This window comes from Methylophaga sp. OBS3, assembly GCF_026319325.1.
GTDB lineage: Bacteria > Pseudomonadota > Gammaproteobacteria > Nitrosococcales > Methylophagaceae > Methylophaga.
Window position 1 is genome coordinate 115,344 of sequence record NZ_JAPDMU010000004.1, and the last position, 57,671, is coordinate 173,014.

General features: G+C 44.3%; 59 protein-coding genes (2 of these 59 cut by a window edge). 23 read left to right on the top strand and 36 right to left on the bottom strand.

Going from position 1 to position 57,671, the window contains the following annotated elements; all coding sequences use genetic code 11:
* Both OMP94_RS09555 and yihA read right to left on the bottom strand, forming a co-directional pair.
* Window positions 1–1,102, bottom strand: partial view of a glycogen/starch/alpha-glucan phosphorylase gene (locus OMP94_RS09555; RefSeq protein ID WP_266278063.1) — the beginning only. The gene continues 1,406 nt to the left of window position 1, outside the view; the window shows 1,102 of its 2,508 coding nt (coding positions 1–1,102); it begins with the start codon at window positions 1,100–1,102; its stop codon lies beyond the left edge, outside the window.
* A 288-nt stretch (window positions 1,103–1,390) separates the two neighbouring features.
* The gene (yihA, locus tag OMP94_RS09560; protein ID WP_266278064.1) at window positions 1,391–2,017 is read right to left on the bottom strand and encodes a ribosome biogenesis GTP-binding protein YihA/YsxC; all 627 of its coding nucleotides are present in this window, start codon (window positions 2,015–2,017) and stop codon (window positions 1,391–1,393) included.
* Window positions 2,018–2,103: 86 nt separating this feature from the next.
* Here yihA and OMP94_RS09565 point away from each other — a divergent pair, with 86 nt between their 5' ends.
* From OMP94_RS09565 to OMP94_RS09585, 5 genes are all read left to right on the top strand, one after another.
* On the top strand, window positions 2,104–2,712 hold the full coding sequence (locus OMP94_RS09565) for a c-type cytochrome (protein ID WP_266278065.1): 609 nt from the start codon (window positions 2,104–2,106) through the stop codon (window positions 2,710–2,712).
* 95 nt (window positions 2,713–2,807) lie between these two features.
* On the top strand, window positions 2,808–4,799 hold the full coding sequence (locus tag OMP94_RS09570) for a cytochrome c biogenesis protein ResB (RefSeq protein WP_266278066.1): 1,992 nt from the start codon (window positions 2,808–2,810) through the stop codon (window positions 4,797–4,799).
* A 30-nt stretch (window positions 4,800–4,829) separates the two neighbouring features.
* Window positions 4,830–5,975, top strand: coding sequence for a c-type cytochrome biogenesis protein CcsB (gene ccsB / locus OMP94_RS09575; protein ID WP_266278067.1), 1,146 nt, complete (start codon window positions 4,830–4,832; stop codon window positions 5,973–5,975).
* Window positions 5,976–5,987: 12 nt separating this feature from the next.
* Window positions 5,988–6,626: a thiol:disulfide interchange protein DsbA/DsbL gene (locus OMP94_RS09580; RefSeq protein WP_266278068.1), complete on the top strand. Its 639-nt coding sequence runs from the start codon at window positions 5,988–5,990 to the stop codon at window positions 6,624–6,626.
* Between the two features lie 263 nt (window positions 6,627–6,889).
* The gene (locus tag OMP94_RS09585) at window positions 6,890–7,987 is read left to right on the top strand and encodes a peptidoglycan-binding domain-containing protein (protein ID WP_266278069.1); all 1,098 of its coding nucleotides are present in this window, start codon (window positions 6,890–6,892) and stop codon (window positions 7,985–7,987) included.
* A gap of 53 nt (window positions 7,988–8,040) precedes the next feature.
* On the opposite strand, the gene mltF is transcribed toward OMP94_RS09585, so the two are convergent.
* The 3 genes from mltF to waaA form a co-directional block, all read right to left on the bottom strand.
* The gene (gene mltF / locus OMP94_RS09590; RefSeq protein ID WP_266278070.1) at window positions 8,041–9,456 is read right to left on the bottom strand and encodes a membrane-bound lytic murein transglycosylase MltF; all 1,416 of its coding nucleotides are present in this window, start codon (window positions 9,454–9,456) and stop codon (window positions 8,041–8,043) included.
* 131 nt (window positions 9,457–9,587) lie between these two features.
* Window positions 9,588–10,037, bottom strand: coding sequence for a tRNA adenosine(34) deaminase TadA (gene tadA / locus OMP94_RS09595; RefSeq protein WP_266278071.1), 450 nt, complete (start codon window positions 10,035–10,037; stop codon window positions 9,588–9,590).
* A complete protein-coding gene (gene waaA, locus OMP94_RS09600; RefSeq protein ID WP_266278072.1) occupies window positions 10,030–11,298 on the bottom strand; it encodes a lipid IV(A) 3-deoxy-D-manno-octulosonic acid transferase in 1,269 nt (422 codons plus the stop codon). The genes tadA and waaA overlap by 8 nt, the downstream gene beginning before the upstream one ends.
* 82 nt (window positions 11,299–11,380) lie before the next feature.
* On the opposite strand from waaA, the gene lpxL reads away from it, so the two are divergent.
* A complete protein-coding gene (gene lpxL, locus OMP94_RS09605; protein WP_266278073.1) occupies window positions 11,381–12,289 on the top strand; it encodes an LpxL/LpxP family Kdo(2)-lipid IV(A) lauroyl/palmitoleoyl acyltransferase in 909 nt (302 codons plus the stop codon).
* Between the two features lie 4 nt (window positions 12,290–12,293).
* On the opposite strand, the gene OMP94_RS09610 is transcribed toward lpxL, so the two are convergent.
* The 4 genes from OMP94_RS09610 to OMP94_RS09625 all read right to left on the bottom strand — a co-directional run bounded on the left by OMP94_RS09610 (window position 12,294) and on the right by OMP94_RS09625 (window position 14,617).
* Complete coding sequence (locus OMP94_RS09610) at window positions 12,294–12,785, bottom strand: acyloxyacyl hydrolase (protein WP_266278074.1); 492 nt, start codon at window positions 12,783–12,785, stop codon at window positions 12,294–12,296.
* Window positions 12,786–12,902: 117 nt separating this feature from the next.
* Entirely contained in the window at window positions 12,903–13,292 is a 390-nt protein-coding gene (gene rpsI, locus OMP94_RS09615) for a 30S ribosomal protein S9 (protein ID WP_266278075.1), read from the bottom strand.
* Between the two features lie 11 nt (window positions 13,293–13,303).
* Complete coding sequence (gene rplM, locus OMP94_RS09620; RefSeq protein ID WP_266278076.1) at window positions 13,304–13,732, bottom strand: 50S ribosomal protein L13; 429 nt, start codon at window positions 13,730–13,732, stop codon at window positions 13,304–13,306.
* A gap of 87 nt (window positions 13,733–13,819) precedes the next feature.
* On the bottom strand, window positions 13,820–14,617 hold the full coding sequence (locus OMP94_RS09625) for an undecaprenyl-diphosphate phosphatase (protein ID WP_266278077.1): 798 nt from the start codon (window positions 14,615–14,617) through the stop codon (window positions 13,820–13,822).
* Between the two features lie 131 nt (window positions 14,618–14,748).
* On the opposite strand from OMP94_RS09625, the gene OMP94_RS09630 reads away from it, so the two are divergent.
* On the top strand, window positions 14,749–18,606 hold the full coding sequence (locus OMP94_RS09630) for a DUF3683 domain-containing protein (protein ID WP_266278078.1): 3,858 nt from the start codon (window positions 14,749–14,751) through the stop codon (window positions 18,604–18,606).
* A gap of 40 nt (window positions 18,607–18,646) precedes the next feature.
* Here OMP94_RS09630 and OMP94_RS09635 read toward each other — a convergent pair whose 3' ends face one another.
* The 3 genes from OMP94_RS09635 to OMP94_RS09645 are packed head-to-tail and all read right to left on the bottom strand — an operon-like array spanning window position 18,647 to window position 20,051.
* Window positions 18,647–18,991, bottom strand: a complete 345-nt coding sequence (locus OMP94_RS09635) for a HopJ type III effector protein (protein WP_266278079.1) — start codon at window positions 18,989–18,991, stop codon at window positions 18,647–18,649.
* A 15-nt stretch (window positions 18,992–19,006) separates the two neighbouring features.
* The gene (locus tag OMP94_RS09640; RefSeq protein WP_266278080.1) at window positions 19,007–19,672 is read right to left on the bottom strand and encodes a nitroreductase; all 666 of its coding nucleotides are present in this window, start codon (window positions 19,670–19,672) and stop codon (window positions 19,007–19,009) included.
* Entirely contained in the window at window positions 19,662–20,051 is a 390-nt protein-coding gene (locus OMP94_RS09645; RefSeq protein ID WP_266278081.1) for a YbaN family protein, read from the bottom strand. Before OMP94_RS09645 ends, OMP94_RS09640 begins: the two co-directional genes overlap by 11 nt.
* Before the next feature lie 238 nt (window positions 20,052–20,289).
* Between OMP94_RS09645 and OMP94_RS09650 the strand changes: the two genes are divergently transcribed.
* The 11 genes from OMP94_RS09650 (at window position 20,290) to OMP94_RS09700 (ending at window position 31,858) form a co-directional block, all read left to right on the top strand.
* Entirely contained in the window at window positions 20,290–23,436 is a 3,147-nt protein-coding gene (locus tag OMP94_RS09650) for an HD domain-containing phosphohydrolase (RefSeq protein WP_266278082.1), read from the top strand.
* Between the two features lie 52 nt (window positions 23,437–23,488).
* Entirely contained in the window at window positions 23,489–24,403 is a 915-nt protein-coding gene (ylqF, locus tag OMP94_RS09655) for a ribosome biogenesis GTPase YlqF (RefSeq protein WP_266278083.1), read from the top strand.
* Window positions 24,404–24,437: 34 nt separating this feature from the next.
* A complete protein-coding gene (locus OMP94_RS09660) occupies window positions 24,438–24,953 on the top strand; it encodes a Slp family lipoprotein (protein ID WP_266278084.1) in 516 nt (171 codons plus the stop codon).
* Between the two features lie 113 nt (window positions 24,954–25,066).
* Entirely contained in the window at window positions 25,067–25,252 is a 186-nt protein-coding gene (locus OMP94_RS09665; protein WP_266278085.1) for a hypothetical protein, read from the top strand.
* Window positions 25,252–25,509: a hypothetical protein gene (locus OMP94_RS09670; protein WP_266278086.1), complete on the top strand. Its 258-nt coding sequence runs from the start codon at window positions 25,252–25,254 to the stop codon at window positions 25,507–25,509. Before OMP94_RS09665 ends, OMP94_RS09670 begins: the two co-directional genes overlap by 1 nt.
* Window positions 25,510–25,521: 12 nt before the next feature.
* Window positions 25,522–25,743: a hypothetical protein gene (locus OMP94_RS09675; RefSeq protein WP_266278087.1), complete on the top strand. Its 222-nt coding sequence runs from the start codon at window positions 25,522–25,524 to the stop codon at window positions 25,741–25,743.
* A 91-nt stretch (window positions 25,744–25,834) separates the two neighbouring features.
* Complete coding sequence (locus OMP94_RS09680; protein ID WP_266278088.1) at window positions 25,835–27,976, top strand: TonB-dependent receptor family protein; 2,142 nt, start codon at window positions 25,835–25,837, stop codon at window positions 27,974–27,976.
* Window positions 27,977–28,085: 109 nt separating this feature from the next.
* A complete protein-coding gene (locus tag OMP94_RS09685; RefSeq protein WP_266278089.1) occupies window positions 28,086–28,808 on the top strand; it encodes a peptidase in 723 nt (240 codons plus the stop codon).
* A gap of 40 nt (window positions 28,809–28,848) precedes the next feature.
* Entirely contained in the window at window positions 28,849–29,805 is a 957-nt protein-coding gene (locus tag OMP94_RS09690) for a hypothetical protein (protein ID WP_266278090.1), read from the top strand.
* Window positions 29,802–31,265, top strand: a complete 1,464-nt coding sequence (gnd, locus tag OMP94_RS09695; protein WP_266278091.1) for a decarboxylating NADP(+)-dependent phosphogluconate dehydrogenase — start codon at window positions 29,802–29,804, stop codon at window positions 31,263–31,265. Before OMP94_RS09690 ends, gnd begins: the two co-directional genes overlap by 4 nt.
* Before the next feature lie 62 nt (window positions 31,266–31,327).
* Window positions 31,328–31,858 (top strand): SixA phosphatase family protein, encoded by a 531-nt coding sequence (locus OMP94_RS09700; protein WP_266278092.1) that lies wholly within the window; start codon window positions 31,328–31,330, stop codon window positions 31,856–31,858.
* Here the strand turns inward: OMP94_RS09700 and OMP94_RS09705 are convergent, their stop codons facing one another.
* The 5 genes from OMP94_RS09705 to guaB all read right to left on the bottom strand — a co-directional run bounded on the left by OMP94_RS09705 (window position 31,859) and on the right by guaB (window position 36,179).
* Window positions 31,859–32,266, bottom strand: a complete 408-nt coding sequence (locus tag OMP94_RS09705; protein WP_266278093.1) for a phosphate-starvation-inducible PsiE family protein — start codon at window positions 32,264–32,266, stop codon at window positions 31,859–31,861.
* Between the two features lie 108 nt (window positions 32,267–32,374).
* Window positions 32,375–32,803: a DUF6524 family protein gene (locus tag OMP94_RS09710; protein ID WP_266278094.1), complete on the bottom strand. Its 429-nt coding sequence runs from the start codon at window positions 32,801–32,803 to the stop codon at window positions 32,375–32,377.
* A gap of 16 nt (window positions 32,804–32,819) precedes the next feature.
* Window positions 32,820–33,095 (bottom strand): acylphosphatase, encoded by a 276-nt coding sequence (locus OMP94_RS09715; protein ID WP_266278095.1) that lies wholly within the window; start codon window positions 33,093–33,095, stop codon window positions 32,820–32,822.
* Window positions 33,086–34,663 (bottom strand): glutamine-hydrolyzing GMP synthase, encoded by a 1,578-nt coding sequence (gene guaA / locus OMP94_RS09720; protein WP_266278096.1) that lies wholly within the window; start codon window positions 34,661–34,663, stop codon window positions 33,086–33,088. Before guaA ends, OMP94_RS09715 begins: the two co-directional genes overlap by 10 nt.
* A gap of 52 nt (window positions 34,664–34,715) precedes the next feature.
* Entirely contained in the window at window positions 34,716–36,179 is a 1,464-nt protein-coding gene (gene guaB, locus OMP94_RS09725; RefSeq protein ID WP_266278097.1) for an IMP dehydrogenase, read from the bottom strand.
* A 62-nt stretch (window positions 36,180–36,241) separates the two neighbouring features.
* Here guaB and xseA point away from each other — a divergent pair, with 62 nt between their 5' ends.
* Window positions 36,242–37,708: an exodeoxyribonuclease VII large subunit gene (xseA, locus tag OMP94_RS09730; protein ID WP_266278098.1), complete on the top strand. Its 1,467-nt coding sequence runs from the start codon at window positions 36,242–36,244 to the stop codon at window positions 37,706–37,708.
* Between the two features lie 7 nt (window positions 37,709–37,715).
* On the opposite strand, the gene OMP94_RS09735 is transcribed toward xseA, so the two are convergent.
* From OMP94_RS09735 to OMP94_RS09775, 9 genes are all read right to left on the bottom strand, one after another.
* Window positions 37,716–39,521, bottom strand: coding sequence for an ATP-binding protein (locus OMP94_RS09735; RefSeq protein ID WP_266278099.1), 1,806 nt, complete (start codon window positions 39,519–39,521; stop codon window positions 37,716–37,718).
* A gap of 66 nt (window positions 39,522–39,587) precedes the next feature.
* Window positions 39,588–40,313: an LPS export ABC transporter ATP-binding protein gene (gene lptB, locus OMP94_RS09740; RefSeq protein ID WP_266278100.1), complete on the bottom strand. Its 726-nt coding sequence runs from the start codon at window positions 40,311–40,313 to the stop codon at window positions 39,588–39,590.
* Between the two features lie 15 nt (window positions 40,314–40,328).
* Entirely contained in the window at window positions 40,329–41,117 is a 789-nt protein-coding gene (gene lptA, locus OMP94_RS09745; RefSeq protein WP_266278101.1) for a lipopolysaccharide transport periplasmic protein LptA, read from the bottom strand.
* Complete coding sequence (gene lptC / locus OMP94_RS09750; protein ID WP_266278102.1) at window positions 41,098–41,676, bottom strand: LPS export ABC transporter periplasmic protein LptC; 579 nt, start codon at window positions 41,674–41,676, stop codon at window positions 41,098–41,100. Before lptC ends, lptA begins: the two co-directional genes overlap by 20 nt.
* Window positions 41,660–42,181 (bottom strand): 3-deoxy-manno-octulosonate-8-phosphatase KdsC, encoded by a 522-nt coding sequence (gene kdsC / locus OMP94_RS09755; RefSeq protein WP_266278103.1) that lies wholly within the window; start codon window positions 42,179–42,181, stop codon window positions 41,660–41,662. The genes lptC and kdsC overlap by 17 nt, the downstream gene beginning before the upstream one ends.
* 13 nt (window positions 42,182–42,194) lie before the next feature.
* Entirely contained in the window at window positions 42,195–43,172 is a 978-nt protein-coding gene (locus OMP94_RS09760) for a KpsF/GutQ family sugar-phosphate isomerase (protein ID WP_266278104.1), read from the bottom strand.
* 141 nt (window positions 43,173–43,313) lie between these two features.
* On the bottom strand, window positions 43,314–44,045 hold the full coding sequence (locus OMP94_RS09765; RefSeq protein ID WP_266278105.1) for a VacJ family lipoprotein: 732 nt from the start codon (window positions 44,043–44,045) through the stop codon (window positions 43,314–43,316).
* 129 nt (window positions 44,046–44,174) lie between these two features.
* Window positions 44,175–45,212 (bottom strand): glycosyltransferase family 4 protein, encoded by a 1,038-nt coding sequence (locus tag OMP94_RS09770; protein ID WP_266278106.1) that lies wholly within the window; start codon window positions 45,210–45,212, stop codon window positions 44,175–44,177.
* Complete coding sequence (locus OMP94_RS09775) at window positions 45,213–46,007, bottom strand: UDP-2,3-diacylglucosamine diphosphatase (RefSeq protein WP_266278107.1); 795 nt, start codon at window positions 46,005–46,007, stop codon at window positions 45,213–45,215.
* A gap of 135 nt (window positions 46,008–46,142) precedes the next feature.
* On the opposite strand from OMP94_RS09775, the gene prlC reads away from it, so the two are divergent.
* The gene (gene prlC, locus OMP94_RS09780; protein WP_266278148.1) at window positions 46,143–48,182 is read left to right on the top strand and encodes an oligopeptidase A; all 2,040 of its coding nucleotides are present in this window, start codon (window positions 46,143–46,145) and stop codon (window positions 48,180–48,182) included.
* A gap of 41 nt (window positions 48,183–48,223) precedes the next feature.
* Here the strand turns inward: prlC and OMP94_RS09785 are convergent, their stop codons facing one another.
* The 3 genes from OMP94_RS09785 to OMP94_RS09795 all read right to left on the bottom strand — a co-directional run bounded on the left by OMP94_RS09785 (window position 48,224) and on the right by OMP94_RS09795 (window position 49,616).
* Entirely contained in the window at window positions 48,224–48,646 is a 423-nt protein-coding gene (locus OMP94_RS09785; RefSeq protein WP_266278108.1) for a hypothetical protein, read from the bottom strand.
* Between the two features lie 139 nt (window positions 48,647–48,785).
* Window positions 48,786–49,052, bottom strand: a complete 267-nt coding sequence (locus tag OMP94_RS09790; protein WP_266278109.1) for a DksA/TraR family C4-type zinc finger protein — start codon at window positions 49,050–49,052, stop codon at window positions 48,786–48,788.
* 84 nt (window positions 49,053–49,136) lie between these two features.
* Window positions 49,137–49,616, bottom strand: coding sequence for a lipocalin-like domain-containing protein (locus OMP94_RS09795; RefSeq protein WP_266278110.1), 480 nt, complete (start codon window positions 49,614–49,616; stop codon window positions 49,137–49,139).
* A gap of 167 nt (window positions 49,617–49,783) precedes the next feature.
* On the opposite strand from OMP94_RS09795, the gene ubiD reads away from it, so the two are divergent.
* Window positions 49,784–51,247: a 4-hydroxy-3-polyprenylbenzoate decarboxylase gene (ubiD, locus tag OMP94_RS09800; protein WP_266278111.1), complete on the top strand. Its 1,464-nt coding sequence runs from the start codon at window positions 49,784–49,786 to the stop codon at window positions 51,245–51,247.
* A gap of 39 nt (window positions 51,248–51,286) precedes the next feature.
* On the opposite strand, the gene fdhD is transcribed toward ubiD, so the two are convergent.
* The 4 genes from fdhD to moaD form a co-directional block, all read right to left on the bottom strand.
* Window positions 51,287–52,156, bottom strand: a complete 870-nt coding sequence (gene fdhD / locus OMP94_RS09805) for a formate dehydrogenase accessory sulfurtransferase FdhD (protein ID WP_266278112.1) — start codon at window positions 52,154–52,156, stop codon at window positions 51,287–51,289.
* A gap of 172 nt (window positions 52,157–52,328) precedes the next feature.
* Window positions 52,329–52,730 (bottom strand): MAPEG family protein, encoded by a 402-nt coding sequence (locus OMP94_RS09810; RefSeq protein WP_266278113.1) that lies wholly within the window; start codon window positions 52,728–52,730, stop codon window positions 52,329–52,331.
* Window positions 52,731–52,742: 12 nt separating this feature from the next.
* Window positions 52,743–53,180 carry a molybdenum cofactor biosynthesis protein MoaE gene (locus OMP94_RS09815; protein WP_266278114.1) on the bottom strand — a complete coding sequence of 146 codons (438 nt, stop codon included), beginning with the start codon at window positions 53,178–53,180 and terminating at the stop codon, window positions 52,743–52,745.
* Between the two features lies 1 nt (window position 53,181).
* Complete coding sequence (gene moaD, locus OMP94_RS09820; RefSeq protein WP_266278115.1) at window positions 53,182–53,409, bottom strand: molybdopterin converting factor subunit 1; 228 nt, start codon at window positions 53,407–53,409, stop codon at window positions 53,182–53,184.
* A 45-nt stretch (window positions 53,410–53,454) separates the two neighbouring features.
* Between moaD and moaC the strand changes: the two genes are divergently transcribed.
* Both moaC and OMP94_RS09830 read left to right on the top strand, forming a co-directional pair.
* Window positions 53,455–53,937, top strand: a complete 483-nt coding sequence (gene moaC / locus OMP94_RS09825; RefSeq protein ID WP_266278116.1) for a cyclic pyranopterin monophosphate synthase MoaC — start codon at window positions 53,455–53,457, stop codon at window positions 53,935–53,937.
* A gap of 89 nt (window positions 53,938–54,026) precedes the next feature.
* Window positions 54,027–55,442 carry a porin gene (locus OMP94_RS09830; RefSeq protein WP_266278117.1) on the top strand — a complete coding sequence of 472 codons (1,416 nt, stop codon included), beginning with the start codon at window positions 54,027–54,029 and terminating at the stop codon, window positions 55,440–55,442.
* On the opposite strand, the gene OMP94_RS09835 is transcribed toward OMP94_RS09830, so the two are convergent.
* The 3 genes from OMP94_RS09835 to OMP94_RS09845 all read right to left on the bottom strand — a co-directional run.
* The gene (locus OMP94_RS09835) at window positions 55,439–56,518 is read right to left on the bottom strand and encodes a substrate-binding domain-containing protein (RefSeq protein ID WP_266278118.1); all 1,080 of its coding nucleotides are present in this window, start codon (window positions 56,516–56,518) and stop codon (window positions 55,439–55,441) included. The two genes, OMP94_RS09830 and OMP94_RS09835, sit on opposite strands and share 4 nt — an antisense overlap.
* A 135-nt stretch (window positions 56,519–56,653) precedes the next feature.
* The gene (locus tag OMP94_RS09840; protein WP_266278119.1) at window positions 56,654–57,466 is read right to left on the bottom strand and encodes a molybdate ABC transporter substrate-binding protein; all 813 of its coding nucleotides are present in this window, start codon (window positions 57,464–57,466) and stop codon (window positions 56,654–56,656) included.
* A 10-nt stretch (window positions 57,467–57,476) separates the two neighbouring features.
* Window positions 57,477–57,671, bottom strand: the 3' portion of a protein-coding gene (locus OMP94_RS09845; RefSeq protein WP_266278120.1) for a di-heme oxidoredictase family protein. 1,155 nt of this gene lie beyond the right edge of the window; 195 of the gene's 1,350 nt are visible here — the last part of the coding sequence; its start codon lies off the right edge, out of view; the stop codon is at window positions 57,477–57,479.

The window sequence follows — 57,671 nt, forward strand, 5'->3', positions numbered from 1 at the left end:
TGATATCCCATGCGGCATCCCAGCTTAAGCCATGTTCATCAATCAACAGACGCATTAACTCAGCAACTGCAACCGTTGGGTGCGTATCGTTTAACTGGAAGCAGTTCTTTTCAGCAAAATGGGTAAAGTCATCGCCATTGATCATCACCCAATGTTCAAGAATATCTTGCAAGCTTGCTGAGGCGAGGAAGTACTGCTGCCGTAAACGCAGCTCTTTACCATTTTCGCTTGCATCATTTGGGTACAACACCATGCTGATGTTTTCTGCTTCATTTTTAGCAGCAACCGCATCGGTATAAGAACCTGCATTAAAGTCTTCGAGATTAAACTCGTCTGTTGCAGCCGCTTTCCAGAGACGTAATTTGTTGACAGTACCGTTCTTATAACCTGGAACCGGTAGGTCATAAGGTACGGCCAGAACATCGTTGGTATTAACCCACTGGACTTCCATCCAACCACTGGCATTTCGATGAAATTCGGTGTGGCCACCAAATTTGATGCGTTGTGTGTATTCTGGACGTTCTAATTCCCAAGGGTTTCCGTCACGAAGCCAGTGATCAGGCATTTCTTGCTGATAACCGTTTTCGATACGTTGTTGGAACATGCCGTATTCGTAGCGTAATCCATAACCGGTGACCGGTAATTGCAATGTTGCACAGCTATCAATAAAGCAGGCAGCCAAACGACCCAGACCACCGTTACCTAAACCAGCATCGTGTTCCATTTCAGCCAGTTCTTCAAAGTCTAGGCCTAGCTCAACTAAGGCTTTTTTGAGCGTGTCTTCCACCCCCAAATTTAATGCAGCATTACCTAAAGCCCGACCCATCAGAAATTCCATGGAAAGGTAATAGGCTTGTTTACATTGTGATTGTGAATAGGTGTGTTTGGTTTGTTTCATCCGCTCAAATAGACGATCTCTGAGCGTTAATGCTAAAGCGGAGTAGAGGTAATGGCCGGATGCACAGCCTTTTTCCTGCGCTAAGTGTGTGCCGTAATACCGTTTGATATCTTCAGCTAAGGCTTTGATATCCATGTCGAGAGCGGGTGTGTCGTACAAAGTTGCAGCCGGTGATGCGGTACATAAGTAACGTGGAGTCGTCATAACGTATCCTTAAAGTGGCGTTTTAGAGGATGTTCAGGGTTGTCATGACGGGCTGATTAAGCCGTCATGCTTTGGCTTCGTTACCAGAGGCTGACTTTTTACGTCAGAAATCATTGTTTTCGATTATAGCACTCTGATTGCCGATAAATTCAGTCTTACGGGCATCATTATTGGCGCTATCAGTGCACGTCAAGGACATGCGACTTAACAATGATTTTGAGCTATTTATCCCTCTGAAATTTAATACCTTTTCAGAAGTGTGAAATAGCGCCGGTTTATCTAAAATCGTTATTCTTGCGCAATGACTGCCGACGGTGTATTTACGGCAAACCAATCATCCAACTTCGCAATGGCTTCATCGCGTCCATTCTTATTCAAAGATGAAAACAGTTGGGCTGTTGCATGACTGCCAACTTTACGAAGCGTATTTCGAACTTGCTGTAAGGTACTACCTGCGGCACCTTTGCTGAGCTTATCGGACTTAGTAAGCAAGATATGTACACTTAACTCTGCTTGTTTTGCCCACTCGAGCATCTGCAAATCAAATTCTTTTAATGGATGACGGCAGTCCATCATCAACATTAATCCTTGAAGACTTTGTCGAGTTTCAAGATATTTGCTCAACGTTTCTTGCCAACGTAACTTCATTTTCTCAGGGACTTTTGCATAACCATAGCCGGGAAGATCGACTAAGGCGCGAGTGTCATCCAATGTGAAGAAATTTATCATTTGGGTTCGGCCTGGTGTTTTACTGGTGCGAGCCAAACCACTGATTTGCGTTATCGTATTGATAGCACTAGATTTACCAGCATTTGATCGACCAGCAAAAGCGACCTCGATTCCAGAATCAGGAGGCAATTGTGATAATTGGGTGGCGCTACCAGTATATTGGGCGCGGCGGTACAGCTCAGACATGGAACCTTTCCAGGTGCAAAAATATCTCAATAAGCGTACCATATCGCGAGTTTAAGTATCTAAAAGTAAGCATCTTAGGAATCACCATGAAAAATGTTTTTTTGGCAGTGGTTGCAGCCTATACGTTGAGTAGTACAGCGATGGTCGCCGCTGCTGGTGACGTGTCTGCGGGAAAAGAAAAAGCGGCGGTTTGTGCTGCATGTCATGCTGCTGACGGTAATAGCCCTGCGGCAGATTTTCCAAAACTAGCGGGTCAACATGCTGGTTATATTGCGAAACAATTAGCCGACTTCAAAAGTGGTAAACGTGAAAATGCCATTATGTATCCAATTGCTCAAGAGTTGAGTGAACAGGATATGTTGGACTTAGCTGCTTATTTTTCATCACAAGAAATTGCTGCGGGTGCCGTAGCTGAAGAGTTAGTTGAAGCAGGTCGTCAACTATATCGCGGTGGTAATGCTGAGACCGGTGTACCAGCATGTATGGCTTGCCACGGTCCAAATGGTAAAGGTATTCCTTCAGCCAATTGGCCTATGTTGTCTTCGCAATACAGCAAATATATCGCGACTCAACTACAACATTTTGCAGATGGTACACGCGCCAATGATCCTAATGGCATGATGCGTGACATCGCTCAAAAAATGACTGAAGAAGAAATCAAAGCCGTTTCAGCTTACGTTTCTGGTCTGCACTGATCTGACTTCTTAATCACTGGTTTTATTGGCCGGAAACTTACTGATAGTTTCCGGCTCTAATCTCGCCGCATATGTCAGAAAAAGAATCCCCACGCATGCACAAGCGACTATTTCAACAGCGGTTAGTGCAATTTCTTGGTTCCATGGAGCTGGCAATCACACTATTGCTAACTTTAGCCATTGCCTCTGTTATTGGCACCGTTCTCCAGCAAAACCAGCCTTATACCGATTACGTCATCAAATTCGGGCCATTCTGGTTTGAAGTTTTTGAAACACTTGGTTTGTACGATGTTTACAGTGCGGTTTGGTTTTTAGTTATTTTGACGTTATTAGTCATCTCAACCAGTGTCTGTGTTGTTCGTCATACCCCTGCGATGCTGCGTGAAATGTGGCAGTTACGTACGCAGGTTCAAAAAAAATCCCTACGTTTGATGCACCATCATGCTGAATGGTCTGCATCACAACCTGTCGATGCATTAACTGCCGATTACCGGAAACAACTTAAAAGCAAAGGTTTTCGAAGCCGAGTCACCGAAAAAAATGATGCCGTATTGCTCTCTGCGATGCGAGGTGGTTGGAACCGCTTAGGTTACTTGTTTACGCATATCGCGATTGTGGTGATCTGCGTTGGTGGTTTATTAGATGGCAATCTGCCATTAAAAATCGCTGAGTGGCAAGGAAAGCTAAAAATTGAAACACGAGATTTGGCGATTCGTGATATTCCAGCCGAAAGCCGCTTACCCGTTAGTGACTTGGCATTTCGTGGCACGGTCAGTATCCCAGAAGGGCGGGGCGCTGAAGTTGCCTTTTTGCCAGTTCGTGATGGCTATCTTTTACAGGCCTTACCATTTCGTATTGAAGTTGAAGAATTCCGTGTTGAACACTATTCAACTGGTCAACCCAAATCCTTTGAGTCAGATTTGGTCATTATCGACCCTGCATTAGATGAACCTTTGAGACAAACTATTTCGGTTAACCACCCTTGGATCTATAAAGGCCATGCTATTTACCAAGCGAGTTTTGGTGATGGTGGTTCGAACCTGGATGTTTCCGCTTGGCCTTTGGATACGCGCATTGGTTCCCAGCCAGTCTCGCTAGAAACCAAAGTATTTGCCAACAGTGAGCTTATCTGGGGTGATACAACAATGCGGTTAGAAATGAGCAATTTTCGACCGTTTAATATCAACCCAGACCCGACAGAAGATGACCCGGACAATATTCGCAATTTTGGGCCAAGTATCACCTTCAAGTTACGCTCACCTACCGGTGAAGCACGTGAATATGAAAACTACATGTTGCCGGTGCCACGTGATGGTCGCGAATTTTATTTGAGTGGTGTCAGAAACAGCCCTGCGGAAGAATTCTCTTATCTTTATATCCCTGCAGATGAGAATGGTGAGCTAGATAAGTTTGTGGCATTTAGTGCCGCCCTACGTGACCAAGAAAAAACACAACGTGCTGCTAATATGATGATGCGTGAAGCGTTATCAATCATGCCTGCAAGTGACCCTGACCTTGAAAATAGTCTGCAATCAACGCTAGAAACATTAATCAAAATGTTTATGCGTGGCGGGTTTGATGAAGTTCGCGACTTTATTGAAAATGAGTTGCCAGAAGCTGAGCGCGACAACTTAGCGCCAGCCTACTTAGGTATGCTAAGAGAAATGCTGGCTCGTATGTACTTTACAGAAGTTGCTCCACAAGCCGATCCTACGGATTCTGAAGAATTACAGTTCTTACAAGATGCTGTTGATACCATTGGCACATTACCTCGCTATGGTTCACCGGTATTTTTGAAGTTAAATGATTTTGAGCATATTCAATCGACCGGGCTACAAATTGCCAAATCACCAGGTAAAAATACGGTGTATTTCGGCTGCTTATTATTAGTTATTGGTGTGTTTTTATTATTTTATGTGCCACAGCGTAGATTGTGGTTCTGGTTAGAAAACGATGGTGATGGCAGCAAGGTTCTGATGGCGGGAACCAGCAACCGTAATCCACGCGAATTTGATGACTTTTTTACCAGTCAGCATCAGATATTTGCAAACGGAAACGGGAACTCTGCTAAGCCACCAGTCAACTAACTTGACTGGCTGAGAGATTAAGAGAAGCTGATGACGACAACAGAATTAGAGCAATCGAATTTGCGTAAAGACTGGTGGTGGCCACTGCTATTACTGGTTGCTACCGTGGGCATCTTTTATGTCTATCATAGTGTTTTGGATGTCTACGAAACGACGATCCTTATTCTGACGGCGATTAGCATGGCATTTCTTGGTCATTACTGGCCACCGTTTCGAAGTCACAGTATTGCTGTCGCAGTACTAAGTTTATTCGCGCTACAAATTTATGGCACAGACTTAAGCCTTGCAGAGAGTAATTTCTGGTTGAAATATTTCTTAGCTAGCCAATCAGCACTAATGTGGATGAGTGCGTTGTTTTTGGCTGCTACCGTCACTTACTTTGCTGGTTTATGGCGCCGCTCCGACTATTTAGAAAAGATGGGCTCAGTTTTAACGTGGTCAGCTACTACTATGGGTATGGTTGGCTTAATGGTTCGTTGGCGTGAAACCCATATGATGGGGGAAGACATTGGTTATATCCCTGTCAGTAATCTTTATGAAGTCTTCATTCTTTTTGCTGTGGTAACGGCTTTGCTGTACTTATTTTACGAACGTCGTTATATGACACGTAAATTGGGTGGTTTCGTTTTATTGGTCATTTCTGCGGCTGTTTTCTTCCAGCTTTGGTACGTCTTTGAACGTAATGCGCATGAAATTCAGCCATTAGTACCGGCACTGCAAAGTTACTGGATGAAGATCCATGTCCCGGCTAACTTCATAGGTTATGGCGCATTTGCCATGGCGGCCATGATTGGTGTGGCCTATTTGATTGTGGCTTGGCGTCATCAAAAAAATCCACAAAGTAGCTGGGTTTTAGCAATGCCATCATTAAATCTGATGGATGATTTAATGTATAAAAGTATCGCACTGGGTTTTGCCTTTTTTACGGTGGCAACCATTCTGGGGGCACTTTGGGCAGCTGAAGCTTGGGGGGGCTATTGGTCATGGGATCCGAAAGAGACTTGGGCACTGATTGTTTGGCTTAACTATGCCGCTTGGTTACATATGCGAATGACCAAGGGGTGGAGTGGGGTGCCAATGGCTTGGTGGGCAATTGTTGGTCTTTTCGTGACCTTATTTGCCTTTTTAGGTGTCAATATGTTTTTGTCGGGCCTGCATTCCTATGGCACGTTGTAATTAAAGGAAATAATGATGAAGAAAATGATGAAAGCATTACTGCTTGTTCCAGCAATGTTTATGTTGCCATTAGCCGCGAACGCTGCTGATTATCAGCTAGGCCAACACTACGCTGAAGTGGGCAAACAAATGCCAAGCAATGACGTCAGTGAGAAAGTAAAAGTGGTTGAGTTGTTTTCATACTCTTGCCCACATTGCTTTCGTTTAGATCCGCAAGTAACACAGTGGAAAGAAACATTACCTGACAATGCCGAGTTTGAACTGGTCCCAGCAATTTTCCGTGATAGTTGGCTACAGTTGGCGCGCGTTTTCTATGCTGCAGAGCAAAGTGGTGATTTAGAAATGCTTCATCCAAAACTTTTCCACGCTATTCATGTTGAAAAACGTCGTTTAAATAGTGAAGAAGAATTGTTGGACTTTGTTGAAGAGCAAGGTATTGACCGTGAAGACTTCTTAAAGCGTATGAATTCATTTGGTGTAAAAACCAAAGTGAAAAAAGCGCTGGTTATGAGCCAAACATCAGGTATCACAGGTGTGCCAGCAATGATTGTTGACGCGAAATATCGTACTGATGCACCGCAAGCCGGTAGTCTTGAAGATATGCTTGATGTTGTAGATTATTTGGTTGTTAAGGCTGCTGAAGAAAAGTAATTCTCAACACCTTTGATTAAAAAAGCCCGTTTTCAGCGGGCTTTTTTATGTCAAACAAAACGCGCTGTTAATAATCAGAATGATGAAAAAAATCTGTTGTTAATTGGCTGTAAAAATAACATAAGGCAATGTTTGTTATGACTACTTGTCATACCTAAGCTAAGCGGCTAACCTTAAAACCTTTGGTAACAAACTTCAGGACGAATATCGTGATAAGAATCACCCTCTTAGCTACTATGCTAAGTCTGCTGGCAGGATGTGTTGTGGTAACGGAGTTACCTGACTCAGTCAAAGAAAGAATCATTCGTGAGCATGAAGAAAAGTTAGCGCAACAAAAAACAACAGACAGTGAAACCAATACAGCAGAGCCTGCCAAATTGGTCGCTGATGAAACTGAAGTAAAATCATCACCCGTACTTGTTGAGCCACCACCGCCAGCGTTACCACAAGCGCAACCCGTGGTTACTGAATCACCAAAAACTGAAGTTATGCCAGCTGCTGCCAAGGGTGACGCTGTTTTACCTGGCCAATGTTATGTACAGGCGACAGTCTATCCACAAGCTGTTGAGCGTCAAAAAGAATTTGTTACCAAAGATAGTAGTAAAGCGATTACTGTTGTGCCTGCACGTATCTCTGAGGGATATCAGCAAGTGGTCACCAAGCAGTCGCACACGACCTATACTGTAAAACCTGCTCGCTTTGAAAAAATCACTGAGCAAATCATGGTGAAACCGGCCATGACCAAAAATCGTGTTGTGCCAGCTGTTTATGAAACACGTCAGGAAACAGTCGTTGTTGAAGAAGCAACCTCAGTTTTAGAACCATGTGTGGCCGCTGGTGCAGCTTATGCTCACTCAACGGGTGTTCGCAGCTTCTGTGCTAAAGAAATTCCAGCGAAGACCCAGCAAATCAGCAAGCAAGTTTTGGTTTCTGACGAGCGAATTGAAACCTACCAAGAGCCAGCTGAATATGCCACTGTCAGTCGTTGGGAGTTGGTTGAGGCGTCACGTGTTGAAGAGGTACAATCTGAGCCGGAAGTTGAGCAGGTGGCTTATCAAGAAGTGTTGACACCTGAACAAGTTGATCAGCGTCAGACATCGGAAATTAAAACGGTATTACCTGTTGTTGAATATCTGGGTGAGCCACAAGTGGTAACGCGTCGTGCCGTCTGTGATCAAGATCTTGATAATGACTTATTACAGCGTCTACAAAATGCATTAAATGATGCTGGGTATAATGCCGGTGAAGCTGATGGTTATATCGGTGAGCGTACGATTACCGCATTAACTCGTTACCAAAAAGATAATGGTCTTGCGGTTGGGGCGATTACCTACGAAAGTCTTGAGAAGTTAATGCCTTAATTAAGCTGTAAAACGGTATTCAAAGAAGCCCGCCTAAGCGGGCTTTTTTATGATTAGATTGCAGCCGGTAACGATTGGGTTGGGCCTGCAGGGGGCTCAACTTGCAGTGGCTGCTCAGGATTGATGCTGTTGTGTTGCAGCATGATGTCGTAGTAACGACGAATATTAGCCACATAACGTACGGGTTCTCCACCTCGGGCATAACCATAACGGGTTTTATCGAACCACTCTTTCTGAGATAGTAGTGGCAGATTTTCGCGAACATCTGACCAGCGATCTGGGTTGCCACCATTCATTTGTGTCAATCGACGGGCATCCTCAAGGTGGCCTTGACCAATGTTGTAGGCAGCTAATGCCATCCAGGTTCGATCTGGCTCCATGATTCGCTCTGGAAGGCGCTTACGCATCAAGTCAAGATAGGCGGCACCCGCTTTAATACTTTGTTCTGGGTCTTCTCGATCATCAACCCCCATTTCTTCAGCTGTCGCGCGTGTCAGCATCATCAGGCCTTTAACACCTGTATTCGAAACTGCTTCTGGGTTCCAATGTGACTCTTGATAGGCAACAGCTGCTAATAGCCGCCAATCAAAGTCATATTCCTCCCCGGCTTCCGTAAACCAATCTTGATATTCTGGAAGATGGGTTAATACTCGGCGATTAATCGCACGACTATCAACATAGTCAAAACGTCGGATGTGGCCGTAATAACGCTCAATCATACGGTCAAGAAAGCCATTTTCTTCGATGTGTTCAAAATAGTTAATGACTTCTCGATATAGACTTACGTCAGGTCCTTTTTTTAAACCCCAAGCCAAAGCCTGAGGATCAGACACATCAAAGGCAACGCGTAGTTCTGGATATAGACCACGGGTGGCCGACATTTCATTCGAGTCGGCAATGGTGTAATCAATAAGTTCTAGTTGCAGCAACTCGAGCAAACCAGTCGTATCAATATCATCATTTTCGATCCAGGTAAGTTCTGGTACTTCTTTCTTTAATGCGACTAAATGCTCGACATGACTACTATCAGCAAGCACTTCTAATTGTCCATTGCCTAATTGTGCAATGTTTCGTGGGCGTCTTGAGCCGTTTCGATAAATTAGTTGTTGGGTAACTTCGTGATAAACCGGACCAAACCGCATGCGTTGCTGTCGTTCGGCGGTGACGGTGAGTCCGGCTGCAGCGATATCGGCCTCACCATGCTCAAGCATACGCAACATATCGCCCAAACTTTCTGGAATGATGATTTTGAGTTTAACGTTCAGTTCATCAGCAAAATGTTTGACTAGCTCATATTCAAAGCCAGCCATTTCATGTGCCGTTCTTTGATAAAAAGTCGTCAAGCCCTGACGACTCACCACACGAAGTTCACCACGCTCTAGGATTTGATCCAAATGCGTTCGACTATCGTTACAGGCACTCAGCGTCAGTACTGTTAAAACTAAAAGTAAAACTAAGCGTTTTTTCAAAATAATACTTTGTCGTTGGCGATGATAAATTATCACCTGATAAAGACAGATTTGCACCCTTTAAAGTTTAGGCCACAACCATTAAATACGACTAGCTAAAGGTCGATATTTCTTGTTAGTAGATACTCGTTTTAACGGCGTTGACGAAAAAAATCACGCAATAATTGGCTGCTTTGCTCAGCAAGAACGCCTGACTCACAGTTAACACGGTGATTAATATTTGGGAGTGTGAATACATCAAGCAGGCTACCCGCTGCGCCAGTTTTGGGTTCGCTTGCAGCATAGACGAGCCGTTCAATACGCGCATGCACTAAAGCGCCTGCACACATAATGCAGGGTTCAAGCGTTACGTACATTGTTGTACCCGGCAGCCGGTAATTTTGCAGCTTTTGGCATGCAGTGTGTAAAGCCATGATCTCGGCATGTGCTGTCGCATCATGCTGAGAAATTGGCTGGTTATATCCTTCTGCAATCAATTCATCGTTTTGAACGATTACAGCGCCAACCGGTACTTCTCCTGCTGCTTGTGCTTTTTCTGCTAATTGCAGAGCGTGCTGCATCCAATAAACGTCATCAGGCATGGTGAATATGTCGTTGTATGAGGTTTAATAATCTTGCGCTGGCGCCTTTACTTTGATTTATCAAATCAAGACCAGCTTCGCCCATTTCTGCCCGTCGTTTGGGATCGGCTAATAACTGCGATACAGCTTGAGCAAGCTCAACACTATTGTTCACTTTGACAACAGCGCCAAACTGTAAAAAGCGCTCGGTAATTTCTGTAAAGTTAAAGTAATGAGGACCTGTAATAACGGCTCTTCCCAAGGCGGCTGGCTCAAGTAGGTTATGGCCGCCATGAGGCACCATACTTCCACCAATCAAACTTAAATCCGCTGCTGCATAAAACAGTGGTAATTCGCCCATGGTATCAACGACAAGCACTTGGGTTGTTGACGGGCAGGGTTTGTTTTCACTGCGCCGTAAAGTTTTTAAGCCGCTTTTTCGGCAAAGACCAGCAACTCGATCAAAACGTTCTGGATGGCGGGGGACGATGACAAGTAATAAGTCATTAAACTTGGCACGAACTTGTTTAGCCGCATTGAGAATAATCTCTTCTTCACCCTCATGAGTGCTTGCTGCAATCCAAACTGGGCGATTCCCCCACATCGAACGCATTGCTTCTGCTTGTTCATGCAAACTGGCGGGTAAGTTAATTTCGTATTTGAGATTACCTACAGCATGTACTCGCTCAGCAGGCGCACCGAGTGCCTGAAAGCGTTGTCTATCAGCTTGAGTTTGCGTGGCAATTAGAGGCAAACTTTGTAGCATTTGGCGACTAAACTTAGCGAAACGTTGGTAACCTTTGGCGCTACGTTCTGATAAGCGGGCGTTAGCAATGACCAGCGGAATGTGTTGTTTATGACAGGTTAATAATAAGTTTGGCCATAACTCTGTTTCCATAATAATGCCAAATTGCGGGCGCATCGCCTTTAGGAAACGTTTAATAGCAAACGGCATGTCATAGGGTAGATAGACATGTAGCACTTTCTGACCAAATAGCCGTTTGACACGTTCACTACCTGTTGGCGTCATGGTGGTAATTAACAGTTGATGCTGAGGATAGTTTTCCTGCAAACCTTTAACTAATGGACGGCTAGCTTCAACTTCCCCGACAGATACAGCATGTACCCAGATTAAAGGGCTTTGACTTGTTCTCGATGAAATAAAGCCAAACCTTTCAGGCCAACGTTTTAAATAGTCGGGTGCTCGAAACCCACGCCAAATAAGGCGTAATAATAGAAACGGAATCGCAAGGTAAAACAACAAGGTATAAATAAACTTCAAATTAGGCTCGCTGCATCGTGTAATTGGGCGGTTAATGCCCGAGGATGATAGCATAGGCGCAATTTTCCAGCTGACAGGCAAAATGAAAGTTTTACAAAAACAGTTTTTACATCCTCGGTATTGGCCAAACTGGCTTGGACTCACCCTAATGAGGCTTTCGGTGACGCTTCCTGCAAGTTGGCAATTGGCGATTGGTAAATGTATTGGTCAGTTGATGTGGTTATTTGCAAAAGACCGTGCGCGTATTGCTAGACGCAATTTAGAACTTTGTTTTCCTGAGTTATCAGAGGATGCAAGGCACAATCTACTGCGTCGTAATATGCAGACGATGGGCATGATGCCGCTAGAGACGGCCCTAAGTTGGTGGGCTTCTGATGCTAGATTAGCAAAGCGTGTTGATTATCGCGGACTTGAACATATTCAAGCGGCGCTGGCAAAAGGTAAAGGCGTGATCTTATTAACGGGTCACTTTACCAGTATGGAGCTGGGTGGCCGTTTGATTATGTTAAAACAGCCAACGTATGTGATGTTTCGCGAATTAAAAAGCCCACTGTTTAATGCCGTAATGTTGAAGTACCGAAATTTTCATAGTGAAGGTACGGTACTTCAGGCTGATATGCGAGGCATGTTACGTGCGTTGAAGAAAAATAAAGTCGTTTGGTATGCACCTGACCAAGATTTTGGTCGACGCACCAGCGTCTTCGCGAAGTTTTTTGGTGTGCAAGCCGCGACCATTCCAGCGACGGCACGTATTGCCAAAATGAGTGGGGCGGCAATTGTGCCTTACGTACCAATCCGTCAGCCAGATGGCAGATATTTAATTGATATTGGGCCGGAGCTTGATAATTTCCCAACAGGTGATGATCTTGCAGATGCGCAGCGCATAAATGATTGGGTGGAATCGCAAGTACGTCGCTCACCTGAGCAATATCTTTGGGTTCACCGTCGTTTTAAAACTCAGCCAGAAGGTAAGGGTAAGCTCTACAAATAAAACTTTAGCGCCAACTATCAGGTGTAAAGCTGTAGCTCACTATCAATGACTCAGAGCCTGGGTTATTTTTTGCGAGATCTGCATTCGACATATGGTAAAGCGTTACAGAAAGTTTACTGGCATTCGATAGTCGGTAACCCAGCTCGATACCACTTCGAAATAGAAAACCACTGCCTAGATCAGTACCACCACCATCTTCGTAACCAACAATGGCTAGTTGGGGAGTCAGGAGAAATTTTTCTCCTAGTTTGAAATCGTAGCGAAGGCCGGCATGGGTCCAATATCCACCATCACTATTAGCGGAAACCCCAATCGCTGGTACTAAACTCCAAGCTTGTGGTGCAAAGCGATACTCAGCGCCAAATTCGGCACTATTATCACTTTCAAATACCTCAAATGCGCCAGTTGAAAATGCTATTTCAGGCGAGTCGGCCATTGTTTGGCTAATTGGCATTAATAAAGCAATTAGTAACCCCGAAAATATGACTGAACGCATCTAAACCACTCCTGTTAGTTAAAGTTATTTGAATTTTTATTGTTTCTAGCAGAATTTGTAAAGTCCCAGGCAAAAAAAAACCACCGTAAAGGTGGTTTTTTTCGAATTCCCAACGAATTAACGTTTTGAGAATTGTGGTTTCTTACGTGCTTTATGCAGACCGATTTTCTTACGTTCAACGGCACGTGCATCACGTGTAATGAAGCCTGCTTTACGCAGTTCAGTTTTCAATTCACTGTCCAGTTCGACCAATGCACGGCTGATACCGTGACGAATGGCACCAGCTTGGCCATTGTTACCACCACCGCGAACAGTGATTTTCAGGTCAACTTTGTCGAGCATTTCAACCAATTCTAATGGTTGGCGTACGACCATGCGTGAAGTTTCACGACCAAAGTAATCTTCCAGTGAACGGGTATTGATTGAAATGTTACCAGTGCCTGGTTTCAAGAAAACACGGGCAGTAGAACTTTTGCGACGGCCGGTTGCGTAATATAAATCTGCCATGACGATATCCGTTAAATTTCCAGCATTTGAGGTTGTTGGGCAACGTGAGGGTGCTCACTACCAGCGTAAACTTTCAGCTTGCTGAACATTGCACGACCCAGTGGGTTTTTCGGCAACATGCCTTTAACCGCAGTTTGGATAACACGCTCAGGTGCTTTATCCAGCTGTTTTGCCAGAGAGATAGATTTAATACCACCGATATGACCAGTGTGGTGGTAATAGATTTTATCTTGCATCTTGTTACCAGAAACACGCAGTTTCTCAGCATTGATAACTACGATGTAATCACCGGTATCAACGTGTGGTGTGTAAATCGCTTTATGTTTGCCACGCAGACGGCGGGCAATTTCGGTCGCCATGCGACCCAGCGTTTTGCCGTTGGCGTCGATGACGAACCAGTCACGACGAACTTCGGCTGGTTTAGCACTAATGGTTTTCATTCCGCGGGTTGCTCCTGAAAAAATACGCAGGCGGTCCAAATAAAGAGGGAGAATATTACGGATTCAGACTGCCACTGTCAACAGCATTTATAGAAACAGCCAAAGCAATATGCCGCCGAGGATGAGCCGGTAAATGACAAACGGCCACATGCCAATGCGTTCAAGTAATTTTAGGAACACTACTATACATAAGTAGGCGCTGATTGCCGAGAACAATGCACCGGTAAATAGTACTGACCAATCCGCTTGTGTTTCAGCGACGATTAATTCGCCGGTTTTTAACATCCCCGCTAAAGTAATTACCGGAATCGCTAATAAAAAAGAAAAACGTGCAGCAGCTTCGCGCGTTAATCCAAGCATCAGACCTGCGGTCATTGTTACGCCACTGCGAGATGTGCCGGGAATCAGTGCTAAGGCCTGGGCAACACCAATAATTAAAATGTCTTGCCAGCGAAGCGTATGTTCATCTCGAACACGTTTACCTTGCCAGTCTGCCCAGCCGAGTAATAAACCAAAGCCAATGGTTGTTGCGGCAATAACGAGTGGGTCGCGCAAATAAACTTCAATAAAGTCGCCAAAAAGGACACCTGTTAAGCCAACCGGAATGGTGCCAAAAATAATTGCCCAAGCCAGTCGACTATCACCAACACGCTGGCGTTGGTGTAACGATGCAAACCAATCATAAATTAATGTGCGCAATTGTTTGCGGAAATAGAAAACAATCGCCGATAAAGTACCAATATGGACTGCAACATCGAAGGCCAAACCTTGATCCTGCCAGTTGGCAATTATGGGCATTAAAATCAGGTGGGCTGAGCTGGAGATCGGCAAAAACTCTGTAAGTCCTTGCAAAACAGCAAGAACAAAAATTTGAATAAAATCCATTGATTTTGGGCTCTATAGTTATTGCCTAATAAAAGGCATGTTATTTGTAAGCCTTCTATTTATCGGCTTCGTGTTAAAATTGGCGATTAATTATTTTATACCATGATTTAACAAGGATTAGCTAAGCCGCTATGTCAAGCCGAATACGCGAAATTCCCTATAACTACACCTCATTCTCAGACCGCGAAATCGTTATTCGCTACATGGGTGAGTCGATGTGGGACATTCTGCAGCAATTGCGTGAACAGCGGAAAACAGGTCGCAGTGCCAAGATGCTTTTCGAAGTGCTTGGCGATATGTGGGTGATTTCTCGCAATCCCTTTATCCAAGATGACCTTGTTGAAAATAGTAAGCGTTGGCAGTCACTTCGCCATGCGTTACATCACCGTTTAGATCAGATCCGTAATCGTGCTGAACAAAACGATAATCAACTGGCGTTGACGTTAGAGCAATCTGCTCGTCAGGCTGTTGAAAAGTTTGAGCGTGACTTATTGGCAACTGCGGAACGTCGTAAACAAGTGATGCGCAAACTGAGCCGTGTGACCAAAAAGCACAATATTAAATTTGATGGTTTGTCTCGCGTTTCACATGTGACGGATGCGACTGACTGGCGTGTAGAGTTTCCGCTTGCAGTTATTACTCCAGATAGTGAAGCCGAAATGGCTGCCATTATTGCGGCGAGTATTGAGCTTGGCTTAACGGTAATCCCGCGTGGTGGTGGTACTGGCTATACCGGTGGTGCGATTCCATTGTCTGCTGACAGTGTCGTCATTAATACCGAGAAACTAGATGGTATTGATAGTGTTGTGTATCGCCAGCTACCGGGGCGTGATGATCAAGTTGCTACAGTGCGAGTTGAGGCCGGTGTTGTAACACGTCGTGTTTCTGACTTGGCTGGTAAGCATGGTCTTGTTTTTGCCGTTGACCCGACCTCACAAGATGCATCGACTATCGGCGGTAACGTTGCGATGAATGCGGGTGGTAAAAAAGCCGTCATGTGGGGTACTGCACTGGATAACCTTGTCTCATGGAGAATGGTGACGCCAGATGCGACATGGATGGAAGTAGAGCGTCTTAACCACAACATGGGCAAAATCCATGATATTGAAACGGCCGAATTTAAAATCAGTCGTTTCCAACCTGATGGTAAAACGCTGATTGAAGAGCCAGAAGTTATTCGAATCCCTGCACGCGAACTGCGTAAGTTGGGTTTAGGTAAAGACGTTACCAACAAATTCTTAGGCGGTCTGCCAGGTATTCAAAAAGAAGGTTGTGATGGTCTGATTACGTCATCAGTCTTCGTTTTGCATCGTATGCCTGACTACATTCGTACAGTGTGTTTGGAGTTCTTTGGTAACGATTTAAGCAAAGCTGTGCCTGCCATTGTTGAGACGAAAAATTACCTCGACGCCAACAAGAGCATCTTGTTAGCAGGTATGGAACATCTCGATGAGCGTTATGTAAAGGCGGTTGATTACAGCACCAAAGCACCGCGAAGTGTTGCACCAAAAATGGTATTGCTGATTGATATCGTCGGTGACGATGAAAACGCAGTTGCTGAAGCTTGCTCTGAGGTCGTTCGATTATCTAATGCCCGTGATGGCGAAGGTTTTGTTGCGGTAAGTCCTGAAGCGCGTGCTCGTTTTTGGGCTGATCGTGCGAGAACAGCGGCGATTGCAAAACATACCAACGCGTTCAAAATTAACGAAGACGTTGTTATTCCGCTTGAGCGACTCTCTGAATACAACGATGGTATCGAGCGTATCAATATTGTTCAGTCAACGCGTAGTAAATTGACGACTGCTGATGCGGTTTTAACCTACCTGCAAAGCCAGCCAAAAGAGCTGAAGAAAATGGCTAAGCAGATGGATGACTGCGCTGAAAATGATGCGATTTTACAGTCAAAAATCGACACGGCCTGTGAACACTTATTGGTTGTTAAGGCTCGCTGGCAGCAGGTTTTAGATAGTCTTGATGCACCTGCGGAAAGCTTGGGTGACTTGCTTTCAGAAGATGCCAAAGCTGCTGTTAATGCTGGGGATACCTTATTCCGGGTGTTACAGCGTCGGGATCTACGCATTTCATATCGCAATGAAGTTGAGAAGCCATTAAAAGAGCTTTTCCAAGGTCAAGCTTTGGAAGCGCTGCGTAATAAGCTTGATGACATTCATGCTGAAAAACGTTCTAGCCGTTTGTTTGTTGCAACACACATGCATGCGGGTGACGGTAACGTTCATACCAATATCCCGGTGAACTCTAATGATTATCAGATGATGCATGAAGCTGAGCTCATCGTTGATCAAGTCATGGCGTTGGCCGACAAATTAGGCGGTGTTATTTCTGGTGAGCATGGTATAGGTCTTACCAAGATGCAATATCTTGATAAAGCGACGATTGATGCTTTTGCTGGTTATAAACAAAAAGTCGATCCCAATGGTCGCTTTAATGCCGGTAAATTATTAGCAGGCTCAGGCTTAGATAATGCTTACACGCCGTCATTGAGATTGTTGCAACAAGAAGCGTTGATTTTAGAAGCCAGTGAACTGGGTGAAATCAATAACGATATTAAAGATTGCTTACGCTGCGGTAAATGTAAGCCTGAATGTACTACTCATGTACCACGGGCAAACTTACTTTACTCACCGCGTGACAAGATCTTAGGTACCGGTCTTATCATGGAAGCGTTCCTCTACGAGGAGCAAACGCGCCGTGGTATTTCCGTTCGTCACTTTGATGAGATGAATGATGTGGCTGATCACTGCACCATCTGTCATCGCTGTGTAAATCCATGCCCAGTTAACATCGACTTTGGTGATGTCACCATGAAGATGCGTGCGGTGCTGAAAAAACAGGGTAAACGTAATGTGAGCTTGGGTACGATGAGCGCCATGGCGTATCTGAATGCCAAAGATCCATTGACCGTTAATTTGATGCACAAATCATTAGTGCAAATGGGGGCAAAAGCCCAGCGTTTGGCACACGGTGCAGCAAAATACCTGGGTGTATTAGCTAATGGTAAGAAGAAACGGCCATTACCTACTACAGGTAAAACACCGATTCGTGAGCAGGTTGTTCATTTTGTGAAAAAACCAATGCCTGGTAATTTACCAACGCAAACTACGCGCGGTATGTTGGGGCTAGAAGATGACAAGATGGTGCCAATCCTGCGTGATCCGCACAAAGTGAATGAAGATTCGGATGCCGTTTTCTATTTCCCTGGTTGTGGTTCTGAGCGTCTATTTAGTCAGGTAGGTTTAGCGACTTTGGCCATGCTCTACGAAGTAGGCGCTGAAACAGTATTGCCACCAGGTTATCTGTGCTGTGGTTATCCGCAAGCCTCTATCGGTGATGATGCGAAAGCGACGTCGATTTCTACGAGCAACCGCGTACTTTTCCATCGTGTTGCCAATACGCTGAACTATATGGATATCAAGACCGTTATCGTATCTTGCGGTACTTGTATGGATCAGTTGTTGAAATATGAATTTGAACAAATCTTCCCAGGTTGCCGGCTGTTAGATATTCACGAATATCTGATGGAAAAAGGCGTCAAAATGGATGGTGTCGATGGGGTTCAGTATTTGTACCATGAGCCATGTCATACGCCGATGAAAACGTATAAATCAACTAACGTTGCTGGCACCTTGTTAGGTCAAGATGTCACCTTGAGTGATAGATGTTGTGGTGAGGCGGGTACCTTCGCGGTAGCCAGACCTGATATCGCAACACAGGTACGTTTCCGTAAGGAAGAAGAAATCACCAAAGGTATTCAGGCGTTAACGGGTGAAGATAAAGCGAAAAATGGCAATGTGAAAATGCTGACCTCATGCCCTGCATGTCAGCAAGGTCTGTCTCGTTACAGTGAAGATACAGGTATTGAGACGGATTACATTGTGGTTGAGGTTGCCAAACATGTCTTAGGTGACAACTGGCATACCGGCTTTATTGAAAATGTTAAAGCAGGCGGTATCGAACGCGTTTTACTGTAAAAGAAAAAAGGGCAACAGCATGATGCTGTTGCCCATTCTTTTATTTGGGGCTTAATGCTTCACCGGCAAAACTAATGCCGTCCCAGCCATGTTTCATAAAGTGGCGAATGTTTTGGTGGTCTTCACCTTTTGGATTTAACAAAACATCCTGACGATAATAATCACCAAAACAAGCCAACGTATGGGCTTCGTTCAAATCATGCAGTAATCCAAACGCAAAAATCTTGCATGAGCCATTATTCTGACCAGCTTGGTTTTCTAAACCTGCATTTTTAAATGCTGTGGGTGAAAAGTCATAATTTTCATCGATGACAGCCATGGTATCGGCGAAGCTAATTTTTGCTGGTGTGTCATTTAGGGTGTCAAGAAAAGTGTCTAAATCCATTTGGTACTCCAAAATTTAGGTAAAGAACCGAGCAAAAGTATCGATATCAACACGCTCAGTTCGGTATTGATTCACTGGTGCATTGGTATCTTCATAACCCAATGCCAGTCCACAGACCAATTGGTTGTCGGTAGGGTAATCTAATGTGGATTTCACAATCTCTGGATATTCTGCAAGCGCTGCTTGCGGGCAGGTTGCTAAGCCTTTTTCAGCGGCGGCTAACATCAAGGTTTGTATAAATAACCCAAGATCCAAATAAGAGCCTGTCTGCATTGGGGCTTCAAGGAAAAACAACAACATGACCGGTGCATCAAAGGCACGATAGTTTGCTGCCCATTGGGCTTGCTGGGCTTCTTTATCACCACGCTCAATTTTTAAACTACGATAAAGTTGTAAACCACAGGTTCGACGTCTATCAATATAAGGCGCGCGCCACTCAGTTGGATAGTAGGCATAATCTGGTTGAGATTGCTGGCCTTGTTTAAACGCGAAAACCATTGCATCGGTTAAACGTTGTTTGGTTTCTCCCTGAACAATAGCAACTTGCCATGGCTGTGTATTGGCGCCAGAGGGAGCCAGTCTGGCAGTATCCAAAAGGTCTTGAATATCTTGTATTGAAACTGCTTTATCGAGAAAAGCACGGCAACTATGCCGCGCTTGCATGAGTTGTTTAATCGTCATATTTAGGTTCGGCAACATCCAGTTTGAGCACAAAGCCTATCATGACTGCAGCAATTGATAGTAAGACTAACTGGTAAATCCACTTGCCCCACAACAAACCAATAGACAAACTGAATGCCATGGCTAGCATGGCGACTGCCTGATATTTGGTGCGTTTACGAACCGTTTTAGTTTGATCCCATTGTTTTAACGGCGGACCAATCCAACGATTATTAATGAGCATAGCGTGGAAACGTGGAGAGGTTTCAGCAAAACAGGCAACGGCTAAAATCAAAAATGGTGTGGCTGGCAGAACCGGAAGTAGTGCAGCGATAAATGCGACGACAACACTCAGCCATCCCAACATAAAAATAGCGTAGTGTTTGATTCTGGCTCGCATCGGATGCCTGTACCTTTAAAATGAATTGGAAAGAAATGCTTTTAAAAGCCAGCCATCGATGGCGTTATTAAAGGTTCATTATACCGGGTTGAGGTCTGACAATTAATGTTGCCGACAAAGAAATGTTTAGCTGGAGTCAGCCATAGCAAGAGACAACGAATTTGTGAACTAGGTCAAGATTGTATTGCACAAGCAAACGCGGTTTAATCAATGAAATTCACCAACAGGCGAGGGCGGCATGGCAATTCCAGTTAAAGGGCGAGGATTTAGGATTTCAATCCGTGCCACCGTCATTGCCGGTTTTTTGATTTCAAGTTTACTGATCGCCTCGGTTGCAATTGGACTTCAGTACTTTTTTAGTAAGACTTTAGCCACCGAATCAACCGCTGCTGTCTATCAACAAACAGCAACGAGTACCCGTGATTATATTGCGGCAGTTGATAGCCGTGCGTCTGCCACAACCCGAATCGTTGCCCAATTTCCAAACTTAGTTTCTGGTAAGAAAGTACCGGATGCTACACGTGTTTTATTTTCTGAGATCATGCAAAGAAACACGATGTTTTATGCCATGTACATAGGACATCGAGATGGCGATTTTTATGAACTAGTAAATTTAGAGGCAAATGAAAATCTGCGGCAACAGTTGCGGGCTAAAGAAAACGACCGGTGGGTGACGATTTCTATTTACGGAAGCGGCGCAGACCGCATGCGTAGGTTTGATTATTATGATGCGGACTTTAATTTACGAAACAGTCGGCAACATCCAACTGACTATAACGCCTCAAACCGACCATGGTTTACCAATGCCAAAGAACATGAAGTTTTTAAAACGGAGCCATACCTTTTTCAACATATTCAGGCGCCAGGCCAAACCTATTCAACAGTCATTCCCGGTACAAACTCTGTCTTAGCGGTTGATATTGCTTTAGCGTCGTTGTCAGACTTTTTCAAAACCCAAGATTTAGGGGATGAAAGTGAGATTTATCTTTATCAAAAAAGTGGCGAAATCATTGCCTCAAATCAAAATGTCGTAGACCGAAATGGTTTGCCAGCAGCAGAACCTTTGACGTTAAGCGATGCTCAGCAAGCCATTGTCGAAAGGAATAAATATTTATTAGTTTCAAACGAAACCAACTGGCCGCCGGTTAACTTCGCTGTAGCTGGTCAACCCTATGGCTATGCGATAGACACCCTTGAGTACATCGCGGAAATGACCGGGTTAGAGTTACGGTTTTTGAATGGTCTGACTTGGCGAGAAATGGCCGCGATGTTTGTCAGTGGTGAGTTAGATGTGATTCAGCCGGTATATGACAATCCATACCGACGGGCACTAGGCGAAATGACAGAACCTTTCCTTGATTTATCTTATGGACTGGTGACCCAGCAAAATATTCAGGCGAGTAGTCTCAATGATTTAACGGGTAAAACCGTGGCTATTCCTGAGGGCTGGTCGTTAATTGAAAATGTTCGTGAGAATTTCCCAGAGATTACCGTTATCGAAGTGCCTTCCGTGAGAGAGGCTATGTTGGCCGTTAGGAATGGTCATGCTGATGCGGCGATGGACAGTACTGCCATTTTGCAATACACCGCGGAACAATATTTCTTTGGTGATTTGGTTGTTCATACCGATATTGATTTATCGTCTGTAAATTTGCCAACAGCATTACACTTTTTAATTAATAAAGATAAACCGGGGTTAGCTGAGGTTTTCAATTTAGCATTAGAAAATTTAGGGGATACCCAACGGCAGGCTCTGGCGGAAAAGTGGCTCGCTGCTGATGGCAGTGGTTTGAATGCCGGTGCAGTGCCTTATGCTGAATTATTAGATGAAGCTAATCTGCAAACCCATACCACGCTGCAGACGATGACGCTGAATGGTGAAGAACATTTTGTTTACATTCAGCCGATGACCGACAGCGCTGATGAAACAGAGTTTTTTACTATCATTACTCCCGTTGCAAATGTATTGGCGCCGGCATTAGAAAAAGTACAACAATCGATCTGGGTGACGGCATCTATCTTATTGTTATTGCTTCCAGTGAGTTGGTTGTTTGCATCACCGATCGTCCATGCTGTGCGTAACCTTGCGCTGGATAGTGAGCGAATCAAACAACGTCGATTTAGTGAGGTAGAGCAGGTTAGAAGTAGCATTGTTGAAGTCAGTGATTTGGCGACATCAATGATGGCGATGTCTCATTCCATTGAGGAACATGAGAAATCTCAAGAGTCTTTAATGGAAGCGTTTATCGAGCTTATCGCACAAGCGATCGACGATAAATCCCCATACACCGCAGGACATTGTGCTCGGGTACCAGAGCTTGCTTTTATGCTTGCTGAAAAAGCCGAGCAAAATCACGATGGTCCGTTTAATAGCTTCCGATTTAGAGACGAAACGGAATGGCGAGAGTTTCGTATCGGGGCTTGGTTACACGACTGCGGCAAAATTACCACGCCAGAACATATCGTTGATAAAGGCACCAAGCTAGAAACCATTTATAACCGTATTCATGAAGTCCGAATGCGCTTTGAAGTGCTTTGGCGTGATGCTGAGATTACGTATCTGGAGCGCTGTGCCGAGATGCCAGAAAAACAACAAGAATTTCTCGCTGAGCGTGATGCTAAACAGCAACAGTTACAAGCCGATTTTGCCTTTGTTGCACAAAGTAATGTCGGTACCGAGTCGATGAGTGATGAAGCCATTGAGCGTTTGAAATCTCTGGCATCAATCACTTGGATACGCCATTTTGATGATCGTTTAGGTTTGTCGCCGTTAGAGGAAGACAGCTTTGACACGCCAGCGGCAAGTCTGCCGGCAACCGAGCAATTATTAATTGATCGGCCTGAGCACTTGATTGCTCATGAACATAGTATCGAGTTCGATCCTGCATTAGGGATCACCATGCAGGTGCCTGAGTATCGTTATAACCTAGGTGAGCTCCATAACTTAACGGTTCGTGCGGGAACATTAACGCCAGAAGACCGGTTCAAGATCAACGAGCATATTATCAGTACCATCAAGATGCTTGAGAATTTACCGTTCCCGCCAGAGCTTTCGCGCGTTCCACGCTATGCTTCAACCCATCATGAAACGATGATCGGGACAGGCTATCCGCGTGGTTTGACTAAAGATGACTTGTCGATTCCTGAGCGGATTATGGTGCTGGCGGATGTTTTTGAGGCTTTAACAGCAGCAGATCGCCCATATAAAAAAGCTAAGCCTGTCAGTGTGGCGGTGGACATCTTATATAAGATGGTTCAACGCGAGCATGTTGATCGTGATGTGTTTGAGTTGTTCTTGAGAAGTGGTGTCTACTTACAATACGCAAAACGATTTTTGCCACCCGAGCAAATTGATGACGTTGATATCAGCCAGTATTTAAGCTAATTACTGCCAGCACCGTATAATAAACCATGATTTACGTATTACAGGTTTAGGCATGGCAATTCAGTGGTTTCCCGGACATATGCATAAAGCCGGGCTGGAAATTAAAAAGAAGCTTCCGGAAATCGATTTAGTTATCGAAGTCCTTGATGCGCGTATTCCGTTTAGCAGTGCCAACCCCATGCTAAGTAAGCTGCGTGGTGATAAACCTTGCATCAAACTGCTGAATAAAACGGATTTGGCTGATCCAGAAATGACGGCTACTTGGCAGCAATACCTTGAACAAGAGCAAGGTGTGAAAACACTGGCAATTAGTGCACAGCAACACGACTGCCGTCAGGTAATTTTACAGTTGGTCACGGAAATGCTGCCCGATGTGACTAGTAGCGTTAGAAAAATTCAGGCAATGATTATGGGTATACCGAATGTAGGTAAATCCACATTAATTAATACGCTGGCAGAGCGCCAAATTGCCAAAACAGGTAACGAGCCAGCCATTACCAAAATGCAGCAACGTATTAAAATCGACAATGTCATGGTGCTTCACGATACCCCGGGGGTGTTATGGGGCAACCTTGAAAATCCTGGTACTGGTTATCGTTTGGCAGTATCTGGTGCGATTAAAGAAACTGCATTTGAGAATGAAGATATTGCCCTCTACGCAGCAGCTTATTTATTAAAACAATATCCAGAAGCACTGCAACAACGCTTTAACCTAGATACCTTGCCTGAGAATGAAACAGCGCTTTTAGAAACACTTGCGGTTAAACGCGGTTGTTTGCGTGCTGGCGGTATGCCGGACTTAGAACGTATTAGTAAAATTTTATTGACCGAACTGCGAGCTGGTAAATTAGCGCCAATTACGCTGGAAACACCACAAATGATGGAAACAGAGTTAGTGGAATTGGAACAAATTCGTGCAGAAAAGGCCGAAAAGAAAGCACTACGTAAGCAAAAGAAAAATCGTTAATCATCATTAACGTCACCAAATAAGGGGAGTCGCGATGAGATTCATGTTATTGCTGATGTTGGCGGTATTGTCGGGCTGTACTGTTAATACAACGTCTATTCATCACTCACCAACACCCGATATTCAGTTAACACAGGTAATCAGTGCGCCGGATAGCTATGTTGGCCAGCAAATTCGCTGGGGTGGCATGGTTGCTGAAGTACGCAACCTTGAACAGCAATCTGAGCTGACCTTAGTCCAATTTCCACTGACACGATATGGTAATCCCATAACCACAGGCCGAAGTGTCGGTCGATTTGTGGTCACAACGAAAAACTTTTTGGATCCGTTAATTTACCAAGAAGGTGTTTTAGTAACCGTTGTTGGTACGATTGAGGATGTGATTACACGACAGATCGATCAAAAATCCTTGCCTATTCCCGTTGTGAACATGACTGATAGTCAAGTGTGGCCAGACAAGTATGGTGATCGTCTGTATCCATATAATCCTAAACACGATGCGCCATTTCGTGGTTATGGCTATTACGGCACAGGCTCATATTCGCCTTAACTCTTAGCATCTTCCTTCTATATCTTCATTTCTAAATGAAAATGATTTGCATTTAGATTAAGTAATTACTATACTGCATCTCAGCTGATTGCTGACCGTTGAGGTGACGCCCGATGCAGTTCAACAAACCGACTTCTCACAGCCAGGTAATTCACCTGGCATTTAGCCAAGACCGGCTGGAAATGCTGATCCGTCAGGGTAAATTGCACGCCGCAGATTTCAATTGTCTCGATTCTTCTTCCAAACACAGTGTATGGAGCATGTTGTTAGCCGCTGCGGCTAGTCGCATGAAAAAGTAATGATGACATCAACCAATCAAGATAATTGGGCTGCACAGCTATTACTGAGTGCAAATGCCCAGCTAGAAAATCATTATCGCCAACAAGCTAGTGCCTGTCTGGCATTACAGATTGCGCGTAATTATCGATTACTGACCGAACAGGATGAGCATCCGCTTAAACAACAATTATGGGAGTCATTAGCAAAACGCTGGTGGCTTAGTTACCAACTTCATCGTGGGCATTTGGCCCATTGCGATGTAAGCGATTTAATCTGAAGAGGTGTTTTTATGGAACAGAATAATACTTGCCAGCCAGAGACCATTTTTAGCTCGCCAGGCTGCGATGTGCAGTATTGTCCAGACTGTCAGATGGTGCATTTAAACATGGGCGCATTAACACTGCGTATGACGGAGCAACAATTTGCCAACTATGCCATTGATATCAGCAAAGCGATGTTTTCAATGCGCCAACGTGAGTCTGGCATGCAGGGCATGCGGGTGATGATGTAAAACGGTTAACGTAATTTAACAATCTAGATTGTAGTGATAACGATTATTATTTAGAATATGCTTTTTTTGTCTTATTCCGGCAGGCGAAACCATGATCCAAAAGAAACTTGTTGCAGCTATGGCAGCTGTTACACTCAGCAGTGTTGCTTTCTCAGTTAGTGCTAATGATGTCCAAGCTCTTGATTCTGTGACTGTAATAGGTAGTGGCGAGGCAGCCAGAAGCCTGCCTGGCTCAGCTTATTATGTTGGTAACGAACAGTTAACAACAGAAGCAACAACCGATATTAATCAGGTAATGAAAACCGTTCCTGGTGTTTACATCATGGAAGAGGATGGCTTAGGTTTACGTCCTAATATCGGTATTCGTGCTGCTGCGCCAGAGCGTAGTTCAAATATCACCTTGATGGAAGATGGTGTTTTGATTGCGCCAGCACCCTATTCGAATCCTGCAGCATATTACTTCCCGACCGCAATGCGTATGCACTCTATTGATATTCTTAAAGGTGCACCGTTACTTCGTTATGGGCCTCAAACGGTTGGTGGTGTTGTTAACTTAGTTTCTACACCAATTCCAGATCATCACAGTGGTCGAGCTATGTTTATGCTCAGTGATGAAGGTTCATTTGATACGCATGCCTATTATGGTGGTAAAGAAGGCGGTTTTGGTTATTTACTAGAAACGGTTCAGCGCAATAACGAAGGCTTCAAAGATATTGATCGTAGTGGTCGAGATTCTGGTTTCGAAATCCAAGATTATGTCGGTAAGTTATCTTGGGAAGATGAGCGTAACAAAGTGTTGTTTAAGTTTCAGCGTTCTTTTGAAGATTCAAATGAAACTTATGCTGGTTTGACTGATGCAGACTTTCGCCGTGATGAAAATCGTCGTTATGGTCTGACATCTATCGACAACATGGATAATGACCACACCGGTGTAAATCTAAGTCATACATTCAAGTGGAGTGATAGCTTCAGTTCAAATGTGACTTTGTATCACAACGAGTTTAATAGAAACTGGTTTAAGTTTAACAACACGGGTAACTTAATTGATGCAGCTAACAATGGCGATGCCAATGCGCAGGCAGTTTTAGATGGCACTCAAGATTACGCAGGTCTCCAGTACAAAAATAATAACCGCGAATATGATTCATACGGTGCCCAATTAAATTTCAATTGGTTAGTTGGTGCGCATGACTTTAACTTTGGTGTGCGTCAGCATTTTGATGAAACTGATCGTTTTCAACCTGTTGATACCTATGATCAAATTAATGGTCAGTTAGTTTACCAAGGCACAAATGCCAGCACTGTCAGTGGTGGTGACAACCGTCTTGAAGAAGCTCAGGCATTGAGTATGTGGATTACGGATAACTTCCAAGTTACCGAGCGTTTATTATTAAGTGCTTCGTTGCGAATGGAAGATGTTGAAACAAAAGAACGTCGCTACACAGATCCAAGCCGTTCAGAAGTTGTTGAGGGTAGCCGAATTGATAATGATTATCGTGAGTTCTTGCCGGGTATTTCAGCAACCTATGATCTGACTGATAACTGGCAAGTTTTGGCTGGTTATCACGAAGGTATGATTCCATTAAGCGCTGGCTCAACTGATGGTGATAAGCCAGGCTTAAGTGATAACTACGAGCTTGGTCTTCGTTTCCAACAGGGCGTTTTCTATAGTGAAGCGATTGGCTTCTATTCGGACTTCAGTAACTTTGTCGAACAATGTTCAGTTGCCTCACCATGCAGCAATGGTAATGACTCAGGTTCATTCAGTGTTGGTGGTGCCAAAGTCAAAGGTCTTGAGCTGCAAGTTGGTACATTATTTACAGCCGGTAACTTCCTGATCCCTGTTGATTTGTCTTATACCTACACTGATGCTGAAACAACCTCTGGTGATGAGTATGTTAGTGGACAGGATCTGCAAAATATCCCAGAAAATATTTTCAGTGCTCGTATTGGTCTAGAGCATAGCAGTGGTTGGAATAACTATGCTGTTGCTAAATATATCGACGAAACCTGTGTTTCTATCGGTTGTAACGATACTAATAGTCGCTTTGACCGGACTGACGCACTATTTACGATGGATCTCATTAGCCGCTATCAATTTTCTGGTGGTCCAGAAGTATTTGTTAAAGTTGAAAATGTATTCGATCGTCAGGAAATCATTGCTCGTCAGCCATTTGGTGCGCGTCCAAACATTGAACGCACAGTTTATGCCGGTGTCATTGTCGACTTTTAATAAAAAGATATTAAATGTTTGAAAAAAGGGGAGCTTGCTCCCCTTTTTTTATGCCTGGATCCGGTAAGATTGCAGGGCAAATTTAGGATGTTTGTTTAGTAAGGGCTTTATGAGATTGTTAGCGAATCGTTTGCTGGTAAGACTACTGCAAGTATTGATTGCAATAGCCGTGCTGTTTTGGCTTGGCTCAGCTATTTTGCTGAATCATGAAAAAACACTAGGTTTAGATAAAATGAAAGTCAGCTCAACTTGGCTGAAAAAACATTACCAGATCGGCGAATTGCAAAGTGACCAAGCCTTTATTCTTGAGGGGCATGTGATTGTTGCCGTTGAGCAGCAGTTGTATATCAATGCCAAGCCATTAATGAGTTTGCCAAGACCGCTTATTGGTGCCGTTGCCTTAGAACATATTCTGGCTTTAGCTACCGATGATGCGCTCATTCTTATCAGTAAGGATGGAGAATATATTGATACATTAGGTGCAGCTGCTGGAATTCCACCTGAAATCCAAAATATTGGTGTTCACTATAATGAGCCTGTTCTTCAAACGCGTAATGGCATGTGGCGAGGCAATTTCCTCTTAGACCGTTGGGAGCTTATGTCTTTACAAGGCGTCAGTTGGAGTCAACCTGAAACCATGCCAGCTGCAAGTCGAAAAGCAATGGAAGTGCAGCTTTATGGTGATGGTGTGTCTGTCGGTCAGATTTTACGAGATATGCATAACGGTGATTTGTTGGGCTATCTTGGACCCTGGTTACTAGATATTTGGCTGATAGTGTTGTTAGTCCTTGCATTGCGGGGTATCTTTGGAATACTAGGCAAGTCACATTAAGGAGACTGTGGCATGATGCAGGAGTATTCAGGAGGAAACCTTGCGCACTGCTGATTTTCCATTTCTACCCAAAGATTTTATTGAGACAGCAGAAGGTCTGATCTTCGCTGTTATCTCGTATCATCCCCACGATAATAAAGTAGGTGCTTTCCTGCGTTATGTTAAGACCGATGGTCGTTGGCAGAAAATTGATACTGATGCTGCCAACCGATTACTAACGCGTCACTACCCACAATATATCTACCACTCTGGACAATTTGATGCCGCATTTCATGCCGTACCAGCCCAAGCTATTCTTGTTCACCACCAACCTGAAAATAAACTACAAAAGCTCTTGGATGTAGAGCCTGCAGACCTGCTGACTGAAAAGCTGCATCAGTTAGTCAATATCCTCACAGAATCAGGTGTTGAACTTCAACATTTAGGTATTACTGGCTCGATGCTGATAAGTCAGCAGCGCAATGATTCAGATATTGATTTGGTGGTGTATGGCCGAAAAGCATTTCATGATGTGAGAGAGGCGGTTAAAAAAGCTATCGATGCTGACAAGTTGCAGCCACTTGATGAAATCTTGATGCAGGATAATTTCCAACGCCGCAGTAGCAGCCTGGATTTCGGGACTTTTGCCTGGCATGAACAGAGAAAATATAACAAAGCTGTCATTGATGGCAGCAAATTCGATATTGGTATGGTCTGCTTAAGTGATGAGCTTGAAGTAGAACATCGACATTTTATGAAAAGAGGCAGTCAAGTCACTAAAGCCCAAGTGATTGATGATCAATATGCCTTCGACTTCCCTGCGCGTTACTTAATCGATCATCCGCGTACACCGGAAGTGATTTGTTTTACGCATACCTATGTGGGACAAGCGTTTAAGGGTGAAATGATAGAAGTCGCCGGTGCTGTTGAGTGTGATAACGCCGGTTCTTGTCGAATTGTCGTGGGGTCATCCCGTGAAGCGACTGGTGAATATATAAAGGTGTATAAAGAATCATGACAGCGATCGAAAAGAAGCAGGCCGATATCGGTTTGGTTGGCTTGGCCGTAATGGGCCAGAATTTAGTGCTTAACATGAATGATCATGGCTTTACCGTTTCGGTTTATAACCGAACAGCAAGTAAAGTCGATGATTTTATGGAGGGGCCAGCCAAAGGCACTAATATTCTAGGCTTTCGTGATCTCAAACCTTTTGTTGAGTCGTTAAAACCTCCACGTCGTGTCATGTTGATGGTAAAAGCCGGTCCAGTTGTTGATCAATTTATTGAGCAGCTTGTACCGTATTTGGATAAAGGCGACATCATTATTGATGGTGGTAATTCACTGTTTAATGATAGTGACCGTCGTACCCACGAGCTTCATAAAAAAGGCATTTTGTTTATCGGCAGTGGTGTCTCTGGTGGTGAAGAGGGTGCGCGTTTTGGACCATCATTAATGCCTGGCGGTAACCATGCAGCTTGGCCGGCGGTTAAACCGATTTTTCAGGCAATTGCTGCGAGTGTTGATGATGAGCCTTGCTGTGATTGGGTTGGTAATGACGGTGCGGGTCACTACGTCAAAATGGTTCATAACGGCATTGAATATGGTGATATGCAGCTTATCTGCGAAGCCTACCAAATGATGCGTGAAGGTCTTGGAATGTCAGGTGATGACATTCAGCAAGTGTTTGCTGAATGGAATGAAGGCGTACTGGATTCATATCTGATTGAAATTACCCGCGACATTCTGAAGGTTAAATCAGCAGACGGTAATTTACTGATCGACAATATTCTTGATACTGCAGGGCAAAAAGGCACCGGCAAGTGGACGGGTATGAATGCCCTAGACTTAGGCATTCCATTAACTCTGATTGGTGAAGCCGTATTTGCACGTTGCTTGTCAGCTCGTAAAGATGAGCGCGTTACCGCATCGAAAAAACTACCTGCGCTAGCGAATAAATTCGATGGCAATACCCAAGAAATGGTCGATGCTATTCGTGATGCTCTATACGCGTCAAAAATTATCTCTTACGCACAAGGTTATATGTTGATGCGTGAGGCTGCCGCTACTTATGGCTGGGAGCTAAATTACGGTGGTATTGCTTTAATGTGGCGTGGTGGTTGTATTATCCGTAGCCGATTCTTGGGCAATATTCGTGATGCCTTTGCACGAGATCCTGAGCTTGAAAATCTGCTGCTAGATGACTTCTTCGTTGAAGCGATTACCGATGCCTTACCAGGCTGGCGTAAAGCAGTTGGTTTGGCGATTAGCCTCGGCGTTCCTGTGCCGACCTTTAGCAGTGCATTATCATTTTATGATGGCTATCGTAGTGAACGTTTGCCAGCAAACTTATTGCAAGCACAACGTGACTTCTTTGGTGCCCACACATATGAGCGTCTTGATAAACCACGTGGTGAATTTTTCCATACTAACTGGACTGGTCGAGGTGGAGACGTATCAGCATCAACATATGATGTCTGATTGTCTGAAATAAGTTTTAGGGCGCTTCGGCGCCCTTTTTTATTAAGGAATTTCAGCGAGAGATGACTGACAGTAGAAAGCTAATATTGCTCCGTCATGGTAAAGCCACGTGGTTATCAGAATTTGATGACTTTGAGCGTCCATTAACCACGACAGGAGAAAAGCAATCTAGGCTTGTGGGGGATTGGTTGAGGGGACAGGGCATACAACCCAATTATTGGTTAGTGTCTGCGGCAAGAAGAACGCTCCAGACAGCTGATATTGTTCGTTTAAGAATTGGTCAGCGGAAGCCTTTAAATCGTGTTACTGAAGGTTTGTATCTTGCTGAAGCTGAGTATCTTGAACAAGCCATTAGGGAAGTGCCTGATACGGTTTATTGTTTGATTCTGGTGGGGCACAACCCAGGAATTGGTGAGTTGTTATTAGAGATGGCGGGGGAGCAGTTGAACCAATTTTCACTTTCCCCTGAATTAATGTGGCCAGCGACGTTTGCTATGTTCGACGTCGCTGGCCCGTGGTCATCTTTTAAGGAGAATACCTTAACGCTTACTGAGCTTGTTCACGGTAAGGTATTAGCCGAAAAACAACCTTAACTATTCAGCGTGTTTGTCCGCTTTTTTATCAATTAAATTGGTTTTGCAATAATGGATCACGATGATTGATAAACCCAGCAGCAAGATCGCTGAAGAAATACCCAAAATCCGCCACGTATCGATATTCTTCATATCTAGAATCAAGTAGCGTGCTAAGGCAACAATACCGATGTAAAGCGGTATCTTAATAGGCAGTTCGCCTGACTCGTAATACACCGCCACCATGGTCAGTACTTCAAGGTAAATAAACAGTAACAATAAGTCAGTTAGTAATACGGTGCCGTTATCAATCATAAAGTTGATTTCAATACCCACAGCTACTAACGTTGCAATCGCTACAATGATCAAGCCGATATCCTGGGCTATAGCCAAACAATGGCTTACCCATGTTTTAATTTTATGTGTCATGAAATTTATAACCAGAATTGTAAAGCGGAGCTGAATAGTAGCAGCTATTTTTGGCAGTGAGTAGTCTCAGAATCCAGAAGAAATTAAGCCAAAAAATTCTGGTGATAGTTACTCATCGACGTCATCGACGTCAGTTTGACCCGACAAACGACGACGAATATGTGACCAAGACATGCCAACCGCAAGTACTGCAGAGGTTAAAAATAAGACGATATAAGTTAAAACAGAGAAGCGGTCGATACCTAATAAACCAAGGTCAACCAGCCACCAGATGATGATGGCAAAAAAGGTAAATGCGAGGATTAGACCGAAGCCACCTAATGAACGTAAAGTCGCACGAAGGTAGATTGTCCAACCAATCAGCAAAATGACACTAATCAGGGCGAATGGTGGGCTGACAGATAAGTCTGCACGAGAGAAAATCTCGCTAGCCCAGTGGTAATAGCTCAAACCACTTGGATTGTAGGTGACAAATACCAGCAATAACGCAAAGATAAATCTCAGTAAGAAACCCTGACTATTAAATTTTTGCGCCATCTTCTGCTCCGTTGCTTTAGCGAATCTCAAATCCGGTCAGGTTACTATTCATCGCAACCGGTTGAGCGATAACTTTGCTGACAGCAGCATGCTCTGGACCTTGTTCTGTCCAATTTTGTAAATTTTGCAAGGCAGTATCTTCGCCTTGAGCAAGGATCTCTACTCGACCATCTGGCAGGTTTCTGACCCAGCCCTGTAATTGCAGTGCTTTGGCTTGCTGTTCAGTTGCTGCGCGGTAACCAACGCCTTGGACTTCCCCATACACTAATAGGTGTTTACTGCTTATTCCCATTCAATGGTACCTGGTGGTTTACCGGTGATGTCATAAACAACACGAGAGATGCCGGTCACTTCATTCACGATACGACGACAAACATGATCAAGGAAGTCATATGGCAAATGTGCCCAACGAGCGGTCATAAAGTCGATAGTTTCGACTGCGCGTAAAGCAACCACCCATTCATAACGACGGCCGTCACCAGTAACACCTACTGATTTAACCGGCAGGAATACGGTAAATGCCTGAGAGGTTTTGTTATAGAGGTCGTGCTTGCGTAATTCTTCAATAAAGATGTTATCGGCTAAACGCAGAACGTCAGCGTATTCTTTTTTGACTTCACCCAAAATACGAACGCCAAGACCAGGACCTGGGAATGGATGACGATAGACCATGTCATGCGGTAAGCCGAGCTCAACACCTAGTTTGCGAACTTCATCTTTGAAAAGCTCACGTAGCGGCTCAAGCAGTTCTAGCTTCATGTAATCAGGCAGACCACCCACATTGTGGTGTGACTTGATGACGTGCGCTTTACCGGTTTTTGAACCTGCAGACTCGATAACATCTGGGTAAATGGTGCCTTGTGCTAACCATTTAGCTGAACTTAGTTTGTTAGACTCTTCTTCGAAGATATCAACAAATAAATTACCAATGATTTTGCGTTTTTTCTCTGGATCGTTTTCACCAGCAAGCGCGTCCAAGAAACGTTGCTCAGCATCAACACGGATAACTTTAACGCCCATGTGTTCAGCAAACGTCGCCATGACTTGATCGCCTTCTTGGTAACGGAGCAAACCGTTATCAACAAAGACGCAGGTTAACTGTTCACCGATCGCTTTATGTAACAGGGCCGCAACTACCGATGAGTCAACACCACCTGACAGGCCTAAGATGACTTCATCAGTGCCGACTTTTTCACGAATAGTATTAATGGCATCTTCAGCGATATTGCCTGGCGTCCAATCTGCTGAACAACCACAAATTTCGTGAACAAAACGTTCGATAATTCGCTGACCTTGGCGTGTATGGGTGACTTCTGGATGGAACTGAACGCCATAGAAACGCATGTCTTCATTAGCGATACCCGCAACAGGGCATGAGTCTGTTGAAGCCATCAACTTAAAGCCTTCCGGCATATCGACAACACGGTCACCATGACTCATCCAGACATCTAACATGCCAAAACCTTCTTCGGTGACATGATCTTCAATATCTTTTAGCAGGTTACTGTGGCCGCGCGCTCTTACTTGCGCATAGCCATATTCATGGTGGTCTGAGTTTTCAACTTTACCGCCCAATTGAGCTGTCATGGTTTGCATGCCGTAACAAATACCTAATACCGGCAAACTCATTTCAAAAACGCATTGTGGGGCAACTGGTGCTGCTTCGCCAGTTGTGGAATCAGGGCCACCAGATAAGATAATACCTTTAGGATCAAACTCACGAATCTCGGCTTCTGATATTTCTGGATCACGCAGTTCACAGTAAACACCAGCTTCGCGAATACGGCGGGCGATTAATTGTGTGTACTGCGAACCAAAATCTAGGATCAGAATGCGGTGGTCGTGAATATTGCTGCTCATAGCGCTCTCTTACAAACAATAAAAACGGCTCCTTGCGGAGCCGAAACAAGTCTTAGCTAATACGGTAGTTAGGTGCTTCTTTAGTGATGGTAACGTCATGAACGTGGCTTTCGCTCATGCCAGCAGCCGTAACCCGTACAAACTCTGGTTTAGTCCGCATTTCTTCAATCGTTGCACTACCGGTGTAGCCCATACTGGCACGTAAGCCACCCATCAATTGATGGATTAATGGACTCAAATTACCTTTGAATGGCACACGGCCTTCAATACCTTCTGGTACCAATTTGTCAGCTTCACTAGATTCTTGGAAGTAACGATCGCTTGAACCTTGTTTTTGTTGCATGGCACCTAATGAACCCATACCACGGTAGGCTTTGTAAGCACGGCCTTGATAAAGCTCAACTTCGCCTGGTGCTTCTTCAGTACCAGCAAACATGCCGCCAACCATGATGCAGTGGGCACCGGCAACAATGGCTTTTGAAATATCACCAGAGAAACGGACACCACCATCTGCAATGACGGGTACGCCAGTACCTTCAAGCGCTGCAGCGACGTTACTGATAGCAGAAATCTGTGGTACACCGACACCAGCGACAATACGTGTAGTACAAATTGAACCAGGGCCGATACCCACTTTAACTGCGTCAGCGCCAGCTTCAACCAAAGCTTTAGCAGCCGCAGCAGTGGCGATATTACCGCCAATAACTTCGAGTTCAGGGAAGGCTTGTTTAACCCAGCGAACCATATCTAGCACGCCTTGTGAGTGACCGTGAGCGGTATCAACCACGATAACATCGACGCCTGCAGCAGCTAATGCTTGAACACGTGTTTGGCTTTCAGCACCAATACCAACAGCTGCACCAACGCGTAAACGTTCCTGTGCATCTTTTGAGGCTAAAGGATTATCCGTTTGTTTCTGGATGTCTTTAACCGTGATCATGCCTTGCAGGTGGAAGTTATCGTCGACGACTAATACTTTCTCGATACGGTTAGCGTGTAGTAAATGCAATACCTCTTCACGAGTTGCATCTTCACCAACGGTGACCAGTTTATCTTTACCCGTCATGATTGACGAAACAGGTTGTTCGTAATGCGTTTCAAAGCGCAGGTCACGGCTAGTAACGATACCAACTAGGTCATCACCATCAACAACTGGAACACCAGAGATATTGTGTGAACGGGTTAGTTCAACAACTTCGCCAATGGTCGCACTTGGGCTTACGGTAATTGGATCACGAACAACACCACTTTCAAACTTTTTGACGCGACGAACTTCTTCAGCCTGTTGCTCGATAGTCATGTTTTTGTGCAGAATACCGAGACCGCCTTCTTGCGCCATTGCGATGGCCAGACGACTTTCAGTAACCGTATCCATTGCTGAAGAAATCAGCGGGATATTTAGGGTAATGCCTCGAGTTAGTTGCGTGGTCAGGCGAACATCACGCGGTAAAACATTTGAGTAAGCGGGTAACAACAACACGTCATCAAATGTCAGGGCTTCTTGCGCAATTCTCATGGGGTGGGTTCCTGAATTTCCTGTAATATGATCGAGAAATTATATCAGGAACTTGGGGACTTATGGCAGCACTTGTCTCATCAGATCCACAGTCAAAATTAGCTCAGCGTAGCGTCAAAGATATCTATCCCGTTTCCCGTTTAGTCAAGGAAGTCAGGCTGTTACTGGATGGAAGCTTTCCGTTGCTATGGGTTGAAGGTGAAATTTCCAATCTGGCAATGCCCGGGTCAGGGCATATTTATTTCACTCTAAAAGATGCCGCAGCGCAGGTTCGTTGCGCAATGTTTCGTGGTCGCAATCAGCAGCTAAGATTTACACCTGAAAATGGCATGCAAGTGCTATTGCGCGTCAAAGTCACTATGTATGAAGGACGCGGTGAATTTCAACTCATTGTTGAACATATGGAGCCTGCTGGTAGTGGCGCACTACAACGTGCTTATGAGGCCTTAAAAAATCGACTGGGCCAAGAAGGTCTATTTGATAACGCACATAAAAAATCACTACCTTTAATGCCCCAAACAATCGGGATTGTTTCATCTCCCGATGGTGCCGCTGTTCACGATATTTTGAGTGTTTTAAAACGTAGATTCCCGGCTGCCAATATCATTCTTTACCCCGTACCAGTTCAAGGTGAAACGGCGCCTGCTTTGATAGCGGACGCCATTAAGTTAGCCAATCAACGTCATGAATGTGATGTGATGATTGTTGGTCGTGGTGGTGGCTCACTTGAAGATTTGTGGGCATTTAATGACGAACGAGTTGCCCGAGCAATTTTTGCCAGTAAGTTACCCGTCATTAGTGCTGTTGGCCATGAGATTGATTTTAGTATTGCTGATTTTGTTGCCGATGTGAGAGCGCCAACTCCCTCGGCTGCGGCAGAGCTGGCGGTGCCGGATGCAAATCAATTGAAACGTCATTTGCAACAACTTTCACAGCGGTTAAATTTAAGATTAACCGGATGGTTGGCACAACAACATCGACATTTGCGTTATTTGACACAACGTTTGCCGAAGCCCCAGCAGCAGATTCGCATGCAGCAACAGTTGTTGGCACGGATCATTAGGCAAAAAAATAGTGCGATGCAACGTATTTTGCAGGCCAAACAACAGCAAACAGATTATCTCGCTGCACGTTTGCAACATCCTCAGGCACAAATCGAAAGACAACAGCGACGTTTGGATGAGCGTCAACGTCAATTAATGGCGGCTTGGCAGCGTGTTTTGCAGCGACATTCAAGCCAAATCAATCAGCAAACACAACAGTTACAACTATTGCAAAATCAACTGCATAAAACGGTGCAAGCTCGTATTCAAAATCATCGGCTTAATTTGGCTCAGCAAGTTCGGACATTGGCTGCGGTTAGTCCGTTAAATACACTAGATCGTGGCTACAGTATTACATCCGACTTAGTCACAGGTAGCGTAGTGACTAGCAGTCAAAATGTGGAAATAGATCAGACTTTAAATATTCGCCTTCACCAAGGGCAAATACAGTGTCTTGTAACGGGAAAGCAAGAGGGTGAAAAGTAAGCTTTAGCTACAATGTCTCGAGTGATAATAGCCGATGAAGCTGTTTTTCGAGCTCATCAAAATTTAGGGGTTTGGTGAGATAAGCATCAAAAACATTCTCAGCACGCTCTTGATCGTATGCCATGGCGGCAGCCGTAATGGCAATCACCGGAATAGACTGCATTTCGGGCATTTGATGAATATGTTTCGTGGCTTCTATGCCATTCATTCCCGGTAAATTGACATCCATTAACACTAAATCAGGATGTAACGATTCCATTACTTGCAGTCCTGTTTCTGCCATTTTGCAACTGTGTAGTTCCAGATTTGGGTGCCGACGAAAATAAGCTTGCATGAGCTTTATGTTGGCAGGATTATCTTCGATATAAAGTACTTTTTTGATGGCTTTGTTTGTCGGTTTTGACGTCTCTTTATCTGATAAATTAATATTTGAAACGGGTAAGTTTTCAGGTCGGTTTGTTAAGGGGATTTCAACCCAAAATCGGCTTCCCTCATCTTCTCTACTATCAAAGCCAATAACACCGTGCATCGCCTTAATCAAACGCTCGGTGACAACTAATCCCACCCCAGATCCTTCAACACCAGAGTTTTCCCTGCCCAGGCGATCGAAAGCAGTAAATAGTTGAGGCTGTCGGTCGGCTGGAATGCCAATGCCACTATCCGTAATATTAATTCGTAATCGACGCAAATCAGAAATGACTTCACAGCTTATACTGACCATACCTCGAGGTTGATTATATTTGATGGCATTACTTAATAAATTAATGAGTACTTGTTTGAGGCGTGTACTGTCGGCGATGACCCAGTGCTCAGTCAGTGGGGCAACATCTACATAGATTTCATTTTCATTAGCAAGCGACTCAAGTAAGGGTAAACAGCTGTGGATGACTTGTGTTGCATCAACTGGCTCTAATGAAACCTCAATATTGCCGCCCTCAATTTTTGATAACTCCAACACATCATTGATGAGCTTAAGTAAGTGTTCGCCGCTTTGTTGGATGATGGCAATATTACTTTGTTGCTCATTATTGAGAGGGGCGCTTGGATCGTTTTGTAGCAATTGGGCAAAGCCTAATATGGCATTAAGCGGCGTCCGCAGTTCATGACTCATCGATGAGAGAAACTCAGACTTGGCTTGATTCGCTTTTTCTGCTTCTTCTTTGGCAGCAACTAGCGCTTGATGCTCAGCATTTCGTAAAGAAATGTCGCGAGCAATACCTGTAAAAAAGTAACTGTCTTCCCACTGGAACGCACTAAGTGTTAGTTCAATAGGAATCACTTGGCCACTTTTATGTAAGCCCTCAACCTGAACTGCTTGGCCGATTATTTTAGATTCACTGGTTTCTAAAAATTTTGCCATGCCCTGGCTATGCATAGAGCGGTATTGGGCTGGCATCAGTTGCGTGATGTTGTGACCAATAATTTCTTCTGGCTGATAGCCATATAACTCAGTAGAAGCTTGATTGAAGTGTTGAATGGTGCCAGTAGCATCAATAGTAATGACACTTTCTAGCGTATGGTCCAACAGTGTTTGGAGTCTGTCGCTTTCACGCTTTGCCATGCGACTAAGTTGTTCACTGTTGGCTAACTCAGCTTCAAGTTCATTAGTTTTTTCTAAGACTAATGCTTGAATTTGAGATTGGTAATGGCGTTTGAGCAAAAATGCCAGTAAGCCGCAGAAGGTGAGGGTAATACTAATAAATAAAATAATTAGCCAGTCGTTACTGCTAAATAGCTGCGGTGTTTCCGCAAGGGCAACACTGCTGTAGAACATGAAGGTAAACAGCAAACAACGCATAATGTGAATCAACACGTATCTCGTTAGGTTGATTCCATCTTAACCCGCGTATTGTGAACGCGCTAGCAGTAATTACGTTGTTTAAAGGCGGAATTCTTTGCCCAAATAAACACTCAGTACTTTTTTGTCTTTGAGGATGTCTTCAGGCGTACCACGCGCTATAACTTCACCTTCATTAAAGATATAGGCACGTTGGCAAACGCTCAGCGTTTCACGGACATTATGGTCGGTAATCAAAATGCCGATACCACGACTGGCAAGCTCTTTGATAATGCCTTGGATATCCAATACCGAGATGGGGTCAACGCCGGCAAATGGCTCATCAAGCAAGATGAATTTAGGTTCCATTGCCAGTGCTCTGGCAATTTCAACTCGTCGACGTTCACCACCAGATAGCGCCATACCGAGAGATGCTCTGATATGACCAATATGAAAATCATCAAGCAAACGCTCGAGCAAATCCAATTGTGATGCTTTCGATAAGTCTTTTCGGGTTTCGATGATCGCCATCAGGTTGTCTTCAACACTGAGCTTACGAAACACAGAAGCTTCTTGCGGCAAATAGCCAATGCCTAATTGTGCACGTTGGTGGATGGGGGCGTTGGTTAACTCTTGTTGATCTAAAAACACGTGTCCCTGATCAACAGGTACCAGTCCAACAATCATATAAAAGCTGGTTGTTTTACCCGCACCATTGGGCCCTAACAGGCCAACAATTTCACCGCTATTCACTTCCAGTGAAATATTTTTGACAACCTGACGAGTGCCAAACTGCTTGGCAAGTTGGCTTGCAGAAAGTTTGCTCATATAGCGATATCGAGATTAATTTTCTTTGATGTAACGCTGATTAATCCAACCGATGACGGCTTCGCCATTAATAAAGCCTTTCACCTGTGCCCAGTCATTTTGTCTGGTCAGAATTAATACTTCGGTATTGGCCGCAAAAGTCGACAGTTTTTCGTATTGCACTCCAGGACCGGTACGGACATTTAAGGCTGTTTCAATTACGCCCTTAGGATAAGTAGTTTCACTTGTTTGCTCTGGGGCTGAAATTGGTTCAGCGGGTGTTGGGTTGTTTGCTGGTGCTGGTTGTTTTTCGCGTTGACCCGGTGGCTGAATTGTTACATGCACACGGCCACTAGTTTGTTTTTGACCATCTACTTCAACAGGTGCTGAATTGGCAAATACAACATTTTTAGCAATATCGTATTCGATGCGATTACCTTTAAACTCATCGCCATTTTGCCAGACATAACCTTGGCCGATAAGGTAAATCTTTTCATCACCAGCGTAGTAATCCATTCTTAATGCACGGGCACGGACAGGTTCTTCACCGGGTTTATGAACTTGTTTGTAGGTTGCTAACTTACCTTCCGCAACAGCTTTTTTGAGTTCTTTATTTTCATCGTAGTAGAAAGTGATAATGTCACCTTCGATACGCAATGTACCTTGCGTCAGAATGGCATCACCTTTGTACTGTGCGACACCTGACGCATCATCCATTTGTGCGTGATCTGCTTCAATATTGATAGGTTTCTCGCGATCACTTGGAAGCGCCCAAGCCGAAATCGGTAACCAAAATAACAGCAGACTAGTTTGCAGCAGGCGCATTGTATTGTCCTCGTACCCTAGAGTGTAGGTTTATTGTTTGTTCTTTTAATGCCGCATGAAGCCCGACAGAGTGGGTATCACCATTGGGCGAACGCATTAAAACCGGTTCATCGGTATATGCCGTGTTGTTAATTGTATCCAGATGTAACAACTCGGTCAGCAATTGAATTTCTGGCTCATCTTTATTGGTAATAATAACATTGCCAGTTAGCACAATGTTTTCACCTTTACCCGATGTATCGGCACGGTCTGACTGTAATATCCAGTCATCATCATCCATCACAATATGCAGGACAATAGGATCAATAATCTCTGTTCTATCACCCTCAGGAAAATGAGCAGCTTCACGGCCTTCAATCACACGTTGGGGCTGACCATTAAGATCCATCACCGTCATAGTGAAGTCCGTCATAGCATAGTCACTGGTACGAGCAACCAGCGGGTCGCCTGCATTCTTTGAGGTCGGGCTATCGTCAGTAAAAAAAAGCCAAAAAGTTAGCAAAACCACTGCAATGAGCAGTAGTCGCATTGGCCATGACAAATTAAAAATGGCGTTCAAATTGATCCTGTAAGCTTCCTTGTGCTTCCATAATCAGTTCGCAAACTTCGCGAGCTGCGCCTTGACCACCGCCTGATGGGGTCATCCAATGTGCATGTTGTTTAACGCGTGCATCAGCATCTTGAACTGCGATGGCTAAACCGACACGACTCATGATGGCTAAATCTACCCAGTCATCGCCAACATAAGCGCATTGTTCTGGAGTGAGATTCAATTTGGCAATCAGATCTTCAAAAGCTGGTAACTTCACTCGTTGACCTTGATAGACATGATTGATGCTGAGACCGTTCATGCGGTGCTCAACCGTTTTTGATGTGCGTCCCGTGATGATAGCGATTTCAACACCGGTATATTGCAATAACTTCATGCCATGGCCATCACGAGAATGAAAGGCTTTATATTCCTGACCATCATCACCAATGATAATGCGACCATCAGTGAGTACACCATCGACATCAAAAATGAGCAGTTTAATTTGTTTGGCGCGGGCGTGAATGTCTTGCATGTAATTTCCTGAATTAAACAACACCGGCGCGTAGCAGATCATGCATGTTGAGTGCGCCAACTAATTGTTGTTCTGAGTTAATAATAAGCAGACCATTGATTTTGTGTTTTTCCATCAAGGCAAGCGCTTCGGCTGCCAACATATCAGGCTGACCTGTTTTACAGTTTTTCGTCATATGCTCACTGAGCTTGGCTGTGCGAATATCAACGGTTTGCGACAAAACGCGACGTAAATCACCATCTGTAAAGATGCCGGTGAGTTGGTCGGAATCATTAACGACGGCTGTCATACCCAAACTCTTGTTGCTCATTTCAATTAAAGCATCGCCGAGCAAAGCACTCTCATGAATTTTGGGAATCGCGGCATCTTTATGCATGATGTCTCGAACATGCAATAACAAGCGACGACCAAGGTTGCCACCCGGATGTGACAAAGCAAAATCTTCCGCTGTAAAACCTTTTGCCTCAAGCAAGGCAATAGCTAAAGCATCACCCATAACCAACGTAGCTGTTGTACTAGAAGTCGGTGCTAAACCAAGCGGACAAGCTTCTTTTTCGACACTGACATCAATATGCGCACTCGCACATTCGGCTAGCGTGGAATGTGGGCGACCAGTTAAGGCAATCAATGGCACACCCAGTCGTTTAATCAGTGGCAGGATAGTGAGGATTTCGCTGGTTTCGCCAGAATTGGATAGGGCAATAACCACGTCATTGCTTGTGATCATGCCAAGATCACCATGGCTTGCTTCACCTGGGTGAACAAAAAAAGCAGGGCTCCCGGTGCTTGCCAATGTGGCAGCTAATTTACCGCCGATATGGCCAGACTTCCCCATACCGATAACAACGATGCGTCCTTCACAAGCGAGTAGGTATTCGCAGGCTTTGACAAATGTGGCGTCGATGCGGTCTCGCAGTGCATTAACGGCATTGATTTCAGTATCAATGACGGCTGTTGCGAGAGAAATTAACTTGTCAGCTTCCAAGGTCATTCTTTTATAAATGCCAGCTTAAGTTGCAAAACAGGCAGTATACCTGAGCGAGTCGAGTTATCGACCATGAAACAGCAATAATCCTAAGTTAGATGTAAAAAAAACCGGACAGTGTCCGGTTTTTTTGTCATGCGATGTTATTTACATATCATCGAATAAATCGAAGTCTTCATCGCCATCATTAGGTGGGTTACCGTCGTAAACCAAATATTGACGTCTTTGTAGGTAAGCATCACGAATATAAGCATATTCGTCATCACTCGCTTCAGAGACAACTTTACTGGCTTTTAGCAGGCTTGCACGGGTATCGATAACACGTGTTGCAGCTAGGGCAATTTGCGTTTCATCGTGGTTAACGTACGTGACAGGATCAGTCAGGATATCGCCCACTAAACCAAAGGTGTCGCGAACAGTGCTAGGGCCAAAGAAAGGTAATACGACATAGGCACCTGGTTCAGCCCCCCAAACGCCGAGTGTTTGACCAAAGTCTTCGTTATTCTTGGCGTAACCAGCATGACCAGCAACATCAAAAATACCGAACACACCGACAGTGGTGTTCAAAGCAAAACGACCAGTGTCATGTGCTGCTTGTTCAAACTTGCCTTGTAACAAGCCGTTGATGATGACCGTAATTTCATTCAGGTTGCTGAAGAAATTACTGATACCCCAGCTGATAGGTTCTGGTACAACTGTGTCATAACCTTTAGCAACGGGTTTAAGAACCGCTTTATCCAGCGTGTCATTAAACTTGTACATGGCTCGGTTATAGCCCTCATAAGGATCTTGAGGATTATCATAAGTGGAAGCACAGCCACTCATTAGAGCGAGCACGGCAACCATTGCCAATGCACGAGCAGAATTAAAATAGTTCATCGAGCCATTCCCTGAAAATTGCACAATAGAATAAATAATCTCACGCAAACTTAGACGTGATCAAGTAATTCTGTTGTTTTGATGCCATCAGGAATGGCAGGTTGTTGTGTGGAAACAACGTAGCCGTGTTTAGCCTGCGACGTCAGCAGTCATCAAACCGGTTGTTTGCGGGGCATTATCAAACATCATCGACTCAAAAACACGACTACAGGCTGTCCAACTATTAAGCTTGGCGTAATGGATACAATCAGCAGGGTTTAACTTGCTAGCTTCTAAGGCTGCAACTTGTAAATTGTCATGGGTGATGCCGGTACTGCCGTTTTCGATAATATCCATTGGCCCTGTTACGGGATAAGCTGCAACTGGCAGACCACAAGCCATGGCTTCAAGAATGACTAAGCCAAAGGTATCAGTTTTGCTTGGGAATACAAACACATCGCAAGCCGCTAACCAACTAGCAAGTTCATCACCAAACTTAGCACCAGCAAAAGTGACATTGGGATAACGCTTTTGAAGCATTGCTAAATCAGGGCCATCACCAATCACTAGCTTGCTACCTGGCAAATCGAGATTGAGGAAAGCTTCAATATTTTTCTCAACCGCAACCCTTCCCATATTGACGTAAATAGGTCTTGGTAAATCCAACTTAATGGGATTGTCAGCCTTAAAAATTTCGGTATCAACGCCACGTCCCCAAACCGCTATGCCCTCAAAGCCTCGCTCAACTAACCGTTGTTTTTGTGAAGCTGTTGGTACCAACGTTCGAACGGCAGGCTTATGGAAACGACGAAAAAAAGCGTAGCTCCAACTGAGTGGAATTGGTGCACGTAACCGCAAATATTCTGGAAACTGGGTGTGATAAGACGTGGTAAAACGAACATTGTGACGTAAACACCAGCGGCGAGCGGCCTGACCTAATGGGCCTTCTGTTGCGATATGTACGGCATTGGCATCAAACTCTTTGAGGAGTTTGGCGACGCGGCGATATGGAAACAAAGCGAGTCGAATACTTGGGTAGGAGGGGCAGGGAACGGTTTTGAAAAGCTGTGGCGTAATGAGTTTTACCTCATGACCAAAACTTTCCAGATAATTCCTTGTGATACCCAGCGTGCGAACCACGCCGTTAACCTGCGGTTCCCAAGCATCGGTCACAATGATGATTTTCATTTAGGCAGCCTGTGCGATAGCCTTGGATTCAGTCATTAACTCTGTCCAAGTCAGAATTTCCATTTGACCATTAGGGTGTTCTACCAGTGCAGTACAACTTTCTACCCAGTCACCGCAGTTGTAATAGTCAATGCCATGTAATTCACTGATTTCAGCGCGGTGAATATGACCACAAACCACACCATCTACGCCCTGACGTGCAGCTTCATGTGCTACGGCTTCTTCAAAGTTACTGATGTATTGCACAGCATTTTTAACTTTATGCTTCAAAAATGCAGCCAATGACCAGTATGAAAAGCCCATTTTGCGACGCACTAAATTGACATAGCGATTTGCTCTGAGTAAGAACTCATACAAACGACTGCCTATTTTGGCCAACATCGGCGAGATTTTGACCACGCTATCAAATTCATCACCATGCAAAATGAGCAGCTTCTTGCCTTCTGCAGTGGTGTGCACTGCCTCGTGTTTGATTTCAACGTTACCAAACACCATGCCATCGTAATCACGGAATACTTCGTCATGATTGCCTGGTATATAAACCACTTTGGTATTGTGTTTGGCTTTACCGAGAAGGGTGCGAATCACATTATTGTGTTCTTGTGGCCAGAACATACGTTTTTTCATTTCCCAAACGTCAATAATGTCACCGACCAGATATAAGTATTCGCATTCGGTATGATGCAAGAAGTCCAGAAGTAACTCGGCACTACAGCCGCGAAAGCCCAAATGGATGTCAGAAATCCATACACTACGAACTTTGAGTTTTTGTTTAGGACTGACTTGTGTTTGCATAATGCGCCCTTATCTTTAACTTGAGCGCACACTAACGAAAGACTATTGCAGCGATGTGACCTTTTGATTGCAGAAATATGACGCAAACAAGTGTAATCGCCGTCAATATGACGAAAACATAGGAACTGGATGGCTATGAGTAACCCATTACTAGAACACGAATTTTTACCGCCTTTTTCTAAGATAAAGGCTGAACACGTTGAGCCTGCGGTCGATCATGTGCTGAATCAAGCGCGTCAAATGGTGAAAGATACCTTGGCTGATTTACAGCAACCAACATGGGAAAGTCTGGTTGAGCCAATGGAAGAGCTGGATGTCATGATCGACAAAGTATGGTCCCCAGTCAGCCATTTAAACTCGGTGATGAATTCTGATGAATTACGTCAGGCTTACAATGCTTGTTTACCAAAATTAAGTGATTTTGGCACGGAGCTGGGACAAAACGAAGATTTGTACCAAGCCTATAAAACTTTGCAGCAAAGTGATGAATACAACCAATTAAATACTGCGCAGAAAAAAGTTGTTGATAACGCGGTTCGTGATTTTCGATTATCTGGCGTCGAATTAAATCAGCAAGATCGTGATCGTTTTAAACAGCTTTCACAGCAAATGACTGAGCGTTGTGCGAAGTTCGAAGAAAATTTGTTGGATGCAACACACGCCTGGAAAAAACATATTACGGATGAGTCATTGCTCGCAGGATTACCGCCGTCGACTATCGCTATGGCTGAGCAAATGGCAAAGCGTGAAAACCTCGATGGTTGGTTATTTACCCTGGATTTTCCATCTTATATGCCAGTTATGAGTTACGCCGATAATCGTGAATTTCGAGAAGAGATATACACGGCGTTTGCTACCAAAGCCTCAGATCAAGGCCCCAATGCTGGTCAATGGGATAACACTGAAGTCATGCAAGATATTTTGCAGTTACGACATGACTTAGCACAGTTACTTGGCTTTACCAATCATGCTGAACGCTCACTGGCGACAAAAATGGCGCAAAGCCCACAACAAGTTCTGGATTTCTTGGGTGATTTAGCTACCCGGAGTAAGCCTATTGCTGAACAAGAGTTTGCAGAGTTACGTGAATTTGCCAAGCAAGAATCTGGATTGGAAACGCTGGAAGCTTGGGATATTACCTATTTTGCAGAGAAACTTCGCCAACAACGTTATGCGATTTCACAAGAAGAGTTAAAGCCGTACTTCCCACAAAACCGTGTTGTTGACGGTTTATTTGCGGTGGTCAATCGTCTTTATGGCCTAGATATTCGTGAAAATACCGATGTTGATGTTTGGCATCCTGATGTTAGATTTTTTGAGATCGTCGGTGATGACGGCAATGTCAGAGCGCAATTCTATTTAGATATGTATGCCCGTCAGCATAAACGGGGCGGAGCATGGATGGATGAATGCAAAGTTCGTCGTAAAACCAAAAATGGCATCCAGATCCCTGTGGCATTTTTGACCTGTAATTTTTCTGAACCTGTTGGTGATAAACCTGCTTTATTTACCCATGATGAAGTCACCACCTTGTTCCATGAGTTTGGTCATGGTTTACATCATATGTTGACCAAGATTGAAGCTGCTGGCGTATCTGGTATTAATGGCGTTGCATGGGATGCCGTCGAATTGCCAAGTCAGTTTATGGAAAACTGGTGTTGGGAGCGTGAAGCGCTGGATTTGATTTCTGGTCATTATCAAACTGGCGACAAACTGCCGGATGATTTATTTGAAAAAATGATTGCTGCGCGTAACTTCCAGTCAGCCATGATGATGTTACGTCAGCTTGAATTTTCATTGTTCGACTTCCGCTTACATTTGGAATTTGATCCAAATGAATCGAATCAAGTCGATAAAATTTTGGCGCAAGTTCGTGACGAAGTTGCGGTTGTAAAACCGCCTAAATTTAATCGCTTTGCGCATAGTTTTTCGCATATTTTTGCTGGCGGTTATGCTGCAGGTTATTACAGTTATAAATGGGCGGAAGTGCTATCAGCCGATGCTTTTTCGAAATTTGAAGAAAATGGCATTTTTGATCGCCAAACGGGTTTGGACTTTTTACAAGCTATTTTGGAACAGGGCGGTAGCCGTGAGCCGATGGAGTTGTTTATTGAGTTTCGAGGTCGTGAGCCGCAAATTGATGCCTTGTTGAGGCATTCAGGCATTGCCGCATAAAAAAGGGCCGAAAGGCCCTTTTTTTGCTTTTGAAATCAGCATTAACCTTTGTTATTCAAACAAATTTGCACGGTTTCCTGTGCATTTTGAATTAGCAAGGTAGCAGCGTCTTTAGAGATCGTACCGGCTTCAATGTCTTTAATCATTTCAGCATTTAAAGCTTGTGTGGTCGCACTTAAGTCAGCGCCTTGGGCGACAGGCAAAATGGCTTTTTCTTGGTAGTTTTCAGGAAACAGCTTTAAACCTTTTAATTGGCAGCTTGCCATCTTGGCGACGTATGCGTTTGCTTCCATTTCTACTGCGGCTGCTGTCATTTCTGGACGATCAGCACTTAGTTGTTTTACCACCAGTGGTTTTAATTGCGCTTGATAGTTTTGCGTATAGTTTTTTTCATCTTCAGCGCTGATTGCCATAACGGTTGATGTCATTAATACCAATGGCAGGGTCATGAGTAATTTTTTCATTATATTTCTCTCTTTCAATCGGGCTTTGGCCGGCCAACTTGGATGTTGTTGGTCCTGGTGAACTGTAACGGGTTCGCTCAGATGTTACTAGTCACCCACGTGAGATTAATCGTGCCGATATGAAGATTTTGTCAATTGACTAGCGAAGCTGACTATCTTTACTGCCACGGCGATTAAACAGGCCTGCCGCTTTATTTTCTTTATCGACAATTTCCTGACATTTCACGCAAAGACGAACACCAGGAATTGCCTGACGACGCGCTTCGGGAATTGGTTTATCACATTCTTCACAATGGCTGAGACTTTCACCTTTGGGCAATTGTGAACGTGCCTGACTTATCGCATCTTCAACACTGGCATCGATTTGATCTTGCACCGCACCATCACGGGACCATCCTCCAGCCATAACCATCTCCTCATGATGAGTTAATAGATTGTTTTCATTGTACTAAATCATCAATATGGCGGCGTAAGTTTTAAATGCAAGAGGTTAATCTTTAACCGCTTGAAAGGTCACGATGCTACGTGTCATCGCATCAGGCCAATTCGGCATCATGCGCCATGGCGTTAATATCCGAAGCGTGTCACCCTCTAATTGAAAGTTTCGTGCTTGCTCTGTGCCAACCCAGGCTGGGTTCCAAGCAACTTCAACGCTGGTAATAAATTGGTTATTTTCGATGCGATAGGTGCCTGAGTAGGCAATCAAGGTATCTAATAGTTTTGCTTTATCTTCAATAGATTTTGCTGGTTTGCGGTTATCAGCAGTCAGTACAAACGAAATACGATTATCGGCGGTAAGAATGACGTAACCCGTCGGATTTTTGCCCATCGGTGTGAAAATATCGCCAGTTTCTTGTGACTCAACTTCATAAGAGACTAATTGCCATATACCAACGGGACTATTGTGGTCATCTGCAAAGCTTAAAGTGGAAAAGAATAGGGCGAGTCCAGTGAAGAAAATTTTTAACATTTGCTATCGCTTTTGGTTTTTAAAAAAGGTTGTACTTAGCTTCGGACGATTTATTGCCCTTAAAAATCCTTAAAGCCAAAATTTAATTTAATAACGGCATCTAGGTTATCGATTGTTGATGGCAAACTGTTAAGCTACGTATCACGAATAGAAAAACTTGAGATGGCATGAAATATACCGATTTACGTGACTTTATCAGTGGTCTAGAAAAACAAGGTGAGCTGAAACGCATCACGGCTGAAATTGATCCTTATCTGGAAATGACAGAGATCTGTGACAGAGTGTTACGTGCAGGTGGTCCGGCGATTTTGTTTGAAAATCCGAAAGGTAGTAATGTCCCCGTTCTTGCTAATTTATTTGGCACACCAAAACGTGTGGCAATGGGTATGGGGGAGGACTCGGTAGAAGCCTTACGTGAAGTTGGAAAATTACTGGCCTTTTTGAAAGAACCAGAGCCACCTAAAGGTATGAAAGATGCTTGGGAAAAATTACCGATTTTTCGCCAAGTCATGAATATGGGGCCGAAAGTCGTTAAAAAAGCGGCCTGTCAGGAAACCATTATTGAAGGTGATGATGTCGATCTTAGCCAATACCCCATTCAGCATTGTTGGCCAGAAGATGCCGCACCATTAATTACTTGGGGATTAGTAGTCACAAGGGGGCCACATAAGACTCGCCAGAATTTGGGTATTTATCGTCAACAGGTCATCGGCAAAAATCGCGTCATCATGCGTTGGTTATCTCACCGCGGTGGTGCGTTAGATTTTAAAGAATGGCAGCAAACGCATCCGGGGGAACCTTTTCCTGTCGCCGTGGTGTTAGGTTGTGACCCTGCAACGATTTTGGGCGCTGTGACTCCGGTGCCTGATACTTTATCCGAGTATGCGTTTGCCGGTTTACTGCGTGGTAGTAAAACCGAGTTAGTCAGTTGTATTGGCAATGATTTACAAGTGCCAGCCAATGCGGAAATTATTCTCGAAGGTGTGATTCATCCTGATGATATGGCACCTGAAGGGCCGTATGGTGACCATACTGGTTATTACAACGAAGTCGATATTTTTCCGGTATTTACCGTTGAGCGAATTACCCAACGAAAACAGCCCATCTATCACAGCACATACACGGGCCGCCCACCAGATGAGCCAGCCGTATTAGGTGTCGCCTTAAACGAAGTGTTTGTGCCGATTTTGCAAAAACAGTTTCCGGAAATTACTGATTTTTACTTGCCTCCAGAAGGTTGCTCATATCGAATGGCGGTCGTCAGTATGAAGAAACAATATGCCGGACACGCCAAGCGCGTCATGATGGGCGTCTGGTCATTTCTACGTCAGTTTATGTACACCAAGTTTGTCATAGTCGTTGATGATGATGTCAACGTACGTGATTGGCAGGATGTGATTTGGGCGATCACTACCCGAATGGATCCAGCGCGCGATACCGTACTGGTTGAAAATACCCCAATTGATTATTTGGACTTTGCTTCACCAGTCTCTGGTTTAGGATCCAAAATGGGTATGGATGCCACGAATAAACTACCCGGTGAGACGGATAGAGAATGGGGCCGACCTATCGAAAAAGATCCTGCTGTGGTTGAGCGAATTGACGAGATTTGGGCTTCGTTAGATCTATGATGCTGATGTATCGATATCAGATGTGGACATAAACTCTGACTAAATAGCCTGCTGCAAACGTTCTGCTGCAGTAAGCGGTTGATGATAAATAATGTGCCTTTGATTTCGGGCAAATCCTACCAGTAATAAATCTGCTTGTTGTGCCATATCAATGGCAAGCGAGGTTGGTGCTGAAATAGCGACCAAGGCTCCGATACCCGCCTGACAGGTTTTTTGCACCATTTCATAGCTAGCGCGACTACTCACTAAAACAAAACCTTGGCTAACATCGACCTGCTGGCGTTGCAGGTGACCAATCAGTTTATCGAGTGCGTTGTGACGCCCAACATCTTCACGGCAAACCAATATTTGACCAGACAAATCACACCATGCGGCTGCATGAGTGGCACCAGTTAATGCGTTGATTGGCTGTTGGCTTCGCAATGCTGATAAGGCGTGCTCGATGACTTCTGCCGATAAGTCGGGTGCTATGACTTGAGGTACTGGACGAATGGCTTGCTTTAGGGTTTCTGTTCCACACAGACCACAGCCTGTTCGGCCAACCAAGTTTCGGCGTTGCTTTAATTCAGCAAAGCGTTCTTCATGGATGCGAACACGTAAGGTGATGCCTTGCTCATTTTGTAAGACATGGACTGACTCTATCTCATCAACGTTTTTAACGATTTCTTCACTTAAGCTAAAACCATAAGCAAAGTCTTCAAGGTCGGATGGTGATGCCATCATGACTGCATGAGAGACACAGTTATAGACCAGTGCAACCGGTATTTCGGTGGCAATGTCATCAGTCATAACTTCGACAAAGGGCTTATCGTTGTGGCGAGCGTTAACGATCTTGTTAACACTGACAGCGGGTAAATTTCGCATTACTGAGTTATCAGCCATATTTTCGTGGCGAGTTGGTTTTGCCATTCTGTTACTCAATATGCATTTAACTGCATATGTTTCAGTTTAAGTAATTGATAGCAAAAGCTAACACAGTCAATCTGTGCGAAAAATATGATATTTACGTCATAAGGGAGTGATTTGAGTATACCGTCGCTCGCTAACCTAATCGTGTCCGAGAGGGGGGGGGGGGGGAGAATTAAACGTTGGACCAGACGCTAAAGTAACCCATTGCTAGGTAAGCAATATTTAACACTGCAAGCGCGATAATAAGGAACAAGGTGACTTTCATGCCCAGTACACGTTTGCTGAGGTCATTATTTTTTAGACCCATCACATGTAAAACGCGGCCAATAATAAGAATGATACCGACAAGGTGAATGAGCCAGACTGAGATATTCATCATCTCCAGAAGCAAAATGAGAATAAGGGCAATAGGAATATATTCGGTGGCATTCGCTTGAAGACGAATCGCAGTTTGCAGCTCTGGCACATTGCCATCACCAAGGGGGACTTTGTGTTTGCGTCGTAACGCAATAACACTTAATGACAGTTTAACGATTAATAAAGCACATAATCCGGCATATAAGGCGGTGATCATGATTTGCTCCTTTTATTCATTTCCGTCCGTATTTTCACTGACCCAGCGACTGCCATCCTGACGTTGTTCTTTTTTCCAGAATGGGGCGTTAAATTTTAATTCCTCAATCAGCCAGTCACAGGCATCTAATGCCGCTCTGCGATGTGCTGACCAGCAGCCTATTAGTACAATGGCATCACCAGGCTGAATGTCACCGACGCGATGGACAATCAGACAAGATGCTAGCGGCCAACGTTCACAAGCTCGTTTTTCGAGATCTTGAAGATACTTCTCAGTCATTGCGGGGTAATGTTCTAGCGTCATATGACTGACGTTTTCATTGTCATTCATATCGCGCATGGTGCCGATAAAACTGGCTGAGGCACCACACTGCCCGACAGGTAAACGCTGATTAAATTCGGTTAACCATTGATAAGGCAGAAAATCGCAATCCAATATTTGCGTGGCCATATTATCCTCCGGTCACCGGTGGAAAAAAGGCAACTTCGTCACCGTCTGAAACACTCGTATCTAAGGTAGCGTAGTCGAGGTTGACCGCAACCAGTATTCGCTCTGGTAAGGCTTCTCCCGACGTTGCTTTTTGCCATACTTCGGCCACAGTTGTGACGTCTGAGACTTCTGTTTCAGCAAGGTTAAGTTGTTCGCGTAAACTGGCAAAAAATTTGACTTGAATAGACATCGGTTTATTGTTGCGGTTACTGAAAGTTAAAGGATAACACTGACTATGTCGGAATTAACGCATTTTAATCAAGCCGGTGAAGCTCATATGGTTGATGTTGGCGCAAAGGATATTACTCAGCGCCGAGCAATAGCTACGGGGCAAATTAAGATGTTACCCGACACCTTAGCATTAATTACCCAAGGCAATCATAAGAAAGGTGATGTGTTGGGTATCGCTCGAATTGCAGGCATCATGGCTGCGAAAAAGACCAGTGATTTAATTCCGTTATGTCATCCATTGGCATTAACTAAAGTCAGTGTCGACTTTGAGATTGATGCGCAAAATCATGCTGTGAAATGTCTGGCAACCGTGGCAACGGCTGGGCAAACGGGGGTTGAGATGGAAGCCTTGACTGCAGTACAAGTGAGTTTATTGACGATTTACGATATGTGTAAAGCGGTCGATCGAGGCATGGTCATGACAGATATTCAATTGCACGAAAAGGCCGGTGGTAAATCAGGCCTTTGGCAGCGCCACCCCTCCTAAATTTAACAATTCAAAAATTTCAGTTTTAATTAAGGCTGCATTCATTACCCTACGCATAGGAAAAATTCCTATAAGAACCAGGGAAGATTATGAGTGCACTAAAAAGACTGGCGATGGTGATATTGATCGGCATGGCGAGTTTGCCTGCTTCAGCATCAGAGTTAAAACTGCTGGTGGACATGCTCTATGAAAATGGCATGGTCAGTGATGAGCAGTACCAAAAATTACTGTCTGAACTTAATCAAACTAAGCAACAGCAAACTGCTGAAGTCGAATCATTAAAAGCGGAATTGTCTGAAGTCAGACAACAAGCAGCCGATAGTCAGGCAGAACTGGCGCAGCTTAAACAGCAAGCTGCAACAGACCAGCAAACATTAGCCGAAGTAAAACAACAAGCTGAGCGGGGCGTAGAGGTCACAACACGAGGCGGTATTCAGGTAAAAAGTCGTGATGGTATGTTTGAAACCCGTCTTCGAGGTCGTTTGATGGTCGATATGGCCAACTATACGGGCAACCCTGATATCGATGATGGTGCCAGAATTCGTCGCGCGCGACTTGCATGGACAGGCCGTATTTATCGTGATTGGGGCTTTCAGCTTGATTATGACTTTGCGGATGGTGGCAAGATCCGAGATTCTTATGTTTCTTATTTAGGCTGGGATAAAGCACGGTTTCGTGTCGGTTTGATGGAGATCCCATTAGGGCTGCAATACCGCTCTAGTTCAAGCGACTCTCAGTTAATAGAACGTAGTTTACTCGGTGCATTTGGTGGTGATCGTTATATCGGCTTTATGGGCGATACCAAGCGTCAACATTGGAGTTTTGCTGCCGGCGTATTTGGTGATGATGAGAATGAGCAATCTGATGCCAATGGTGAAGGTTGGGGCTATGGTGGCCGTTTAACGCTGGCACCTATCAATGCTGATAGACGTTTACTACATTTTGGTTTGGCATCGTTTTATCGTGAATTAAACGATGATGCGACGCTACGTTTTCGTGAGCGTCCTGAAGCTAGGGTGACCAGTTTTAATATCGTAGATACTGGCATTATTCCAAATGCTGAAACCTTTACACGAACCGGTGTTGAGTGGGCGGCAGTGCGTGGGCGCTGGTCTGCACAAGCCGAGTATATGCAGACAAATGTCACGAGAGTCGATCAACCTGACGTGACCTTTGCAGGTTGGCATGTACAAAGTGGCTTCTTCCTAACCGATGATTCGCTGAATTACGATAATGGTGACTTTGATAGTCCAGTGCCGACCAAACATTTTGATGATGGTGGATTGGGTGCATGGGAGTTAGCGGTCCGATATAGCAGTCTTGATTTGACCGATAGAGATATCTTTGGTGGTGAGATCCAAAGTATGACTTTTGGTGTGAATTGGTATCCGGTACCAATGCTAAGGTTTTCAGCAAATTACATCAACGTACTGGATGTCAATGGTGGGCCTAATGATGGACAAACACCACGGATATTTTTGATGCGCAGCCAGTGGGCGTTTTAGCGACCTTCAAAAGTATCTGCAAATGATACGAATTGACCTGATTGGCTTACATCATAGCCCGGTACATCGGCCTGTGATGTATGCCAATCATCTGATTTGAGAAATGCTAAAATTGACTGGATCCGAGGATCCTCAAGGTAACTTTTCGGAATTGCCAAACAATAATGCTCTTCACAAAGTGGCAGAAAATCGAGATTAAATTTAGCCGCTACTGCCGCAATCCCAAAACCACAATCCGCTACACCACTAGCAACCATTGCCGCCACCGCCATATGGGTAAACTCTTCTTGGTTATAGCCTTGAATATCAGAGCCGTTTAATTGCTCTGAAAGCAGCATCTGATCAAGCAGTAGCCGAGTTCCAGAGCCACGTTGACGGTTTATAAAACGCACGTCGGGGCGTGTTAAATCAGTCATTTTTTGAATGTAGAGCGGATTACCATTGGCAATCATGATCCCTTGTTGCCGTTTTACGAGATAACAAAGTTGTGTCGTTTCTGGATCTATCAATGACAGATAATCCGGCGCTAATTGTTTACCGAGAGGGCCGGTTGGAATGTGAAATCCAGCGATATCACATTGTTGTTGCTGGAGTGCCAATAAGCTTTCCAAACTGCCATGAAAGTGTAGATCAACGGCTATTTGTTGCTGATTTAACTCATCTCTCAAAGCACTCACGGCTAAACCATGACTAGCGAAAACTTTGAGTCTCGCTGGCGTTTGTGCGGTTCGAAGTTGCTGAATTTGTTGTCTTAACTGTGTTGCCTGATTACTTAATTGTGGCAGTAGTCTTGCCTGCAAGTGTTGATGAGCTTGCAAGAGATGCTGACCAGCAGGTGCAAGGCGTGTTCCTCTGCCGCGATGTTTTTCGATCAAAGGTAATTGGAATCGCTCTCGCCATTTTTCCATTAAACCCCAAGCATGTCGGTAGGAGACATCGTTATCGCGGGCAGCACTTTGCAGAGAGCCATGTTTATCAATGGCTGATAGCAGATTTAATAAGAGGGGATCGACTGGCCAGTTTTCGTTGTTACTTTGAATTTGCCAGTTAAAATCAATATGAAATTCCATTGGCATATTAAATCATATATTTAATGGTAAGTGGTTATTTTATATGGGTATTTATATCTTTATATATGTTTGTTTATACATATTTATGCGCATAAAACTACATAAATAACTGTTGCTGATGACAATATGATGAAAAAAGAATTAGGGGTGGTAAAAACCGAATTTTTTTAAACGATGTTGTGCGGATTCGCTATTAAGGTAAGTAGCGAAAGTCTCGGTTATTGTTGGTGCGTCAAAACGCACAATAAACCCATAACTTGCGCCAACAGCTAGTGAGGGAGGGGGAAGTACTACTTTTAAATCGGGAAATGTTCGCTGAGCCAAAATACCGTTGGTGCAATAGGTGAGAAAAATATCAACTTTGTCTTGGTTTAATAACCAGCCGTAGGCATTTTCACCAGCGGGTATTTCAGGACTGTTCGGTGCGCCAGTAAGCATGTTGGCTTTTTGACTCAATACCTGAAAACTTCCTGGTAACAAATGATCTGCACGTTGAAATAATTTCCAAGCGTAGTCACCACTGGGATCATATTCTGGTGTTGAGGTGCCAATGCGGGTGTCGTCATCTAACAGTGCCGTTAAAAAATTACGCTTGCTGATAACGGTGTCTGCTTGGGCAATGGCACATAATTGATTTTGAGTAAATGAGGTGACATGTTGCCCCCATCTCATGGTTGCTAGTTTTTGAGGATGAGTTAGGTTGGCTGAGATAAAAATATCAGCATCATCACCAGATTCAATCGCTTCGCGTAACAAACCACTAGGACCAAAGCGGGTGTGAATTGTCACATCATGTTGCTGTTGAAACTCAGCAATTAATTCATTTAAAACAGTTTTTAAACTACCCGCAGCGAACACAGTAAATTCATTCGCGCTGACGGTATTGGCTGAAATCATGATGAGTAGGCCTAAGCTGTAGACGATCTTTCTTAACTTGATAAACGGTCTCATCATTTAGTTTACGCTATAGTGATTTTAGAAACGTGATTAATGCATCACGATGTTGCTTAGGCATATTAATCACCGCATCTCGACTTTTTTGGGCTTCACCGCCATGCCATAAAATCGCTTCGAGCAAATTTCTGGCACGTCCATCATGCAAATATCCGACTTCATCCCCAACGGTATCAGCAAGGCCAATCCCCCATAATGGTGCTGT

Excerpts from the sequence above, each read along its gene's own strand:
- yihA (WP_266278064.1), bottom strand. The coding sequence starts at position 2,017 with ATGTCTGAGCTGTACCGCCGCGCCCAATATACTGGTAGCGCCACCCAA.
- OMP94_RS09565 (WP_266278065.1), top strand. The coding sequence starts at position 2,104 with ATGAAAAATGTTTTTTTGGCAGTGGTTGCAGCCTATACGTTGAGTAGT.
- OMP94_RS09570 (WP_266278066.1), top strand. The coding sequence starts at position 2,808 with ATGCACAAGCGACTATTTCAACAGCGGTTAGTGCAATTTCTTGGTTCC.
- ccsB (WP_266278067.1), top strand. The coding sequence starts at position 4,830 with ATGACGACAACAGAATTAGAGCAATCGAATTTGCGTAAAGACTGGTGG.
- OMP94_RS09580 (WP_266278068.1), top strand. The coding sequence starts at position 5,988 with ATGATGAAGAAAATGATGAAAGCATTACTGCTTGTTCCAGCAATGTTT.
- tadA (WP_266278071.1), bottom strand. The coding sequence starts at position 10,037 with ATGCCTGATGACGTTTATTGGATGCAGCACGCTCTGCAATTAGCAGAA.
- lpxL (WP_266278073.1), top strand. The coding sequence starts at position 11,381 with ATGAAAGTTTTACAAAAACAGTTTTTACATCCTCGGTATTGGCCAAAC.
- OMP94_RS09610 (WP_266278074.1), bottom strand. The coding sequence starts at position 12,785 with ATGCGTTCAGTCATATTTTCGGGGTTACTAATTGCTTTATTAATGCCA.
- rpsI (WP_266278075.1), bottom strand. The coding sequence starts at position 13,292 with ATGGCAGATTTATATTACGCAACCGGCCGTCGCAAAAGTTCTACTGCC.
- rplM (WP_266278076.1), bottom strand. The coding sequence starts at position 13,732 with ATGAAAACCATTAGTGCTAAACCAGCCGAAGTTCGTCGTGACTGGTTC.
- OMP94_RS09625 (WP_266278077.1), bottom strand. The coding sequence starts at position 14,617 with ATGGATTTTATTCAAATTTTTGTTCTTGCTGTTTTGCAAGGACTTACA.
- OMP94_RS09630 (WP_266278078.1), top strand. The coding sequence starts at position 14,749 with ATGTCAAGCCGAATACGCGAAATTCCCTATAACTACACCTCATTCTCA.
- OMP94_RS09635 (WP_266278079.1), bottom strand. The coding sequence starts at position 18,991 with ATGGATTTAGACACTTTTCTTGACACCCTAAATGACACACCAGCAAAA.
- OMP94_RS09640 (WP_266278080.1), bottom strand. The coding sequence starts at position 19,672 with ATGACGATTAAACAACTCATGCAAGCGCGGCATAGTTGCCGTGCTTTT.
- OMP94_RS09645 (WP_266278081.1), bottom strand. The coding sequence starts at position 20,051 with ATGCGAGCCAGAATCAAACACTACGCTATTTTTATGTTGGGATGGCTG.
- OMP94_RS09650 (WP_266278082.1), top strand. The coding sequence starts at position 20,290 with ATGGCAATTCCAGTTAAAGGGCGAGGATTTAGGATTTCAATCCGTGCC.
- ylqF (WP_266278083.1), top strand. The coding sequence starts at position 23,489 with ATGGCAATTCAGTGGTTTCCCGGACATATGCATAAAGCCGGGCTGGAA.
- OMP94_RS09660 (WP_266278084.1), top strand. The coding sequence starts at position 24,438 with ATGAGATTCATGTTATTGCTGATGTTGGCGGTATTGTCGGGCTGTACT.
- OMP94_RS09665 (WP_266278085.1), top strand. The coding sequence starts at position 25,067 with ATGCAGTTCAACAAACCGACTTCTCACAGCCAGGTAATTCACCTGGCA.
- OMP94_RS09670 (WP_266278086.1), top strand. The coding sequence starts at position 25,252 with ATGATGACATCAACCAATCAAGATAATTGGGCTGCACAGCTATTACTG.
- OMP94_RS09675 (WP_266278087.1), top strand. The coding sequence starts at position 25,522 with ATGGAACAGAATAATACTTGCCAGCCAGAGACCATTTTTAGCTCGCCA.
- OMP94_RS09680 (WP_266278088.1), top strand. The coding sequence starts at position 25,835 with ATGATCCAAAAGAAACTTGTTGCAGCTATGGCAGCTGTTACACTCAGC.
- OMP94_RS09685 (WP_266278089.1), top strand. The coding sequence starts at position 28,086 with ATGAGATTGTTAGCGAATCGTTTGCTGGTAAGACTACTGCAAGTATTG.
- gnd (WP_266278091.1), top strand. The coding sequence starts at position 29,802 with ATGACAGCGATCGAAAAGAAGCAGGCCGATATCGGTTTGGTTGGCTTG.
- OMP94_RS09700 (WP_266278092.1), top strand. The coding sequence starts at position 31,328 with ATGACTGACAGTAGAAAGCTAATATTGCTCCGTCATGGTAAAGCCACG.
- OMP94_RS09705 (WP_266278093.1), bottom strand. The coding sequence starts at position 32,266 with ATGACACATAAAATTAAAACATGGGTAAGCCATTGTTTGGCTATAGCC.
- OMP94_RS09710 (WP_266278094.1), bottom strand. The coding sequence starts at position 32,803 with ATGGCGCAAAAATTTAATAGTCAGGGTTTCTTACTGAGATTTATCTTT.
- OMP94_RS09715 (WP_266278095.1), bottom strand. The coding sequence starts at position 33,095 with ATGGGAATAAGCAGTAAACACCTATTAGTGTATGGGGAAGTCCAAGGC.
- guaA (WP_266278096.1), bottom strand. The coding sequence starts at position 34,663 with ATGAGCAGCAATATTCACGACCACCGCATTCTGATCCTAGATTTTGGT.
- guaB (WP_266278097.1), bottom strand. The coding sequence starts at position 36,179 with ATGAGAATTGCGCAAGAAGCCCTGACATTTGATGACGTGTTGTTGTTA.
- xseA (WP_266278098.1), top strand. The coding sequence starts at position 36,242 with ATGGCAGCACTTGTCTCATCAGATCCACAGTCAAAATTAGCTCAGCGT.
- lptB (WP_266278100.1), bottom strand. The coding sequence starts at position 40,313 with ATGAGCAAACTTTCTGCAAGCCAACTTGCCAAGCAGTTTGGCACTCGT.
- lptA (WP_266278101.1), bottom strand. The coding sequence starts at position 41,117 with ATGCGCCTGCTGCAAACTAGTCTGCTGTTATTTTGGTTACCGATTTCG.
- kdsC (WP_266278103.1), bottom strand. The coding sequence starts at position 42,181 with ATGCAAGACATTCACGCCCGCGCCAAACAAATTAAACTGCTCATTTTT.
- OMP94_RS09760 (WP_266278104.1), bottom strand. The coding sequence starts at position 43,172 with ATGACCTTGGAAGCTGACAAGTTAATTTCTCTCGCAACAGCCGTCATT.
- OMP94_RS09765 (WP_266278105.1), bottom strand. The coding sequence starts at position 44,045 with ATGAACTATTTTAATTCTGCTCGTGCATTGGCAATGGTTGCCGTGCTC.
- OMP94_RS09770 (WP_266278106.1), bottom strand. The coding sequence starts at position 45,212 with ATGAAAATCATCATTGTGACCGATGCTTGGGAACCGCAGGTTAACGGC.
- OMP94_RS09775 (WP_266278107.1), bottom strand. The coding sequence starts at position 46,007 with ATGCAAACACAAGTCAGTCCTAAACAAAAACTCAAAGTTCGTAGTGTA.
- prlC (WP_266278148.1), top strand. The coding sequence starts at position 46,143 with ATGAGTAACCCATTACTAGAACACGAATTTTTACCGCCTTTTTCTAAG.
- OMP94_RS09785 (WP_266278108.1), bottom strand. The coding sequence starts at position 48,646 with ATGAAAAAATTACTCATGACCCTGCCATTGGTATTAATGACATCAACC.
- OMP94_RS09790 (WP_266278109.1), bottom strand. The coding sequence starts at position 49,052 with ATGGCTGGAGGATGGTCCCGTGATGGTGCGGTGCAAGATCAAATCGAT.
- OMP94_RS09795 (WP_266278110.1), bottom strand. The coding sequence starts at position 49,616 with ATGTTAAAAATTTTCTTCACTGGACTCGCCCTATTCTTTTCCACTTTA.
- ubiD (WP_266278111.1), top strand. The coding sequence starts at position 49,784 with ATGAAATATACCGATTTACGTGACTTTATCAGTGGTCTAGAAAAACAA.
- fdhD (WP_266278112.1), bottom strand. The coding sequence starts at position 52,156 with ATGGCAAAACCAACTCGCCACGAAAATATGGCTGATAACTCAGTAATG.
- OMP94_RS09810 (WP_266278113.1), bottom strand. The coding sequence starts at position 52,730 with ATGATCACCGCCTTATATGCCGGATTATGTGCTTTATTAATCGTTAAA.
- OMP94_RS09815 (WP_266278114.1), bottom strand. The coding sequence starts at position 53,180 with ATGGCCACGCAAATATTGGATTGCGATTTTCTGCCTTATCAATGGTTA.
- moaD (WP_266278115.1), bottom strand. The coding sequence starts at position 53,409 with ATGTCTATTCAAGTCAAATTTTTTGCCAGTTTACGCGAACAACTTAAC.
- moaC (WP_266278116.1), top strand. The coding sequence starts at position 53,455 with ATGTCGGAATTAACGCATTTTAATCAAGCCGGTGAAGCTCATATGGTT.
- OMP94_RS09830 (WP_266278117.1), top strand. The coding sequence starts at position 54,027 with ATGAGTGCACTAAAAAGACTGGCGATGGTGATATTGATCGGCATGGCG.
- OMP94_RS09835 (WP_266278118.1), bottom strand. The coding sequence starts at position 56,518 with ATGCCAATGGAATTTCATATTGATTTTAACTGGCAAATTCAAAGTAAC.
- OMP94_RS09840 (WP_266278119.1), bottom strand. The coding sequence starts at position 57,466 with ATGATGAGACCGTTTATCAAGTTAAGAAAGATCGTCTACAGCTTAGGC.